The sequence below is a fragment of the Methanofollis liminatans DSM 4140 genome, assembly GCF_000275865.1.
GTDB lineage: Archaea > Halobacteriota > Methanomicrobia > Methanomicrobiales > Methanofollaceae > Methanofollis > Methanofollis liminatans.
Window position 1 is genome coordinate 1,453,099 of sequence record NZ_CM001555.1, and the last position, 57,671, is coordinate 1,510,769.

Genomic DNA, 57,671 nt, shown 5'->3' on the forward strand with positions numbered 1-57,671 from the left:
CGCATGTCCAGGGGCAATCGTATGCGGGGGTCCGGGGTGCAACCCCCGGGCAGAGGCGAACTTCGCTATTCGTTCTATCGTCTCTTCGCATTGAGTACGTGAGAGTTCTTGATAACCGAGCAGCCCTTGCCGGGGGGCCTGCAGCCCCATAGGCCTGCGATAGGGGCAGGGACGGGAAAGCCACTACGAAATGCATATCCATCATTTTCATCGACAGATGCTCCGCCCTCCTGCTCCCTCATGTCCCGGGCAATTGCCCTCAGCGCGAAGATGAATGAATCACGCTCGCATCCAGAAAAGAGGTGATTCTAAAAGATCCAAAAAAAGATATCGGTATATCCCGGAACAACTCACTCGCTTCTGCCCTGGGCCGGGGTCATGTCCACCGGGAAGCCCCGGATCGTCTTGCCCTTCATGCCTTCGAGCACCTGCACCGCCATATTCTCCGGGATATCGACAAAGGAGCAGGTCTCTCTGATGTTGATCGCCCCGATCGCACGTCCCGGTATCCCGGTCTCGCCGGCGACCGCTCCGACAATGTCTTTGGGCCTTATCTGCTGTTTCCTGCCGATGTCGATATAGAACCTGACCATGCCGGGCTCAGCGCCGGTGTCCCCCATCTGGATCGCCGGGACGCGTTCTGGTTCGGCGCCGGTATCGAGTTGGAGCTTCAGGAGTGCGGCGGCGATATCGAGGGAGGTGTACTCCTCCACCATCAGGCGCTCGGCAGCCTCGATATAGCGTTCAAGCCCGCCCTCTTCGATGGTCTGCTTCACCTTCTTGGCAAGGTTCTTCGTCTTTGTCTCGGCCACGTCGTCCGCCGTCGGGAGAGGAATGCGACCGATGGTGATCTTTGCGTATTTCTGGATCGTCCGGAGTTTGTAGATCTCTTTCGGCCCGACAAAGGTGACGGCCCTGCCTGACCTGCCGGCCCGCGCCGTCCTGCCGATGCGGTGGACATAATATTCCACGTCCTGCGGGACATCGTAGTTGATCACCGTGTCCACGTCATCCACATCGATCCCCCGTGCCGCCACGTCGGTGGCGATGAGGACGTCGATGTTCCCGCTCCTGAACTTCGCCATCACGCGGTCCCGCTGGACCTGTTTCATGTCGCCGTGCAGCCCCTCGGCAAAGTAGCCGCGCGCCTGGAGCTGCGAGGTCACCTCATCGACCGCCATCTTCGTGTTGCAGAAGACCAGCGCGAGGGCAGGATCGTAGATATCGAGAATCCTGGAGAGGATCTCGAGTTTGTCGCCCCTGCGCACCTCGAGGTACGACTGTTCGATCTGCGGGACGGTCAGCTGCTTGTGCGGTACCTTGATAAAGACCGGATTCTTCTGGAACCGTCCGGAAATTTCGAGGATCGGTTTTGGAAGAGTTGCAGAGAAGAGGACGGTCTGGCGGCCGGCCGGCGTATCGCTGAGGATCTTCTCGATGTCCTCGAGAAAACCCATGTCCAGCATCTGATCGGCCTCGTCCAGGATCACCATCCGCACATCTGAGAGCGAGAGCGTGCCCCGGTCGAGGTGATCGAGCACCCGCCCAGGCGTGCCGACGACGATCTGGACGCCCTGCCTGAGAGCCCTGAACTGGCGCTCAATGGGCTGACCGCCATAGACCGGCAGGACAGAGATTCTTCCCCGATATTTTCCCAGGCGGCCGAACTCCTCTGCCGTCTGGATGGCAAGTTCCCGGGTCGGCGAGAGCACGATCACCTGGGTACTGTGAGAATTGGGGTCCACCACTTCGATTGCCGGAATGCCGAATGCAGCCGTCTTTCCGGTGCCGGTCTGGGCCTGTCCGGTGATGTCCTGACCCTTGAGGATCGGTGGGATGGCAAGTACCTGGATGGGCGTAGGCTCCTCAAAACCCATGTCCTCGATGGCCCGGAGTATTTCCGGGGATATAGGAAAATCTGAAAATAGTGCTGGAGATTCCATTCTTATAGTATTGGTCCTCCACCTTCTTTAGCCATTGGATCGATCCAGTCTTGAAGGATAGGGTCCGGGTGTCGGAGAGGGGAGGAAAAACCGGGTACGCGCTTATCCTTCACCGAGGTCGGCCCTTATCTTTTCGATCTCACCGGGAAGGGCATCCATCTCCATAACTGCCGTCCCGAAACAGGGTCTTGTGAAGGGAAAGAGGATCTTCTGTTTCCGGTTCATCACACCCACCACCATCGGCGGTTTGCCGAGAACGACGACGTCGCGGATCGCATAGTCCGGCGGCATCTCGTAGTTCTCCTTTGCACGGGCGCGGATGTACTCGTTCGCCTCTGCCGGCGGGATGTCCTTGACAAGTGTTCGGGCAGGGATCCTCTTGATACAGTGTGGTTTACCCATATCAGCCATGCGCGTATCTCCGTACTGTGATCATCTGTGGGAAGGCCGGAATATAAACGCTCTCCCTGCTGAGAGCATCAGCCAGAACAGAGGGAGACGGGAAAAAAGTTTACCTGGGCTGGATAAAGCCGCCGGTCAGGGTGGCGTCGAGCACCCGGTGATCGGTCTTGTGCGTGGCGAGGCTGACCACCACCATCGCAACCGCCGAGAGAATGACCGCATACAGGCTGAAGTGGACCGGGAACTTCTCGACCAGGTAATACCAGTAGCCAAGACTCCCACCCGCCACAAGGCCGATGACCATCGATGCGATGGCACCCTGACGCGTCGCCCCACGCCAGTAGAGGCCGGCGATCAGGGGGACGGCGAAGGTGGAGAGCATGATCCCGATCGCCGACCACATCAGCCATGCGAGCATCTGGGGCGGGTTGAGGGCCAGAAGGAGCGTGCCGCCCGCCGCCAGCACCACCGAGACCCGGGACACGAGCAGGATCTCCCGGTCGCTCGCCTCCGGCCTGAAGATGTTCTTCCAGATATCCCAGGAGAACATCGTTCCCACGGTGAGCATCAGGCGGTCGGTCGTCGACATCACGGCGGCGAGCACGATCACCGCGAAGAACGACCAGACCCAGAGGTTCGGGATCGCATACTGGATCCCGGAGACGAAGATGTAGTCCTGGGCGTTCGGGACGCTCGGGAGGACGATCTGCCCCTCCTCGACAAGGGCGCGGCCGGCAAACCCGGCGAACTTCACCAGGAGCATGATCACGGCGTAGGCGGCGAAGGCGATGAGCGGCGACCACTTGAAGTAGCGTTCCTCCTTTGCGGCAAGGACGTTGTTGATCACGTGGGGGGCGCAGGCAAGCCCGACGGTGAGCATCAGCCCGAACGAGACGAGGAACCAGGGGGTGTAGGCGTTCCCTGATATGAGGTAGGGCTGGACCAGCGTCGGGTTGACCCCGGCCATCACCTCGTTGACATGCGAGAGGCCGCCGGCTTTCATGATGAGGACCGGGGCGATGGCGATCACGCCGACGATCAGGAGACCGCCCTGGATCACGGTGGTCCATGAAACGGCGTAGAGCCCGCCGACGACGGTGTAGGCGGTGATGATAAACCCTGCCAGGAGGAGCGCCTGCCAGTGGGGCACCTCGAAGAGCCAGACGAGGACGATGGAGATCGCCGTGTACTGCCCGATCAGGTAGATCAGGGAGACGATGATCCCGGCGAGGGCGGCGAGGCCGCGCATCGTCCTGGGGCTCTCGAAGCGGTTTGCAAGGTAGTCCTCGACGGTCATGTAGTCGTTCTTCTTGCTGATCCGGTGGAGCTTCACGCCGAAGACGATGATACAGAAGGAGGCCGCAAGGGGCACGAAGAGCTGCTCCCAGATCGTCGGCCACCCGCTCGTGAACCCAAGGCCGCTGACCCCGAGAAGCGTCATGCCCGAGCAGATCGAGGAGATCATCAGGATGGTGAAGACCCAGAAGCCAAGGGAGCGGCCGGCAACGATGTAGTCCTCGGTGTTATGGATCTTGCGGGACGCCCAGGCGCCCACAACGACCAGCACAAGAAGATAGAGGGCGACAATGCCGGCGGTTACCGGCTCGATCATGCACGGTCCTCTTTAAACGTCATGGCCCACGCAAAGAGGACAGCAGTAGCTCCAAGGAAAGCGGTTCCGACGATGGCGAACGTCTCAAAGGGAAGTCCGATCAGCATAGTGTGTCAATATGTGTCACGCTAACATATAACATGATCGGTCGCCGCAGCGGACGGTGAAAAGCCGCACCGTGAAGCGTGAGATAACGCCCGGATATCTGGAGAAAAAAAGGTGTGAGATTATTTCTGGGCCTTCGCACCTTTCGAGCCGCGCAGGAGGGCGATCTTGCCCGTCCGCACAAACTCCTTGATGCCGTACTGGCGCAGCAGCGTCTCGAGGGCATCGATCTTCTCGGTGTCGCCGGTCACCTCGAGGATGACGCTTCGCGTCCCGACGTCGATGATCTGGGCGCGGAAGATGCTCGCGATCTGCATCACCTCGGCGCGGGAGTCGCCGGCATCGGCCGCGACCTTGATGAGGGCGAGTTCCCGGTCCACCGTGCTCCGCTCGGTGATGTCGGAGACCTTGATCACGTCGATGAGCTTGTTCAGCTGTTTTTTGACCTGCTCCACCTCGGCATCGTCCCCGAGGACGACGATGGTCATCCGGCTCATGCCGGGCTCCTCGCAGGTGCCGACGGTCAGGCTCTCGATGTTGAAGCCGCGCCTGGAGAAGAGGCCGGCCACGCGCGAGAGGACGCCGGCCTTGTTCTCGACGAGCACCTGCAGGGTGTGCGCCTTCATCTCTGCCGCCTCCCGATCATCTCGTTGATCGCAGCCCCCGCCGGCACCATCGGGAAGACATTTGCCTCACGCTCGATCCTGAAGTCGAGCACGAAGGGGCCGTCGCTCTCGAACGCCGCCGTCAGGGCGGCGCGGACGTCCGCCTTCTCCTCGACCCGCATGCCGTCGACGCCGTAGGCGCGGGCGATGCCCACGAAGTCAACCGGCGGAAGTTCGGTGTAGGAATACCGGCGGTCGTAGAAGAGCTCCTGCCACTGCCGCACCATCCCGAGGTACATGTTGTTGAGGATGACGACCTTCACCGGGATGTGGTACTGGGCGACGGTGCCGAGTTCCTGGATGTTCATCTGGAAACTCCCGTCGCCGGCGACATCGACGACCGTCTCGTCCGGTCGTGCGAAGTGGGCGCCGATCGCCGCGGGGAAGCCGTAGCCCATCGTCCCGAGGCCGCCCGAGGAGATCCAGGTGCGGGGCCGCCTGAAGCAGTAGTGCTGGGCCGCCCACATCTGGTTCTGGCCGACCTCGGTGACGATGATCCCGTTCTCGCCCAGGAGATCGCTCATCTCCGCAAGGATGTAGGCCGGGCCGAGGGCATCGGACTCTGCTCCCCCGGCCGCGGCCTCCTTCCAGCGGTGGATGCGGTCGAGCCAGCCGTCCCGGCCCTCCTTTTTCGCAAGGCGGTGGAGGATCCGCTGCAAAACGGACTTCGCGTCCCCGACGATCGGGACGTCGACCGGCTTGTTCTTACCGATCTCGGCCGGGTCGATGTCGATGTGGATCACCCGGGCGTTCGGGGCGAAGGCCTCGATCTTCCCGGTCACCCGGTCGTCGAACCGGACGCCGACGGCGATGAGCAGGTCGCACTCGGTGACGGCGTAGTTCGCCGCCTCGGTGCCGTGCATCCCGATCATCCCGAGGCTTAAGGGGTGGTCGCATGGGATAGCGCCAAGCCCCATCAGGGTGGTGGTGATCGGGATGAGCATCAGCTCTGCAAGCCTCGCCACCTCCTCGGACGCCCCGGCGGCGATCACCCCGCCGCCGACGTAGAGGACGGGGCGGGCGGCCTCGGCGATCAGGCCGACCGCTTTTTCGATCTGGAGGGTGTGGCCCTCGTAGGTGGGCTGGTAGCCCCGGAGCCGGGCAGTGCCGACCGGGGGGACCTCCTCGAGCTGGGTGGTCATCACGTCCTTCGGGATGTCGATGAGCACCGGACCCTGCCTGCCGGTGCCGGCGATGTAGAAGGCGTCCCTCACCACCTGCGGGAGGTCTGCCGCATGCTTGACCAGGTAGTTGTGCTTGGTGATCGGCATCGTGATCCCGGTGATGTCGGACTCCTGGAAGGCGTCGTTGCCGAGCATGGAGGTCGGCACCTGCCCGGTGATCGCCACCATCGGGACCGAGTCCATATAGGCGGTGGCGATGCCGGTGACCAGGTTGCAGGCGCCAGGGCCTGAGGTGGCGAGGCATACCCCTACGCGCCCGGATGCCCGTGCATACCCGTCGGCGGCATGGGCAGCGGCCTGCTCATGCCGTACAAGAATATGCCGGATCTCTGAGTCGTAGAGTTCGTCGTAGATCGGCAGGACCGAGCCGCCGGGGTAGCCGAAGATCGTCTCCGCTCCCTCGCGCTGCAGGCCCTCTAAGAGTATTCTGGCTCCTGTTTTCATCCTCGTTCCTCAAGCAATCTGTTCATTCCCGAGACCATCGCCTCGACGCTCCCCATGATGATGTCGGTCCGTGCCCCGCGGGAGGTGAGCATCCGCCCATCCTTGCTCAGGCAGACCGTGACATCGACAAGGGCGTCGGTGCCGCCGGTGATGGCGTCGACCTGGTAGTCTTCGAGGCGTATGTCCCCGGCGCCGGCGACCGCACGGCGCAGGGCCTCGATCGCGGCGTCCACCGGCCCGTTGCCGGTGGCTGCGCAGGTGACCTCGCCGCCGTTGACGGTGAGCGTGACCGAAGCCGTCGGAATGACATTGCTTCCTGATACGACGGTCACCTGCTTTAATGTGATCACCGGCTCGCGCACCAGGTCGAGCACGCTGTCGGCGACGGCCATGAGGTCGGCGTCGGTGACCCGTCGCCCCTCGTCGCCGATCGCCTTGACCCGGGCGACGATCTCGGCGATCTGGCCCTCGTCGCAGACGTAGCCGAGCTCATGCAGGGCGGCCTGCACCGAAGCGGTACCCGAGTGCTTGCCGAGCAGGATCCGGCGCGTCCTGCCCACCTGTTCGGGCCGGATCGGTTCGTAAGTGCTGGCGTTGCGCAGCACGCCGTGGGCGTGGATCCCGCTCTCGTGGGTGAAGGCCATCTCCCCGACGATCGCCTTGTTTAAGGGGAGGGGGACGCCGGTCATCTTCGAGACGGCAGTGGCGACGTGGTAGAGGCCGTCGGTCCTGATCCCGGTCTGCACCCCGTAGAGCACCTCGAGCGCCATCACGAGTTCCTCGATGGGCGTGTTGCCGGCCCGCTCGCCGAGGCCGTTCACGGTCACGTGGGCCGCGCTCGCCCCGGCCTTCAGGGCGGCGAGGGTGTTGGTCATCGCCATGCCGAGGTCGTCGTGGCAGTGGATGCTCAGGGGCGCAAAGAGGAGGCCGGGGATAACCGACGCCACCTGTTCGGGCGTGAGGATCCCGACGGTGTCGCAGAAGCAGAGCCGATCGGCCCCGCGCTCCACGCCCCCGCGGAAGAGCCCGGCAAGGTAGTCGGGGTCGGCGCGGGAGGCGTCCTCCCCGGAGAGTTCGACGACAAGCCCGCGTTCCTTCGCGTACTCGACGGCGTTCCACGCCATCTCGCAGACCTGCTCGCGGCTCTTCCTGAGCTTCGCTCCGATATGGAGGTCGCTCACCGGTACGACGAGGTGGACGCAGTCGGCGCCGCAGTCGGCGGCGTAGTCGATGTCCAGGGGCAGGGCCCGCACGAAGGTTGCGATCTCTGCGGAGAGTCCGGCACCGGCGATCAGCCTGAGGGCTTCGCGTTCGCCTTCTGAAGCGGCGGCAGAGCCTGCCTCGATCGTAGAAACGCCGAGTTCGGCGAGCATGGTTGCAATCTCAACTTTCTGGGAGGGTTTCAGCGAGACGCCCGGCGTCTGTTCTCCGTCCCGTAAGGTCGTGTCAAAAAAGCGGATTTTATCGACAAATAAAGCAATCACTCATAGTGGAATCACCGGCTATTATGTCGCCGGGCGCGGTATAAAAAGGTTCGTGAAGAGGAGCGGGCGGTTCCCCCGGATTTCCATACATGCTCAACCTGATTTCCCGTACGCTCACACAACGCCGCCCCCGGCCCCCCGCATACAATTGCCCCAGGACATGCGAGGAGGGGCCGGGCGGCGCATCTGGCGATGAAAACTGATGGGTGGGCGTGCCGGCGTGTCTTGTCCATCCCTGCCCCAATCGCAATCGGCGGGGGACCGGGGGCGGGCGAGGCCCCCCGGTACCGGCGTACCCTGATATCCCGTACACGCACACAACGCCCACCCCGTGCCGGGGGTTGCACCCCCGGACCCGCATATACGATTGCCCTGGACTTGAGGGAGCGGGAGGGCGGAGCATATCTCGATAAAAAATGATGGATGGACGTGCCGGCGTGGTTTGCCTGTCCCCGCCCCAATCGCAGTTTTATGGGGCGGCATGCCCCCCGGCAGGGTTTTGCTTGATTTCCCGTACGCTCACACGACGCCCGCCTCTGCCCGGGGGTTGCACCCCCGGACCCCTGCATGCGATTGCCCTGGATATGCGGGGACGGGAGGGCGGAGCATCTCTCGATGAAAAATAATGGACGATCATGCCGGCGTGGTTGTCCATCCCTGCCCCAATCGCAACCGGCAGGGGGTCCGGGGGGCGGCAGGCCCCCCGGTAGAGAGGCAGAACCTGATTCCCGTACACTCACGTGAAGAGCCAAAAAAGAAGGAAGCAGGGTTTACGCCTCGGCGCTGTCGTAGATGAGGGTCAGGTAGCGCGCCTCAAAGACGCCGATGAACGGGCCGATGAGGATCGCAACGGCGGCGATCAGGATGAAGGCAAGGAGCCAGCCGACGAGCGGGATCAGCGCAAGGATGAACGAGACGATGCCCATGACAATGATGAAGATCATGACCGCAACGACGAGGACGATCCACACGATGATCAGGGCAAGGATGTAGTTGAGCCACCCGATCCTGCCGATGTGGGCCAGGACCGCCGAGACGTTGAACGCCTCGCCGAAGCTGTCGGTGCGTGCAAACCTGATCAGGGCCATAATGGCGATGAGCGAGAAGAGGAAGTACACGATCATGCTGATGATCGCGCCAACAGTCATCGCCGCCTCGCCGCCGCCGCCCAGGACGAGGGAGATGATGAAGGGTATGATGAAGTACACGATGCCGACGATGATCAGCTTGATCCCGTTGACGAACATCTCCCCCCAGCCCTCGAGGGCGGGCAGTTGAGATTCGCCCTTGTAGATCTTCCACTGAAAACCTCCCCAGAGGGGGAAGATGATCATGCTGATGAAGAGCAGGAGCCATGTTCCCCAGTTGCCGACGAGGCCGTTTCTGGTGTACTCGTATGAGTCACCGAGCATTTTGCCGAATTCCATTACAATCACCTTTTGTCTGGATGGGTGATGGTATTGTGCCGGCGTATAAATGGATATCGGAGTATCTGCGGATACTTCATCCTCTAACCGAAATGGAAGGGCCAGAAAAGAAAAAAAAGATCAGGCGGGCGCCGAAGCGCTCTCATAGATCTGGGTCATATACCGGGCAGCGAAGATCGAGAGGACCGGCATGATCACGAGTGAGATAAGCCAGCCGATGAGCGGGATCATTCCCAGCACGATATTGATGACGCCGACGACGACATAGATGATGATCAGGGCGATGATGTAGTCCAGCCAGCCGATCGATCCGATGTGCGCCATAATTGCGCGGATGTTGAACGCCTCGCCGAAGCTGTCGGTCCGTGCAAACCTGATTCCGCCGAAGATGGCGATCAGCCCGATGGCAATGGCAAGGATGATGAAGATGATCAACCCGATGAGCATCATGCCGATACCGGCACCCATCAGTGCGTCAGAACCCTGTCCACCTGCCATCAGGGCAATCGAGCCACCAAAGAAGATCATGGCCACAAGGATCAGGGGGATCGCATAGATCAGCTCGACGATGAAGAGCTTGATCCCGTCGATGAAGAGTTTGCCCCAGTTTTCCAGTTCGGGCGCGGGGTCCTTGCCCCGGTAGATCTCCATCATATAGCCCATGATCAGGGGGAAGATGATCGAGCTGATGATCAGGAGGATCCATTTCACCCATTTACCCATGACCGCTTCCTTTGCATATTCAAAGGCATTTCCAAGCATTGAACCGTAATCCATCAAGAGCACCTCCGCGGTGCATATCTCGATGCAACCATTCGAGATATAAATCTACCGAAAAAAGAGAGAGTTATGAGATTGGATTAACCCGAAAGAGAAAGCAAGGCCGGGGTTAGTGCCTGAAATAGCGCACGCCGGTAAAGACCATCGCCACGTTCAACCTGTTCGCCGCCTCGATGACCTCTGCGTCCCTGATCGATCCGCCGGGCTGGACGAGGGCCGTCGCTCCGGCCGCTGCGGCGACCTCCAGGGTGTCGGGGAAGGGCAGGAAGGCGTCGGAGGCGACGACCGTGCCGGTGACCGGGGAGCGGGCCTTTTCGACGGCGATCCGGGCCGAGTCGACCCGGTTCATCTGCCCGGCGCCGATCCCGACCACCGCACGGTCGGTCGCATAGATGATCGCGTTGCTCTTCGTGTGCTTGCAGACCTTCATCGCAAAGCGCATCGCCCTGATCTCATCTTCGGTCGGCTCGCGCTCGGAGACGACCTGCCACTCCTCCTGTGGTTCGGGGGTCCGCTGGACCAGGATGCCGCCGTCGATGCTCCGCACCTCGTCGGCCTCGATCTTCGCGGGCAGCAGGAGGACGCGCATGTTCGGTTTGGTCTTCATCGTCTCGATCGCCTCGGGGCTGTACGACGGGGCGACGATCACCTCGACGAAGGTGCCGCAGATCTCCTCGGCAAACGCCTTCCCGACCTCGCGGTTGACGACGACGATCGAGCCGTAGGCCGAGACGGGATCCACCTCGCGGGCGGCGATGTAGGCCTCGAGGACGTCGGCGCCGAGAGCGACGCCGCAGGGGTTGTTGTGCTTGACGATCACCGATGCGGGCGCGTCAAACTCCCTGAGAAGGGAGACAGCGGCGTGCACGTCGAGATAGTTGTTGTACGACATCTCCTTGCCCTGCATCGGGGTCTGGCCGGCAATCCCGGTCTCGCCGTAGACGGCCGCCTGCTGGTGCGGGTTCTCGCCGTAGCGGAGTGAGCGGCCGTTCCTGAACTGGAAGGAGTAGGTCTCCGGGAACCCGCCGTCGAGGCTGGAGAGATAGTTCGAGATGGCGGCGTCGTACGCAGCGGTCCGTGCAAAGACCTTCTTTGCAAGGGCGAGCCGCTCGTCGTAGGTAAACCCGCCCTTTGCGACGGCCTCCTTCACCTTCGGATAATCGGCCGGGTCGACGACGACCGAGACGTACTTGAAGTTCTTCGCCGAGGCCCGGATCATCGCCGGCCCGCCGATGTCGATGAACTCGATGAGACGGTCGAGGTCGAGGTGCTCGCCCGACATCTTCTCGAAGGGATAGAGGTTGACGACGACAAGGTCGATCGGGTTGATGGCGAGGTCCTTCATCACCCCGGCGTCGATCTCGGGCCGGCCCAGGAGGCCGCCGTGGATGCGCGGGTGGAGGGTCTTCACCCTGCCGTCCATGATCTCAGGCGAACCCGTATAATCGGAGACCTCGACAAAATCGATCCCTGCTTCCTTCAGGGCCCGTCCTGTCCCTCCCGAGCTGATGATGCGGTAGCCGTTCTCACTGAGGGTCGCTGCAAGGTCCACAATGCCGGCCTTGTCCCAGACCGAGAGAAGTGCCCATTTCATGATGAATGTATGGAGCCGGAATATCTTATATCTTTCAAGGGGAGGGGATGCAACCTATTATCCGCCCCTCGATCGTACCTGATCCTATGCGGGAACCCTCGGTCAAAAAGACCCTGTACTGGTGCAGGCAGTGCAATCTCCCACTTATCGGCAGGACCTGCAGATGCGGGGCCGAAGGCGCGGAGATCCCTCTCCAGAAACCCTACGACCTCAGGCCCGCCCTGGGCCACGATATGGATCTGCTCAGGTCCCTCCTCCAGGAGCGCTACGGGACCGACCATATCCCGCAGATCATTCTTTTTAACAAGATCGGCGGCGTCGACCGGACGGAGGCGATCATCGCAAACGGCGTCGTTTTCGGCCGTCTAACCTACGATCCGGTCAGCGGATCCTATACCCTCGATCTCTCGCAGGACGCCCTGCGCTCCCTCCTCCCCTTCATCACGAAGGGCATCGTGGACGTCACCGGGGCGGCGGCCGAGCAGAGACAGGAAAACCGGCGCATCGGCGGCAAAAAAGTCGCCGTCAGGACCGAGATCACAAACGGCCCGGTCGTCGTCAGGAGCGGGGAGCGGTGGGGCACCGGGATCCTCAGGGACGGCGAGGTGAGAGTGAAGCAGATCGGGAAGGTCGAGACCGAGGACCTTCCCGACCCCTCCTGGGGGGAGGCCGTGCGGGTGAATGTCCGCGCCCTCAAGGACCTCGAACGGACGGCGGTCCGCTTCATCAGGCAGCACATGGACGACCGGCCGCGCGCCAACGTCTCGTTCTCCGGCGGCAAGGACAGCACCGTGGTCCTCGAACTGGCCAGACGGGCCGGGATCACCGACGCCTACTATGTGGACACCGGCATGGAGTTCCCGGAAACGGTGGCGTTCGTGAAGGAGACCGGGATCGAGAAGGTCATTCGCGGCGGGGATTTCTGGAGAGACATAAAAAAATACGACCTGCCAAGAAAGGACGACCGCTGGTGCTGCGAGCGGCTCAAGCTCCAGCCGGTAAAGGACTGGCTCAGCCGGCAGGGCCCATGCGTCACCGTGCAGGGGAACCGGTGGTACGAATCGTTCATGCGCTCGACCCTTCCCCCGGTTGTCGAAAACCCGTTCAACCCACTGCAGTTGAACATCTCCCCGATCAGGAACTGGCGGGCGCTTGAGGTGTTCCTCTACCTCTGGTGGAGAAAGGTGCCGTACAACCCCCTCTATGAGATGGGCTTTGAGCGGGTCGGCTGCTGGCACTGCCCGGCCATGCTCCAGAGCGAGGCGGCGCGCACAAAGGAGATCCATCCGGCCCTTGCCGCCCGGTGGGAGGAGTACCTCCGCACGTGGGCACAGAAGGAGAAGATCCCGCAGCGCTGTGTGGATCTCGGCCTCTGGCGCTGGAAAGAGTTGCCGCCGAAGATGCGCGAACTCGCCGCTCAGGAGGGGATCGCTCTCCCAAAACCGAGGCTTAAAACCTGAATGGCGACAAATAGTCCTCTAAATCCCAATCAGGAGCATAATTAAGTAGATATCTATCACGGCAGTAGAAAATAATATATAGAACTACATTGCAATTGTTATTGCAACACAATTACGAGGACACTCATGGATGCGGATAGAGAGATAAAAAAACCGGATGAGCAACCGGTGTCGGATCAGGCCGGCCCTCCGCAGCCTGAGATAAATGTGGAGGCACTCACACAAGAGAACGAAGCCCTGAAAAAGGCTTACGAAGAGTTGAACGAACGGCATCTCCGCCTCGCCGCAGACTTCGACAACTTCAGGAGGCGTACGAACCGGCAGATCGACGAGATCAGGGAATTCGCCCTGGAAAAGTTCGCTGCCGACCTGCTCGACGTCGCCGACAATTTCGAGCGCGCCCTGAAGGCGGACGATGCATCCCTGCGCGAGGGGCTTGAGAGCATCCAGAAACAGTTCACCGGGATCATGGAGCGCTACGGGATCAGACACTTCGAGTGTAAGAACGGCGAATTCGACCCTGAAAAACACGAAGCAGTCGTCTGCATCCCCTCGGACCACCCGGAAGGCACGATCGTCGAAGAATTCATGCGCGGCTACTGCATGCACGATCGGGTGATCAGGCACGCAAAAGTCGCGGTCTCGCAGAGAAAAGAATAACGGAGGATAACAATGGCATCAGAAAAAGTTCTTGGCATTGACCTTGGTACGACAAACTCGTGCATGGCGATCATGGAGGGCGGACAGCCAGTTGTCATCGCCAATGCCGAAGGTGGAAGAACAACGCCGTCGGTCGTCGCCTTTAGCAAGGACGGCGAGCGGCTGGTCGGCAACGTCGCAAAGAGGCAGGCGGTAACCAACCCGAAACGCACGATCATCTCGATCAAGCGGAAGATGGGTACGAACGAGACCGTCGATATCGACGAGAAGAAGTACACCCCGCAGGAGATCTCGGCGATGATCCTGCAGAAGATGAAGGTCGACGCGGAGGCCTATCTCGGCGAGAAGATCGAGAAGGCAGTCATCACCGTCCCGGCCTACTTCAACGACGCCCAGCGGCAGGCGACAAAGGACGCCGGCAAGATCGCCGGGCTTGAAGTGCTGCGGATCATCAACGAACCGACGGCGAGCGCCCTTGCCTACGGCATCGACAAAGAAGAGGAGGCGACCGTCCTCGTCTACGATCTCGGCGGCGGCACCTTCGATGTCTCCATCCTCCAGCTCGGCGACGGCGTCTTTGAGGTGAAGGCGACGGCCGGGAACAACCGCCTCGGCGGCGACGACTTCGACCAGCGCGTCATGGACTGGATCGTCGCCGAGTTCAGGGCAAAAGAGGGGATCGACCTCTCGAAGGACCCGATGGCCCTGCAGCGGATCCGTGACGCCGCAGAGAACGCCAAGAAAGAACTCTCCAGCGTCCAGAAGACGAACATCAACCTCCCGTACATCACCACCGATGCGAGCGGCCCCAAGTTCCTGGACATGGACCTCACCCGTGCAAAGTTCGAGCAGCTCGTCGGCGACCTCGTCGAGAAGACTGTCGAGCCGGTGAAGCAGGCCCTCTCCGACGCCAAAATGACCGCCAAGGACATCGACCACATCCTTATGGTCGGTGGATCGACCCGCGTCCCCATGGTCGTCGAGACGGTCAGGAAACTTCTGGGCAAGGAACCCGACAAGGGCATCAACCCCGACGAGTGCGTGGCGGTCGGCGCGGCGATCCAGGGCGGCGTCCTCACCGGCGAAGCAAAGGACGTGCTCCTCCTCGACGTCACCCCGCTCTCCCTCGGGATCGAGACACTGGGCGGCATCGCCACGAAGCTGATCGACCGGAACACCACCATCCCGACGAGAAAGAGCCAGATCTTCTCGACTGCCGCAGACGGCCAGACGAGCGTCGAGATCCACGTCATGCAGGGCGAGCGCGCCCTGGCAAAGGACAACTTCACCCTGGGCAAATTCCAGCTCACCGGCATCCCGCCGGCGCCCCGCGGCATCCCGCAGATCGAGGTCACCTTCAACATCGACGCAAACGGCATCGTCCATGTCTCGGCCAAGGACCTCGGGACCGGCAACGAGCAGACGATCACGATCAAGGGCGGCAAGGGCCTCTCCGAGGACGAGGTCAGCCGGATGGTCGACGACTCGAAGAAATTCGAGGAAGAGGACCGGAAGAAGCGGGAGGAGATCGAGGTCAGGAACACCGCCGACACCGCGGTCTACACCGCCGAAAAGACCCTCAAGGAGTCGAAGGACAAGATTGCAGCCGACGACCAGAAGAAGATCGAGGACGCGGTCGCCGCCCTGAAGACGTCCCTTGAAGGCGACGACGTCGAGGAGATCAAGAAGAAGATGGAAGAGCTCACCGAAGCCGTCTATGCCGTGACCGCAAAGCTCTACCAGGAAGCGCAGAAGGCCCAGGCCGAAGCCGGGGCCGCCGGTGCAGAGAAGACAGACGACAACGTTGTCGACGCCGACTTCGATGTCAAGGACGAGAAGAAAGAGTGAGTTTCGATGAGTGCGGGAAGCTACTATGATGTCCTCGGCGTCGCCCGGGACGCCGGCGACCAGGAGATCAAGAAGGCATACCGCAACCTTGCACGCAAATACCATCCCGATGTCTGCAAGGAGCCTGACGCGGAGGAGAAGTTCAAAGAGATCAACGAGGCCTATTCGGTCCTCTCAGACGCGACCAAACGGGCGCAGTACGACAACATCGGCCATGACGCCTTCAAGAACGCCTCGAAGGGCTCGTACACCGGTGGCGGCGGCTACGGCGGCGGGTTCCAGTCCGACTTCAGCGGCTTCGGAGACATATTCGACACCTTCTTTGGTGGCGGCGGAGGGGCGAGAGGTCCGCGGCCGGGTGCCGATCTCCTCCTTCGCCTCTCGATCAACCTGAAAGACGCCGTCTTCGGAATCGATCGAGAAGTCGAGGTCTTCCACACGGAATCGTGCCCTGAGTGCGACGGCACCGGGAGCAAGACCAAAAAAGTCCACACCTGCCCGACCTGCGGCGGGAGCGGTCAGATCAGGCAGGTGAGCCAGTCCCTCTTCGGCCAGTTCGTCAGGATGTCCACCTGTCCGGCATGCGGCGGCCGGGGCAAAAAGCCAGAAGAACCCTGCAAAACCTGCGGCGGCAGCGGCCACACCCGCGTGAAGCGGAAGGTGAACGTCCATATCCCGCCGGGTGCCGATACCGGGATGCGCCTCAGGATGGAGGGGTATGGCGAGGCCGGAGACTACGGCGCCCCGGTAGGCGACCTCTATATCGAGCTGATTGTAGAGGGTCACCCAAGGTTCGCCCGAACGGGAGACAACATCGAGACCGAGGCCCAGATCTCGCCGGCACAGGCAGCGGTCGGGTCCAGCGTCGAGGTGAAGACGATCGACGACCGGACGGTGGACTTAAAGATTCCGGCCGGGATCCAGCACGGCACCGCCCTGCGCATACCCGGCGAGGGCGTGCGGCGGCGCGGGCGCCCGGGCGATCTCCTGGTCCGCGTGCGGATCGTCGTGCCAAAGAGCCTCTCCGACGAGGAGCGGGAACTCTACCAGAAACTCCTTGAGATCGAGAATAAGAAGGGCCCGGGGAAAAAGGGCTTTTTCAAGGATTTCGTCGATAAGGTGATGGGGCAGGAAGATTAGACCCCACTTTTTTGTTATCTGCACTTGATTGGATCTCTTTCATGGAATGCCGGGGGAGCTGGAGATTGGCGGGCCCCCGTAAAGATCGTGCATTTTTGCTTTCGCCGGGCCAGGTCCCGAGGGCGAACCAACAACAGGAGAGCACGAGGAATGAGATCAGGAGGAGACCGGTCAGGCGCGGGAGACGCTCATCCATCTGGTGAAAAGTATCCGCGCACCCGTTGCCGGATCAGAAGCATCATCAAAAATATTTCACGCAACACACCCCGCCAAATACGGGATATATCCAATTTAATCTGATATTAATATCCAGATAATGAATTGGAGCCCAGAAACAAATACGAGATATTTATATGCAATAATATAAACTATTAAATACGCCCGAAATAGCATAGTACATGTGGCATCTCTCATGCCGTTGTCAGGATCCGTGGCGGGGAAAAACGCATAATTTAGCGACAGTTGCCTGAAAAGTTGCCATTCAGGCATTTTACCAACGATGGAGCACTGCACGCCCCCCTCTCGCTAAATCGATCCCATAACTATGGCATAGCATGGAAATACACCTCTCAAAACGTGCTTTCGATTCACCAGAACGATCCGTTGCGCAACGACGCGACCGGTCATGGGGTTGCCGCACTTTCCAGATGTTGTGTGATTCCTCCTTTCAATGAAATCAACACACTCCTATAATTTTTCACGGTGGGGATGATACGGGATTATCGCTACCCCACATCCCCATTGTTTACAAAATAATGATTAGAAATATCGGCTTTATTGAAACTCCCATACCGAGCTTGATGTCTCCCCTGTAATCGCAGGGAGGGAGCGCGGATCCCCCGCCTTCCCCCTCCTGCCTGCCGGGAGTTGCACCCCCGGACCCCACGTGCGATGGGCCCCGGGAAGAGCAACCAGGACATCCAGGGAGAGGGCGTGCCGCATCCACACCTATCCTGAACGGGGGTCCGGGGGCAGCAGTCCCCCGGCGCAAGCACGCCAGAATAAGATTTCATACCAGCCGAAATATCTTTACGGCAGCACAGGCATCGGGTTTTTGCAAATTGTTCCAGAAATGTGCGGTCATCTCCCGGTCAGACACTGGAGACGCCCCATCATCTGGTGAAAAGTATCCGCGCATCTGCGGCGGGAGCAGGAGCAGTATCAAAAATATTTCATGCAACGTATCCGACCGAATATAAAATATATCCCATTTAATCTGATATTAATCCCCCAATCCCGAATTAAGATCCGGCAAGAAATATGAGGGATTTATATGCAAGAATATAAACGATTAAATACGGCCCAGATGGTACAGTACATGTGGCATCTCTCATGCCGTCGTCAGGATTCGTGGCGGAAACAAACGCGAAATTCAGAGACAATTGCCCAGAAAGTTGCCATTCGGGCATTTACCTCAACGATGGAGTACTACATATCGTCCTTTCGCTAAACCGATTCCTTAACAATGGCATAGCTGAGAAACTCACCTCTCAAAACCTGTTTCCAACTCTCCAGAACGATCCGTTGCGCAACGACGCGACCGGTCATGGGGTTGCCGCACTTTCCAGATTTTGTGTGATTCCTCCTTTGAATGACACCTAGATATCCCTATAATTTTTGACAGTGAGGACGGCACGGGATCATTATCCCCCTACGCCTCCATTGTCTGAAAAAGAATTATTAGAAATACCTTCCCTCATGAAGCGCCCTGGCTTTCTCCATCGCTTCAGGAATATGCGGTCATCTCCCAGAGGTGCCGAATGAGGCGGCCACGAGCATCATCTCTTCTTTATCGGCCAGGCCCTCGATCCTGAACGCCGTCGTGTTTTCCGTCCAGATGAGGGCGTTTGTGTCGGTCCCACCATAATAGGCGCCCTCCAATCCATTCACCAGAAGGCGCTGGGCCTGCCCCTCAGGCGGGTTCGAATCAGGGAGATCGGCGGGGCGCACGGTGATGCTGAACGTCGTCCCGTTCTTCTGGTAGACCATTATGGTGGAGAAGGCGGGGAGGCAGGAACCACCGATGAAGGCATATTCCCCGGGCAGATGGGGGAGGGGGACGTCGAAACACCGCTCTGCCGCCTCCAGGGTCGCGGCATGGATCGGGGTGACCGCATAGGTGCGCATCAGGGTGATCGCGGTCCCTTCCGGAGGGGCAAAAGAGAAGGCATCGGCAGGAAGGACGACCTCCGTGAAATCTTCGAAGGTTACCGCCATCACCCCTCTCCCTGCCGGGTCCAGGAGGGTGAGGCCCTCTATCTCCCCTCTCTTGGGGTCGACGGAGAGCGCGATCCGCTCGACCGCATCGTGCATCCGGGTCGGGGCGAAACCGAGAATCCCGTCACCGGCGATCTCGATCCTCCCGTCCGTCCGGGTGCAGGTGACGTTGCCGTCCAGAAGGCTCTCTTGCAAAAGATCGAGGGCGTACAGCATCGCCCTGACCGATCTGCCGGCGCCGTTCCAGACCGCACCGGCGTACATGGACGGGACCACCTCAGCGCGCCCCCCGGCCGGATAGTAGGTCCAATGCCGACGTCCGTCGTCGGAGACGATCGTCCCGTTCGAGAATTCGGCCAGATACCGCCCGTCATCCGCCGCCGTGATCAGAAATGCGGTTTCTTCGCCGTCCATGAAGACCGTGACGCCGGCAGACCAGTTCGAAGGTACGGCCACGGCGCATGACGTCCCGGTGCTGCCGTAGCGTTCCCCGGCATCGGTGCACCCTGCACAGAGGACCGCACAGGCCAGCACGCAGAAGGTGAAAACGGTTCGAACCGACATCTCGAAGGGAGCATCGCAGGAGACTATAAAAAGAGGGGCCCTGTCGCGCCGTCTCTTTCAGATCAGCCGCACGATCCCCCGCCGCGGCTGCATCGCCTCGCCGAAACGCATCATCCGCTCGATCTGCTCCTGCACCTCATCGCGCTCGTAGCCCTCGCCGGCGAGTCGCTCGACGACCTCGGCGATCCGTGCCGTGCCGTCGTCGCCGCCGAGATCCTTGATCGTCTCCTTGATGGTGCGGATGATATCGCGCTTCTTCTTCGTGATCCCGCTGGTCCATTTATCGATGTCCAGGGTCCCGGTCTCGGCGTCGTAGGCCACCTGCCGAAGACAGGTGTCCACGATCTTGATCACCCGCTCGGCGTCCCGCGCCTCCACAAACGGCGAGAGGCGGATACGGGCCGAGGCCTCGCCCAGGCGGATCAATGCCTCCAGCTGGCGGGCCGTCACCGGCACCGGTTTGTTGTCGTCGGCAAGGCCCCGGAGACGGAGATAGTAGGCGATGAGCATCTCCTTTGCCCCGTCGGTGATCAGGGGGTTGATGTTCCGCTTCGCATAGGCGACGTACTTTCTCAGCACCTCAGGGGCGATCGGCGGTTCCACGGCCACGCTCTCCGCGGCAAGGAGTTCGGCGTGCCCCTCTGAGAGGGGACCGGCCGACGCCTGCAGGATCAGTTCCCCGACCCGGTGGGCCTTGACGATATGCTCGGCGATCGCCGTGTCCCGCGCCTTATCGGGCGTGTCGGTCATGATAAAGATCAGGTCGAAACGGGAGAGCAGGGATGGAGGCATGTTGATCTGCTCGGCGATCGGGACGAAGGCGTCGAACCGGCCGAGTTTCGGGTTCGCCGCCCCGAGAAGGGCGCAGCGCGACCGCAGGGTCGCCGTCATCCCGGCCTTTGCGATCGAGATTGTCTGCTGCTCCATCGCCTCGTGCAGGGCCGATCGGTCCTCCTTCGCCATTTTGTCCATCTCATCGACGGCAGCGACCCCCATATCGGCGAGCACCAGGGCACCGGCCTCGAGCGTCCAGCTCCCGTCGCCGAAATCATCCTTGACGGCCGTTGCTGTCAGGCCGGCCGAGGTCGAGGACTTGCCCGAGGTGTAGACGCCCCGCGGCGAGAGCTGCACCACGTAGCGGAGCATCTGGGACTTCGCGATGCCGGGGTCGCCGACGAGCAGCATGTGGATGTCGCCGCGCAGGCGCGAACCGTCCGGGAGATCCTTTGCTACGCCGCCGAAGAGCTGGAGGGCGATCGCCTCCTTCACCTCGAGGTTGCCGTAGATGGACGGGGCGATCGACCCGGTGATCATCGGGTAGAGAGCCGCCTCCCGGGACAGCGCCCGGATCGCCGCCTCGTCCTCCTCTGAAATGTTCACCTCCTCATACTCGCGCTCAGGCGCCTCGGCCGAGGAGCAGTCGAGATAAATATCGAAGAGCGTGGACTTTGTTCCGTAGTTGACGCGCTGCTTCGAGCGGAGAACGCCATTGAGCACCACCCGGTCGCCGGGTGCGATCATGCCGGTGAGGTCGTCGGTCATCTCCACGTCCAGGGTCTGCGGCCGTTCGCCGCCCCGCAGCCCTTCAGGCGATTCCTGTATCCTGACCTTCTGCGAATCGACGAACCGGGATTTTCCCGGAATGAGTTTGAGTTTGCGGCGGTTGCACTCAGGGTTCGGGCAGTTCTCCGGCTCCTCAAAGGTGCCGTAGCCCTGCGCCAGCGTCACGGTGGCGCCGCACCCCGGGCACTGGAAGACCGCCTCGATGATCCTCGGCCTCACCTCGGTCGTCTTCCTGATGATCCCTTTCACCGAGACGAAGCGGGTGATGTGGTAGGCCCTGATGTCCCGGATCCCGGTGATCCGATCGATGTGGTGGAAGCGGATGTTGATCCGGCCGATCTTATCTTCGCCGATGATCGAGACCTGGCGAAGGGCGTCCCTGATGTCCCCTGTCGCCTTTCCCGGCCGGTCGATCATCTCGTCGGCAAGGCGCAGCCCTGACCGGCCCGATGCCTGCAGGGTCTGGTAGTCGATATAGAGTGAGCGTTTGAATGGGAATTCGCGCTCGATCTCCGCGAGTTCCCGCCGGCAGTAGCGGGAGAGGAAGGCCACCCACTCCCCGACCACATCGGTGACCTCGCCCATCGTTAGAACTCCCGCTCAAAGAGCCTGATGATGCCGGGCCGCGGCTCGATGACCTCGCCCTGGTTTTTGAGCATCTTCAGGGTGCCTTCGACCTTGTCTTTCGTAAAGCCCTGTCTGATCATCTCCTCGATCACCTGTTCGAGGTTTGCGGACCCGTCGTCGCCGCCGACGTCCCTGATGATCTCCTTCACCGTCCTGATGATGTCCCGCTGCCGTTTCGAGACCCCGGTGGTCCATTTATCGATATCGAAACTTCCCGACTCGGCGTCGTAGGCCACCTGACGGAGGCAGGTGTCGACGATCTTGATCACGCGGTCGGCGTCCTCCAGTTCGATCGTCGGCGAGAGACGGACGCGGGCCGAGGCCTCGCCCAGGCGGACCAGCGCCTCCAGCTGACGGGCCGTCACCGGCACCGGCTTGTTGGTGTCTGCAAGGTTTCTGAGGCTGAGATAGTAGTCGCGGAGTTTCTCCCGCGCCTCGGGCTGGATCGTCGGGAAGCAGTTCCGCTTCGCATAGGCGATGTACTTCCGGAACAGGAGAGGCTCGATGTCAGGGGTGACGGGCTTGAGCTCGCGCTGGATGTACTCGTCGGTCACCCCTTCCATCGGCATCCGCTTGCGCTTTTCGATCAGTTCCCCGACCGAGTGGGCCTTGAGGATGTGGTCGGCGATCGCCATGTCGCGGGCCGAGTCGGGCTTGTCGGTCATGATGAAGATCAGGTCGAAACGGGAGAGCAGGGACGGCGGCATGTTGATCTGCTCGGCGATGGGAGCATACTCATCGAACCTCCCCATCTTCGGGTTCGCCGCCCCGAGGAGGGAGCAGCGCGACCGCAGGGTCGCCGTGATCCCGGCCTTTGCGACCGAGATCGACTGCTGCTCCATCGCCTCGTGGAGGGACGACCGGTCCTCCTTGTCCATCTTGTCCAGTTCGTCCACCGCCGCCATGCCCATGTCGGCGAGCACCAGGGCGCCGGCCTCGAGCGTCCAGCGGCCGTCGCCGAAATCGTCCTTGACGGCCGTTGCCGTCAGGCCGGCCGAGGTCGAGGACTTGCCCGAGGTGTAGATCCCCCGCGGCGAGAGCTGCACGATATACCTGAGGAGCTGGGACTTTGCGATACCCGGGTCGCCGACCAGGAGGACATGGATATCGCCGCGCAGGCGCGACCCGTCCGGCATCTCCTTTGGGATCCCGCCGAAGAGCTGGAGGGCGATCGCCTCCTTGACATCGTCGTTGCCGTAGATCGTCGGGGCGATGGAGCGGGGGATCTTCGAGTAGATCTTCGGGTCCCTGGAGAGTTCGAGGATCGCCGCCTCGTCCTCATCAGAGATGTTCACCTCTTCAAACTCCTTCTCGGCCACCTCGATGGCGTTGCATTCGAGGTAAATGTCAAAGAGCGTGGACTTGGTTCCGGCGTTCACCCTCTGGAACGACCTGAGAATGCCGTTGATGATCACCCGGTCGCCGGGGGCGGAATCGCCGGTGAGGTCGTCGGTGACGTCCACGTCGAGGGTCTGCGGTTGTTCGCCGCCGCGAAGCCCCTCGGGCGACTCCTGGATCCGCAGCTTCTGGGCGTCCACGAAATCGGATTTTTCCGGCACCAGTTCGAGCGGGGTCTTCTTCTGGCAGGTGGCGCAGAGGCGGAAGGGCTCCTGGAACTTCCCGTACTTCTGCGGGTACGGGGGCGTGATCTGCCCGCACTCCAGGCACTTGAAGACCGCCGAGGTGACCCTGGGCCGCACCTCGGTCGTCTTCCTGAGGATGCCCTCCACCGAGACGAAGGTGTTGATCTGGTTCGACCTGATGTCCCTTATCGCCGTCTTGCGGGTGAGGTTGGTGAACCTGATGTGGATGCTCGACCGGTCCTTCTCCTCGATCACACCCAGGCGCACCAGGGCGTCCTTCACGTCGCCCATCACCTTCTCGGGCTTTGCGATGAGCTGGTCCGCGAGGGAGAGGCCGCGTTTGCCGAAGGCTTCGAGGTTCCGGTAGTCGATATAAAAGGAACGTTTGTGGGGGAACTCTTTTGCCAGCTCCACCCGCTCCCGTTTGTTGTACTGGCGCTTGAGAAATGTCTCCCAGTCGCTGACGACGTCGGTCACTTCAGTCTGCTGACGGTCTGACATTGTGTACTGTACCTCCGGGTCATGGGTCTATGAAGTCTTCTGGTGCAGGGTGAAAGTGTTCACGCCTGCTTCTGTGCCGAAAGGACGAAGAGGGCGATCAGCGCGTCCATCTGGATCTCGGCGTCCGCACCCTCGGAGATCCTGAAATCGGCCTCGCCGATGTGGTCGATGTACGCCACCTTGAGGGCGGTGTCCATCTGGTAGGAGGTGAGGGCCCTGAAGCACTGGTTGATCAGTTCGCCAGGGGCGATGCCGCGGTTCCTGAGCAGGTGGCGAAGCGCCCCCTGGGCACCGGTGAAGTCGCCCTTCGTGCAGAGGCCGAGCAGGTCTGCGATCTCCTCGGGCTTTGCCGTCGAGGTGGTCTCGTAGATCATCCGGGCGTCGATCCGGTCGGAGAGGATCGCCGCACCCTGCAGGGCGTTGAGGGCCTTTCGCATATCGCCCTCGGCGATGTAGGCGATCGCATGGACGGCGTCATCGGTGAGGGAGATCTCTTCGGCGGCGGCGACGCGGCGCACCTGCTCGGCCACCGCCGCTTCGTCGAGGCCCTTGAACCGGTAGATGGCGCACCTGCTCTGGATCGGATCGATGATCTTCGAGGAGTAGTTGCAGGAGAGGATGAACCGGCAGGTCTGGGCATAGTTTTCCATCGTCCTGCGGAGGGCCGCCTGCGCGTCCGGGGTGAGGGCGTCGGCCTCGTCGAGGAAGAGCACTTTGAAGGTCGCACCGCCAAGGGGCGAGGTCCGGGCGAACTGCTTGATCTGGTTGCGGACGACGTCGATCCCGCGCTCGTCCGAGGCGTTGAGTTCCCGGAAGTTCATCTGCCAGGTCTCGCCGAAGAACTCGCGGGCGAGCGCAACGGCCGCGGTGGTCTTGCCGACGCCTGCCGGTCCGGTGAAGAGGAGGTGCGGGAGGCTCCCGCTCCGCACATAACTCCTGAGTCGCTCGACGATCTCCTCCTGCCCGACCATATCCTCGAGCGTCTGCGGCCGGTACTTCTCGATCCAGATAGTGCTGTTGCCCTCCATTGCACAGAGGTTGTCCTTCCAGACTTAGATATATAGTGCTCAGCACACCGCCCCGGATGAATGGCTGCTGCAGAAGAGGAGGATATCCGCTTTTTTCAGGAATTGATGCGGCTATGGGCCTGTACGTTCGGGAATTCCCATTGCATCGGCAACGGCCGGTTTGCAAAGAACCGGCACCCCCCGGGGAGAGGCCGCACCGTCGCTTCCCCCGGGTCAGCGACGATCGGGGAGGTGGCAGAAGGGGGGGTGCGCGGCATTGCGCCCGCCTCCCCACACGCGATCTTCAGGGAAAAAAGATTCAGGAGATAATAAAAAAATAAAAGCGTTTATCGGCGTATTTTTCCTAAAATAACGCAAAATATCAGGCATATCTTCACCCGACAGGTGATCTGTCGTGCTTCGTCCCGGGTGCGGGTATCAAAAAATTATTTCAATATAAAGATAATTAGTATATGGAGGATACCTGAAATGGAAACCAGCAGATTGTATGTCGGGAACCTGACATACTCCGTTACTGAAAAACAATTGGAAGAACTGTTTTCCCAATACGGCGATGTCAAGAGCGTCAAAATTATTGGAGACAAGGGTTTTGGATTCGTAGAGATGGGCAGCCCCGAAGAGGCTGAGAAGGCAAAAGAGGCCCTGAACGAGACGGTATTTGTCGGTCGCACGCTCAGGATTGACGAGGCGCAGCCCCCCCGTCCGAGAAGGGAATTCCAGAGATACTAATTATTTTCTCTTTATTCTCTTTTTGATTTCGAGTATTTGCTTGCCGCACTGCAGAAGAGTTGCGCGGCCGGACCGGGATGAGATGCAGCTTCTTCTTTCCGCCCCGTCCGATACAAAAAAAAGGAGGGTATCGAACCCTCGGTCAGCATACCCCCGGGCGGATTCGAACCGCCGTCGCCGGATCCAAAGTCCTGCATGATTGACCACTACACTACGGGGGTGCAATTGAAGGACGCACCGCCAGGTCTGCTCTCTGTCCGAGAGATCTGGTGCCTTACACTATTGAACGCTATTCCCAATCAATTTAGCTGTTGCCACCCGAGGGGAAGTATAAAGCATGGGGGGAGAAAAGCGGCACCATTGTGCAGATCACGATCCTCGGCGCCGAGTCTCTCGGCGCCCGCTCCATGGCGACGGTCGTCGAGGCAGGGGGGCGGACGGTGCTCATCGATCCCGGTGTCGCCCTCGCCCCCCGGCGGTTCGGGCTGCCGCCGCACCCCTGCGAGACCAGGGCGGCAGCAGAGATACGCCGGGCGATCCTCGCATGGCTGCCGCGGGCGACCGACGTCGTCTTCACCCATTACCACGGCGACCATGTGCCCCTGAGTGAGCCCGACCCCCACCAGATCCCCCTCGCCGGGTTCACCCTCCCGGAAGGCTGCCGCCTCCTTGCGAAGGGACCGGACATGCTTTCCCGCCGTTCATCAGGGCGGCGCAGCGATATCGAGAAGGCGAACCGGGGCCCCCTCCAGAACGCGGAGGGCACCGACGATAACGTCGTCGCCTGTTCCCTGCCGGTCCCCCACGGCGGCAGGGCGGGTGCGGTGATGATGGTGGCGGTGCGCGAAGGAGAGCAGTGTTTTGTGCATGCCTCGGACACCCAGCTCCGCTCCGACGAGGCGGTGCGCCTCATCGAGGCATGGGGGCCGACGGTCGTTTTTTCGTCGGGCCCGCCGCTCTACCTCCCGTCGATCGACCGGGCGGAAGAAGAAGCGGCTTTTTCGCGGGCGATCCATGGTGCAGAGATTGCAGGGACGCTCATCCTCGACCACCACCTCATGAGGTCGGAAAACGGACCGGCATGGATCCGGTCCCTCGAAGAGGTGAGCGGGCGGCCGGTCGTCTCCGCGGCAGGGTTTATGCGGAGGCCGAACCGTCTGCTTGAGGCCGGACGCCGGGAACTCTGGTCGGGAACGCAGGGGCGATAAACGCGGGAGGCAGAAACGACTGTCCCGGTCATCCGCACTCACACAGGGGAGATCTGGGGGGGCGCACCGATATAGCAACATACGGTTTATCGCCCCTCCCCGCCCCCATTTGAGAGCGGGAAGTACTGCCGGTACACCGCCTGCCGCTCGTCGAGGTCGGTGTGCAGGTAGACCTCGGTCGTCTTGATCGAAGAGTGGCCGAGGTTTTCCTGGACGACCCTGAGGTTCTTCGAGCGCCGGTAGAGTTCTGAGGCATAGGAATGGCGGATCTTATGCGGCGTGATGCCGGGCGGCGCATACCGCTGAAAGATCCGCTGCACGGTCCGCGGAGAGAGATTCTTGCCCTGCTGACCGACAAAGAGCGGCCCTATGATCGTGTTCCCGATATGCCCCTCGATCTCGGCGAGCGTCTCCTCATCGACAAAGACCGTCCGGATTTTGTCGCCCTTGCCCTTCACCCTGATGGTGTGCTCTTCAAAATCGATGTCCCCGATATCGATGCTGCAGAGCTCGGAGACGCGGACGCCGGTCGCATAGATCAGCCTGACGATCAAACGGTCGGTATCGTCATCGATGGACTTCAGGAGGCGGACCACCTGACTGTGCTTGAGATATTTCAGTTCCTGGTTCTTGACCCGCGGCCGCTCCACGGCCGGCATGGGATCGGCAGAGATCGCCCCCTGCGCATAGAGGTACGAATAGAACGACGAGAGGGAGGAGATCATCCGGTGCAGGGTCCGGGGTTTATAGGAGCGCCGTTCGGCAAGCCAGGAGAGATAGTTGTTCACCACCGACGTGGGGACCTCAGCCGGGGAGTCGAGGCCGGCCGCCGCGAATGCGCCCTCGTCAAAAGAACCGGGATCGCCATGCCGGCAGAGCCACACATAGCGGGCAAAGTGCCGGACCGTCTCTTCATAACTTTTGATGGTCCTGGGGGAGTAATTTCGCATTTTGAGGTAGATTTCGAAGTGATCCAGGCACTCTGAAAAATGACCGGTTTTCATCATTTATTTTATCAGCGGGCCACGCATATAACTTTGTCGCAGAATATACATTTGGCGACAGATGGTTCGGGCACCCCACCCACACACGAAGTCGGCAGGACAAAAAATATCGAGGACGCCCGCAGGATGTCACCGCCCGGGGCAGCCGGCCACCAGCAGAACAACAACATACCTGCGCGAAGGATCCCCACAAAAGAACCACATATCAAGCGATTTAACAGCACATCAGCGGGCCAGGGGGAACACCCCCATGGTTTCCCACCATATCGCGGAAAAGAATCCGCCCCGGCACATCTACGAGCGTCATTTATATAGGGAGGGGCGCCGCATGCCCATCAGGCAGAGGGCAGCACACAAAACCAGAGATCCGGAACGCACCCCCCTGTACGAGGAAAAGATCCCGGAGGAGTTCGCGCCAGAAAATTCCCCGAAACGCACAGGAGGAACATGCCACCGACCATCGCGGCCAGAGGAGGAGACCTGAAGAGGCAGCAGGCCACGCCGGCAGAGACGTGCCCTGGTCCCCCACCTCATGCGAAGACAGGAAGGCTACGAAGACAGGGACAAAAGAAGCCCGGATAGGCCCGGTTGAAATCCCATTCTGGCGCACTTATGGCGAGAGACTGCTGCCCCGGACCCCAGCCCAGGATAGAGGAGGATACGGCACGCTCCCGCTCCGGACGTCCTGGTCGCTCTTCCGGGACCCATCGCAATGAGGAGCCCGGGGGTGAAAACCCTGGCAGGCAGCATGGAGAAGGCAGAGGGATCCGCGCTCCCTCCCTGTGATTACAGGGGAGACCTCAAACTCGGTATGGGAGGTTCAAAAAGCCCCCGAAATCACCGTTGCATCTTTTCGCGTCCTTCGCGTGAGATATTCACGAGACGCCCAAAAGGAGGAAACACACCTCACGCGAAGACGCGAAAGCCGCGAAGATAGAGAAAAAAGAAGCCCGGAACACAAGGGCGCGGCCACCTGCCGATTCAGAGGGAACCGGCAGAGACAGGCAGCCCCGGTAAAGGAGGGCACCAGATGTTCTGCTCACCCACATTCAAGAAGGTTCAGGAGACAGGGGATCCAATGGCGGATTGAAGCCCCGTGAAAGAACATCTGAATGAGGACATATAAGGATGGGCCGTGCGGGGAGAAAGTGAACGCTGCCGCACAGAAGGATCACCGCGACCGGCCCCATCTTTCATCGCCCGACCGGACATCCGATGGCCTTTTTTTCATGAACCCTGCACTTCCGAACCCGCCCACCGGAATTCTCGCCACAGATCCATCCCGCGATTGGACCGGGAAGACAGAAGGGTAAGAACCGGCCACCCACCGAAGAAAAATATAATCGAACCAGATCAGAAAAAAACGCCCCTGTTGAAATCCCATTCGGGCGTGCCTGCGCCGGAGGACTACGCCCCTGGACCGCCGCTCATGATAGGCAGGAATACAGTAACTCTCCCCCCGGACGTCCCGTTCGCTCTTTTCGGAGTCCATCGCAATTGGGAGTCCGGAGGTGAAACCCCCAGCGCGGTGCGGGCGTTGTGCGACCGCATGAAATTTCAGGGTACGCCTCTGCCGGGGCCTGCCGCCCCGTAAAACTGCGATTGGGGCAGGGACAGGCAAACCACGCCGGCATGACCGCCCATCATTTCTCATCAAGAGAGGCCCCGCTCCTCCCGCCCTCGCATATCCAGGGCAATCGTGTGCGGGGTCCGGGGGTGCAACCCCCGGCGCGGGGCGGAGGTTGTGTGCGGGTACGGAATCAGATTCTCCCTCTGCCGCGGGGCCTGCCGTCCCTTAAAACTGCGATTGGAGCAGGAACGGGCAAACACGCCAGCCGGACCATCAGGATTTTTTCATCGACAGATGCTCCGCCCGATCCTTCCCCGCATGTCAGGAGCAATCGTGCGCGCGGAGTAATTTTTTGTAGTTTTTTCGGCTTTGCAGAAATCTTCACTTTTCCCGGTGCGAAGCATTATTCATTCGCTTTCTTCCATCTTCGCGCCGGGAGTTCATACTTCCGGACGGACAGGATCAGATCAACCGGGAGGTCGAGAGCACCATAAACCGTATGATGCTATATGTAACTGTGGGGGATCCGACGACCCTCAGAGCCCCCGGACGAGAGATCCCTGCCGCACCTATCATCGCAAGCGCGCGAGACCGGCAGAAGCATACCGGTAATATTGATACCCACAAAAACCAATGCGTCAGCATACAATGGGACAGCCGGAAGACCGCTCCGACGAGATCAACAAATACCGGAAGTTCAGGAAGGTCGAAGGCTCGACCTACCACCGCGTCAACCAGTTTCTCCGCAAACACACCTACATCACCGCGCGCGAGTGGGCGATAGCCCGCCTCTGCGCCGACTTCCAGACCACGAGCGGGGCCGAGATGACCTTCATCGGCGCACACCTGCCAGAACTCGTCCCGTTCATGACCGAACCCTACACGCCGCAGGCGGTGAACCAGGCCCGCAACGCCTTTCGGAACAAGGTGAAGATGGCCGGGGCGACATTCTTCTACGGCGCCCTCTGCGGTTTTTTCACGCCCGAAGAGCTCGACGACATCCTCTTCGAGTCGAGCGAGGTGGCGCGGTTCCTGATGGAAATCGAGGGGACGGCCCTTGAGATCGACGAGGAGATCGACCTCGAAGACCGGGTCGCCGCCGTCATGAAGAACGTCTCGCGTTCTTCGGCCGAAATCCTCAAAGAGCGAATAAAAAATTCAGGAAGTGAGAAGGAATGAAGATCATCCAGATCGTCGGCCGGTCCAACACCGGCAAGACCACATTCATCGTGGATCTGATCAGGGAACTGAAGGCGAAGGGAAGCGTCGCCGCCGTCAAGCACCTCGGTCACGACAGGTATGCGATCGAAGAGGGGAAGGACACCACCAGGTACGCAGAGGCGGGCGCAGGGCGATCGGTCGGGATCGACGACGAAAAGGCGGTGACCATCAGCAGCGCGCCAGAACTGACCGCCGTCCTGACCGAACTCTGCGATGCCGGCACCGAGTACTGCATCATCGAGGGGTTCAAGACGATTCCGTTCCCGCGGGTCGTCATCGGCGACCTCGAAACAGAGGACGTCGTCCTGCGAAACCCGGCCACACCGGCAGAAGTGATCGAGCGCCTCGACCGGTTCGAGGAGTTCCAGACGATGCAGGGCGTCGTCAGGGAACTGCGGCGCTCCTGCCCGGCAGAACGGGCCGGGTGCATCCTCTCGTTCAACGGCCTCGTCAGGGAGATCACCGGCGAGGAGAGGACCGCGTACATGGACTTCTCCCCCTCGATCGATCCCCTGATCAGGGAGATCGAGGCCGAGGCCGCAGAGACGCCCGGCGTCATCGGCGCGCGTTTCCACCACCGCAAAGGGCGGCTGTACGCCGGCGAGGACATCACCTACTTCGCAATCCTTGCAGAGCACCGGCAGGAGGCTTTTCTGGCCATGAGCCGGGCAATCGACCGGCTTAAGAGCGAAGCCCACAATAAACACTGAGGAAGACCATGGGCGACGAACGAGTACAAAAAAGATTGTTCGGGACAAACGGGGTCAGGGGCGTCATCGGTCAGGACATGACGCCGGACCTTGCGATGCGGATCGGCAAAGCGCTCGGGACAATGCGCAAAGGGCGGATCGCCATCGGGAGAGATACACGGACCTCGGGAGAGGCCCTTGCATGCGCCGTCTCGGCAGGGCTGATGGCGACCGGGTGCGACGTCGTGGACTGCGGCATCCTGCCAACACCGGCACTGCAGTATATCGTGATGGGCGGGTTCGAGGCGGGGGCAATGATCACCGCCTCGCACAACCCTCCGGAGTACAACGGCGTCAAGATCATCGAGCCCGACGGCACCGAGATGGGAGACGAAGAGACGCTGCACCTTGAAGAGATCCTCTTCTCGGGATCGTTTAAAACCGTGCCCTGGGACGAGGTCGGCGGGAAGAAGAGCGAGCCGAACCTGAGGGAAGCCTACATCGATGCCATCGTGGGCCATTTCCCTCCCGGCATCGGGCAGGGCATGACCGTCGTTGTCGACCCCGGTTCAGGCCCGGCGGCACAGACCACCCCGCAGATCCTCGCGCGCCTGGGCTGCACCGTCCACACGATCAACGGTCAGATGGACGGCCGGTTCCCGGGCCGCCTCCCTGAACCGAGCCCTGAAGGGCTCGCGCCCCTTGCCGAACTGGTCAGGGAAACCGGCGCCGCCTTCGGCGTTGCCCACGACGGCGACGCCGACAGGGCGGTGTTCATCGACAACCTCGGCAGGTATGTCGAAGAAAACAGGGAGTTCGGCCTTGTGGAAGGCTTCATCTGCAAACAGACAAAAGGGCTCGTCGTCACCCCGGTATCCACCTCGCTGATCGCCGGGGCGGTGGCAGAAGAGAACGGGTGTGAAGTGGAGTTCACGCCGGTCGGGAGCATCTATGTCGCCAGGCAGATGCGCAAACTCATCGCCGCCGGAAAACCCGTCGCCTTTGGAGGAGAAGGAAACGGCGGGCTCATCTACCCGGAGCACCAGTTCTGCCGCGACGGCGGCATGACCGCCGCAATGATGGTCGGCCTGCTCCATGCGGCGGGCGCACCTCTCGCCGCCCTCCTGGACGCCATGCCGGCCTACCACATCATCAAAGAGAAGATCAGGACAGAACATGCCGCAGATGTCATCGCCTCCTTAAAGATGCGGCATGCAGGCGAGGACATCGACTGCCGGGACGGCATCAGGATCAACCGGCAGGGAGCCTGGGCACTCGTCCGCCCCTCGGGAACCGAACCGATGATGCGAGTCATCGTCGAGGCGGAAGATGAAAAAACCGGCACCGCATTCTTTGCCGACATCATGGCAGAGATCAGGGCATCGGCCCCGGATATCGCCCGTTAGAAGTAAAATAACCCCCCACTATTTTTATCTCCACTTTTGGATATTAAAGCCCTCTTCAGGGGCCTCTCCCCTATTGCCCTGACCAAACCCCTTCAATTGATATAAATACCCTCAATTCATTTTATCTTATAGAATATTCTGAGACACCATAGAGAAACTTTTTTAACTATTGCTATATTATATTCTGGTAGGAAAAACCTTGCCAGAAACTGAAGCCGATATTTTAAAGAAAATACAAACAGTGGTGGCGCGGGGGGAGCAAAGCGAAATTGAGCTGCTTCTGAACGACATTTCTCAGATATCGAAGAGAAAGGAAAAGAAAGAACTGCTGGAGGCAATCCACTCCACGGTCATCGAGATGGCGTTTCGGGAAAATCACCCTGAACTGACAAAACTGCCTGCAGTCCTTCCGAAAGATGAGATCTACGATCACATACGCCGCGCCTCGCGGATCTTTATCGATACAAAAGACCGGGCATGGCTCCAGGCGGTCTACGACCTCTCCGGATCGCTCGACCGGAAAAGTTCGCAGTCGATGATCCTCTCCGAAGTTACAAAAGAGATCATCGAGGCCGGTGTGGACCGGGCAGAGGCCGAACTGATCGATGCCGGGATGGAGGTCTTCCACCAGATCAGTTTCCGAAAATACCGCTCAGCCATACTGATGGACATCGTCCCGCTCCATATCGTCTGGAGCATCACCATCAGGGACACATCCCTTCTCACCGAGGCCCTCAAAATGATCGAGGGAATTGGAGACATTTCAAAGCGCTCCCTGCTGCAGAGCGAGGTCACCAGGGCAATCGGGCGGATCGGTGTCGCAAAACGGGATTTTCCCACCATCATTCTGGCGCTGGAGAACGCTGCGGAGATCAAACAGAAGATCCGGCGTATCGCCTCGATCAACGTCATCGTGGCACAGGTATGGAAGTCTCCGCTGAGCACGCAGGTCTCAGACATCCCTGCAGTCTTAAAAACGCTCGAACACCTGCCCGAGACGCAACTCTCAGAGGTTGCAGCCGCCCTCACCGGCGAGATGATCAGCCGGGCCAGCGACAAAGGGGCGGCGATCGCCATGCTCGAAGGCGTGGAGAAGACCTACCCCTTCACCCTGCAGGCGATCATCGGCGAACTCCTCCAGGCTGCAGAGCGAAACGGCGACCCCTACTTCCTTGAGGCGGCCCTGAGGTTCAACTCCCGCCTCAGACCCGAGGACGAGGTCCAGATCAAAGAGATTGTCAGGGCCGGTACGGCAGTGGTCGAGCGGACGGGAGAGGCAAAGTTCCTCCTCGATATCGTCCCTCTGATCGAAGAGGCGGTTTCAGGGCCGCGTGCATTTGCCGTCTACCTCCAGCTTGTCCAGACTATGCTCGGCCGCGGGGCATTTTCGCACGCCGTCGATATCTTCGGGAAGATCACCTCGTTCTCAGAGATCATCCAGACCGGAACGCAGTTCTGGGACACCTCGGTCATGCTCGTCAGCGCAGGGGTGCTGAGGGACCGGGTCGACCAGATCAGGGACCGGGTCTTCGCACTGATGGATACCGAGACGAAAGAAAGCCTGATCCAGCGGAGCATTACAGAGATCGCCAGAAACACCAGTTTCGGTGAGATCATCCACCACATCTCCTCCATCGTCGCCCTCGCCGGCCTCCACCGCCACCGCGATGATCAACTGCTCCTGGCGATCGATCACCTGATCGAACGAAAATTCATCGATTCGCTGGACCCGTCGTACCTGGTGGAGATCGCCCGCCAGATCAGCAACCGCGAGATCAGCGGTGCGGCCGTCTCCCGGATCGTTGCAAACATGTCAGATTTCGGCGTCTCTCACCAGAACCGGGACTACCTCCAGAGGGCCGTCGGTCTCACGTGTGAGATCAGGGTGCAGAAGATCAGGTCGGAGGCGCTCTGCAGCGTCATCGACCGTGCCGCCGATCTCGCCGTCTCCCAGGGCGATCTCACGCTCCTGAAACGAATGCGGGGCTGGACCGATCCTCTCCTCGAAAAAGAATTCGGCCTCTACACCACCGGAAACATCGTCAAAGGGATGGTGAAGTACGGCATCAACAGGATAGCGCCCCACGCCCTGGAAAACGCCTATGAGGTGGCCGGCGATATCGACGACCCCTCCCTCCGGCAGCAGCTCAACGAACTGATCATTGAGGGGCTGATCAGAGTAGGGTGCCTGATGATGCAGGAACCGCTCACGGCAGAGAGTAGAAACCTGCTGGAGAACAGAATTGCGGTGTTCAGACGGGCGAACAAGATCCTCGGCGATACCGTGACCGAACGGCGCTACTCCATCAGGATCGCCCGCGGCATCGACATCATCACAGAATATCTGTCAGACACCAGGAACCCCTACTACGCCATACCCCTCGTGATGTTTGTCCTGGAGATCAGGAGCCAGGTCGAGCGGGACGCCATGGTGGCGCGGATCGCCGCCGAGTTCGAGCCGTACATCGACGACCTCGCCTCCACCGATCCGTACGAAATGATGGCGTTTCTGCTCCAGCGCCTCGAATATGCGAGCGGTTCGCCCGAGGTCATGGACCTGACGAAGTCGCTCCTCCTCCAGATCGCAAACCCCTATACCAGATATTCAGGGATGTGCACGCTCGCCGAGGGCTACCTCAGGATACACGATCTCGAACGGGGCTGGAGCGTCCTCAGGGAGATCCACGAGGGTGTCGGAGAACTGACGGTAGCCCACGAAAAAGCCCTGATCCTCTCCGACATCGCAGGGCTGATGGCGAAGGTTGACCCGGAGGAGGCATATGACTGTTTCCAGGAAGCGATGGCCCTTCTGCCGGCGGTTGACCCGGAGATGGGAGGGATCGTCCGGAAACATCTGGTCTTCTCCCTGGTAAGCCTCCACGCGATCGAGCCGCGAGAGGAGAACATTGCGGCGGTCACCGGACTGATAGAGGCGATCGAAGATCCGACCGATTACGTGAACTCTCTCATCTCCGCCTTCACCCTTGTTGCCCAGGGCGACAGGGCAAAAAATGTAATGGAAAGTATCTACGCCGGTATCGACGCCATTCCTCTCCCCTACGACCGGGCGTCGATGCTCCTCTCGGTTGTCCCGATCGCGGTGAGGTCGGGCGAGAAGGGCGACGCGGAACGGCTTCTCGTCGAGGCCGATGCCCTGACGGCGGATATACATATCCCGGTCGTCTCTGCCCTGGTAAAGAAGGGCATCTGCCAGATGTACCTGATGCTGGCCGCCACAGAAAAGAACGAGGCCTACAAAAAGAAGGGAATCGAGGTCGTCAGGAGTATTGAGGACGAGATCCTCAGAATACGGACCTTCGGGGAGATCGGGATCAGCACCGTTGAAGAGGTCGAGGATCCGGCGTTCAGGCGCCTCATGGAAGCGGCAGAGGAGGTGCTCGCCGCAGGTTCCGCCCACCCCGACATCTCCTCTCTCGAATATCTTATCGAAGGAGTTTCCGACCGGGCGCAGCGCGCGCGCTACTGCTTTGAATTATTCCTGCATTTCAGGGATGCCGGACGCGAGCGGGCGGCAGACAACATCCTCCTCCTCGGCCTCGACGAGGCGAGCATCATCAGGCCCCTCTCCAGAAGAGTCTATGTCCTCTGCGGCCTGGCGCTCTCCCTCCAGAGCATCGGGGAAAAGAAAAAGAGCAGAGACATCATCGGAATGGCGGTGAACGCCGCTACAAATATCAGGCAGGACGATCTGCGCGACGAAGTGTTCAACGAGCTTGACGTTGTCATGCGGGTGATGCAGGAAGGGAGGGTATGAAGACGATCAGGGTGCGGGTCACCGGCAAGGTCCAGCACGTCGGTTTTCGGGCCTGCACCAGAAAGATCGCCACGACCCTCGGGATCGGGGGGGCGGTGCGGAACCTCCAGAACGGCACCGTCGAGATCGATGCCACCGGCGATGATGCGGTCCTGGAAAAGTTCCTGGGGATGATCTATACCTGTCCAAGGGTGGTGATACGGGACCTGGAGATCGAGGACCTTCCGCTTTCCAGGTACGCCGAGTTCAGCATCTGCCGGGAGACCGGTCAGTAGACCGGCGAAAATTCTGTCCCTGAGAGAAGGGCGCAGGCATAGTCGCGCACCACGGTATTGATCCGGCCGTCGTCAAGGGTACGGCGGATGCCGCCGAGCAGGTTTTGTATAAGATTTTCAGAAAGGTAGCAGCGCCGATCGCCGGTATCGTAGTCGCAGGCAGAGATCCCTCCCCGCGCAAGGGAGAAGACCGTTTCATCGATCATTAACGGTTTGAACCCGTCGATGATATCGTAGATCAGGCCCCCGGCCCCTTCGTGCAGGGTGCCGGAGTCCGGGTCCAGCCCTGCGGCCGAGAGCGTTACGTCTGCCGAACCATAGAGGACGGCGTAGCCGAACGAGAGCATGGCATTGACGGGATCGATATGGGGTCTCCTCCCCCGCCGCCTGAACCCGAGTTCTGCCGGGATGGTGCGCGCCATGATCTCGTAATACATGTCACTGACCAGTTTGTGAAGCCGGCGGACCTCCTCCATTCTGATAAGAAAGGGCAACTCCTCGCGCGACCGGTGGAGGAACTCGAGTTCTCCTTCGTACAGGAGATCCCAGCCGTGAGCATTGCCATAACGCTCGATCGCAAGGATACGCGCGTCGATCCCGGCCTGAGCAAAGATCAGGGCGACGGAGTGACACGATACCTTCTGCTGGGCGAACCTGATCGTTTCAGCGTCCTGCGGGTGGGGCGGATTGATCTGGCCGGCCGGGAAGCCGTCGGCGTCAAAAAATGATATGGTTGCCCCGGCCCTGACGAGGGCGACGACAGCGGAGGTGTGGATGGTATGCCCGCCGACGACGATGAGGTGACCGACCCTGCCAATATCATAGCGCTCCTCACCCGCTCCCTTCAGGACCGTGAGGGTATTCCTGGTCGCCCTGATGTGTCCACCAGAACCGGCGACCGTCACCCATTCACGCAGATGTTCGGTCATGATTAAACTACACTGTCAGCGCCGGGTTTCGGCGGTTGATATATCATATCTGGCATTTTCCCATAGATGAAAGGATCGATATTTCTGCCGGATGGCGTCCGGGTTAGTTTGAAGATGCAAGAACACACCCTTCTGGATATGCAGACAGGGGCAAAGGCTGAATGGCACCGGTTGCGGGATGTGCTCGTTCATGAGCCCGGGTTAGAGGTTTTTTTCGCCCTCCTGTCTCCTAAAAACCATCTTTACGAGCGTTTTTTTGATCTCGGGGCAGCGCAGCGGGAGCACAGGCGGCTCTGTGAGGTGCTGCACGAGGATTTCGGGGTCAGGGTCCACCGTCTCTGCAACAGCATCCTCGGCGGGGCAGAGGAGATGCCCGGGATCAGGAGGGCGCTCGAAGCCTCGGCCGAACGCCTGAACCCGGAGGCCGATCCCGGTCCGGCGGCGCGGGACAGTGCCCATCTCCTCTCGATCGCCATACTCGGGGCGCAGGGCAGGAAGGGGGGGACCGCCCTCACAGAAACGATGCACAACCTCTATTTCATGCGCGATCAGCAGGTCTGCACCGACAGGGGGATGGTAACAGGCCGGATGGCGACGCGGGAGCGTCGGATGGAGGTCGAGATGACGCACCTCGCCCTCTCTGCACTCGGCGCCGACCCGGTCGCACAGGTATTGGAGGGAAAGATGGAGGGCGGGGACGTTATCCCTGCAGGGGATTTCGCCCTCGTCGGTTGTGGTGTCCGCACCGATATGAAGGGCATTGCCGCACTGATGAGGGGCATGGAGTTCGACGAAGTCGCCGTCGTCCATGAACCCCTGCACCCCCTGATCAGGGGCCGGGACTATATGGTGAGCATGCACCTCGACACCTACTTTAACATTGCAGGCGACGGCGTCGCCGTGGGCAACCCGGTCCTCCTCGACCGCGCCCGGGTCGAGGTCTTCGTCCGCGAGGGCGAGGGATACCGTCCAGAAGACGGAGCGCAGACCACCCTCGCCGGGTATCTGGGGGAGAAAGGATATTCGATTATACCGGTCACGACCCTCGAACAGCTCTGTTATGCCTCAAATTTCCTCTGCGTCAGGGACCATGAAGCGGTCGCCGTGGACACCGGGCAGATCGCCCCCATGATGCTGGAACGGCTCAAAGAAAAGGAGGCGGCGCGGCCGGGGATGTACGCCGCCCTGCTCGCACAGGCCGAGGCCGATTACCGGCGTCTCAGGGCAGAGGCGGAGTTTTTCCCGTACAAGAGGGAGGTGTATGCCGAGGGGCTTGAGATGACGCCGGTCAGCCTGAAATGCGCCACCGGCGGCTATGGCGGGGCGCACTGCATGACCTGCCCGCTCAGGCGGTGAAAAGCGTCCCGGCCTCTCCGTCAAGGGCGGCCTCGGCGTCGTCGAGGTGGGCGATGATCGCTGTTTTCGCGCCCGATCCGACAAAGCGGATCGCCGCCAGCACCTTCGGCGCCATCGAGCCCTCCCCGAACTCGCCTTCTGCAAGGAGGCGGCGCGCCGTGGCGGCGTCCAGGCTGTTGAGGAGGGTCCGGGCCGGTGTGCCGAAGCCGGAGAAGACGCCCTGGACATCGGTGAGCATCAGGAGGAGATCGGCGCCGATGCCGACGGCGATGCGTTCGGCGGCGAGATCCTTGTCGACGACCGCCTCAACCCCCCGCAGGAGGCCGCCCTGCCTGACCACCGGGACGCCGCCCCCGCCGCCCGCGACCACGACGGTTCCTGCATCGAAGAGCCTTCCGATCGTCTCGATCTCAAGGACCTCCAGGGGGTCGGGAGACGGGACGATCCGCCGCCAGCCGCGGCCCTCCTCCTCGCGCATCGCCCATCCCTCTGCCGCCGCAAGGGCCCGGGCCTCGGCGTCTGAATAATACGGCCCTATCGCCTTGGAAGGGGTGGCAAATGCCGGGTCGCCGGGATCGACGAGCGTACGGCTGAGCACCGTCGCCACCTGCGCCCCCGGCCCGAGACGGTTCTGCATGCACTGCTGGATCATGTAGCCGATCATCCCCTGGCTCTCGGCCCCGCAGACGTCGAGCGGCATCCTGGGGACGGCGTCCCTGGCACACTCGTTCTGGAGGAGGATGTCGCCGACCTGCGGACCGTTGCCGTGCGTGATCATGACCGCATGACCGGCCGCCGCCATTCTGGCGAGGGGAGCAACCGCCGCGTCGATATGGCCGAGCTGCTCCTCGGCCGTCCCTTTCTCCCGGTACCTGACGATCGCGTTCCCGCCGAGCGCCGCAACGATCTTCATCGGTCTTCTCTCAGACAGAGAATCGAATAGACCTTCCGGTCGTCGCCGGCGTCCCTGATCACGCCGTGGATCTCGGTCTCAAAACCCGGGAAAGCAGCGTCGAAGTCCTCGTAGAGCAGGAGGAAATCGATGATGTCCCGGTCATCGACGGAAAGGACCTCGCCGGGCATCCAGATCGGAATACCCGGCGGGTAAGGGACGACCATCACCGCGGCGGTCCGGCCGGCGAGGTCCTGGAGCCTGACTTTTTCCGCCTTTCCGGCGATCATCATCCTGTAGGCCTCCGCAGGCGTCATCGCAGGGCGCGGGATCCGGGCATAGACGTCCTTCTGGATATCTGCAATGCCGTGCCCCTTCAGGTATGCGTGCATGGCGTCGCAGAGGTCGGCAAGCCCCATTCCCCCGTAGATCCGTGGGTAGGTCTTCACGATCTCCGGGAACACCTGTTCAAGCGGGGTATTGGCGTCGTACTGGTCCTTGAACTCGAAGAGCTGGGCGATCAGGGTGCCCGACTTTCCTTTCGAGATCCCCATCGTGAAGAGGATGAAAAAGGAGTAGAACCCGGTCTTCTCCACGACGATCCCCTGTTCCTGAAGGAACCTGGAGACGATGGCGGCCGGGATGCCGCGCTCCTCCATCAGGCCGCCGGGATCGATCCCGGGCGTGAGGACGGTGACCTTCAGGGGATCGAGAAGGCAGTAGTTCTCCTCGATCCCGTCGAAACCGTGCCAGGCGTCACCGGGCTTCAAGGTCCAGTAATCGAGGTGACGGCAGAGTTCGGCGGCGTCCCCCTCCTGTATCCTCGGCCTGAGGGTGAGAAAATGCTCCGCATACTGACCCTGCCCCACGCCGGGCTGCCAGACAGGAAACCACCAGCGCCTGCTCCCGGCCTCCTCGTCCTCGAGCACCTGCGCCATCAGCTGGACCATCTTCTGGCGGAAAATCAGGGCCTCTTCAAGCGTGTCGGCGATGAGAACGGTGCCCGAGTCGCCCTCCATCATCTTCGCCGCCACGTCGAGAGAGGCGATGATGCTGTACTGGGGCGAGGTGGAGGTGTGCATCATAAAGGCCTCGTTGAACCCATCGGGATCGATCCTGGCTTCCTCGGGGCAGTGCGAGTCCCTGAGGTGGATCATCGAGCCCTGCGAGAAGGCGGCGAGGACCTTGTGCGTCGACTGGGTGGCAAAGATCGCCGGCCTATCCGGTGCGGCCGTCACCGGGGTCATCGCATAGCGTCCGCGGTACAGCGGGTGAAACCGGGCGTAACCGTACCATGCCTCGTCAAAGAGAAGGACACCGACGGTCCCGGTGAGTTTCTCGATGATCGCCTCCACATCGTAGCAGAGACCGTCATAGGTGGAGTTCGTGACCACGGCGAGGCGGGGCGTCCGGCCCGCATCGGCAATGAGGGGATGATCCGCACATTTCTTCTGTATTACGGCGGGATCGAACTCGGCCGCATGGATCGGGCCGATGATCCCGTAGGGGTTCCTGGTCGGGATCAGGTAGACCGGGACCGCCCCGGTCATGATGATCGCGTACATCACCGACTTGTGGCAGTTGCGATCGACAAGGACGATATCGCCGGGCTGCACGCACCCGGAGAAGACGACCTTGTTCGAGGTCGAGGTGCCGTTCGTGAGAAAGTAGGTCCGGTCGGCCCCGAAGATCCGGGCGGCGTCGGATTCGGCGGCGCCGACCACGCCGGTGTGTTCGAGGAGCGATCCCAGTTCGGGGACCGAGACCGAGAGGTCTGACCTGAGGGTGTTCTCCCCGTAGAACCGAAAAAAGAGTTTTCCCACCGGCGACTTCAGGAAGGCGATGCCGCCGGTGTGGCCAGGCGTGTGCCAGGCGTATTTGTACTCCTGCGTGTAGCGGACCAGTTCCCCGAAGAATGCCGGGAGGAGTTTGTCAAGGTAGTCGCCGGTGACGTCCTCGATGCGCCCGGCGATGAAGCGCGGCGTGTTGTCCAGTTTCCAGAAATAGCCGTCTATCGACCTGATCACCTCGAGCGGGATCTCGTTGACGGCGAGTTTGCTGGTGAACAGAAATATCGGAAGGTCCCTGTTGCGTTTCCTGATCGTCCTGATCATCTCCACGGGCCCGGCCGAAGCGGCCGATTCGGGCTGGAGGTCCCAGTCCAGGAGCACGCAGGCGATGTCCGGGTAGACCGACCGGTAGATGGAGAGGGCGTCCTCCACCGTCAGCGCCTCGATGACCCTGAAGTCGAGGTCGCCGAGGATCTCGATGACCTGGCGGAGGGCGATCCCGCCCGCGGTCTCGGCATGGATCTCTGAGTCGACGATGAGGATGGAGAGATCGAGGTTGCTGTACCATTCCATTCAGACCACATCCCCGCCTCTTCGGGCCTGCATAAACCGGCCCCGATCGCGTGCGGGTATATGCGTGAGGGGATGCAGGGGCACTTATGCCTTGCGGGAGGCCGGGCTCCTCGCAGAAAAAAAGAGTTATTCTTCTTTCTTCTCGTCGCTCCGGACCGGGGCCCGCATCGACGGGAAGAGGATCACTTCTTTAATGGAATCGTTCCCGGTGATCATCATAATTAAACGGTCCATGCCGATCCCGACACCGCCGGTCGGGGGCATGCCGTAGCCGAGGGCGTTGATGAAGTCGTAGTCGATCATCTGCGCCTCAAGGTCGCCGAGACGGCGCTTTTTGTCCTGCTCCTCGAACCGTTCCTTCTGGTCGATGGGGTCGTTCAGCTCGGAGAAGCCGTTTGCCAGCTCCATGCCGTAGACGAAGAGCTCGAAGCGTTCGGTAAAGCCGGGTTTTGTCCGGTGGCGTTTTGCGAGCGGCGAGTTCTCGACCGGGAAGTCGTAGATGAAGGTGGGCTGGACCAGTTTCTCCTCGCAGTAGTGGTCGAAGAAGAGCGGGAGGTAGTCGCCGTGGGTCTGTGCGGTCTCGCGCTTGTCGATCCGCTCCTGCTCGGCGATCCTGGCAAGGTCGTCGAGCGGGGTGGCATAGACGTCGATGCCGCCGTACTCCTTCACGGCGTCCTCCATCGTAAGCCTGCGCCAGGGGCGGGCGAAGGAGATCTCGGTTTCATCGAAGGTGACGGTCGTTGTGCCGCGGGCGTGGACGACGAGGTCGGCGATGATCTCCTCGGTGAGGTCCATCATGTCCCTGTAGTCGTGATAGGCGGCATAGATCTCCACCATCGAGAACTCGGGGTTGTGCTTTGTGTCGATGTCCTCGTTCCTGAAGTTCTTCGAGAACTCGTAGACCTTCTCGAATCCGCCGACGACAAGACGCTTTAAGTAGAGTTCGGGGGCGATGCGCAGGAAGAGCTGCTGTTCGAGGGCGTTGTGATAGGTGATGAAGGGACGGGCATTCGCCCCGCCGTAGACCGGCTGGAGGGTGGGGGTCTCGAACTCCATGAAGCCGCGGCTGTTCAGGAAGTTCCGCAGTTCGGCGATCGTCCGGCTCCTGAGACGGAAGGTTTCTCTCGTCTCATCGTTCATGATCAGGTCGAGGTAGCGCTGGCGGTAGCGCGCTTCGGTGTTCTTCAGGCCGTGGAACTTCTCGGGCATGGCACAGACCGACTTGGCAAGCAGCGTGTAAGCGCTCGCCCAGACGGTGATCTCGCCCATCTTCGTCCTGAAGACGCGGCCGGTCACCCCGATGATGTCGCCGGCGTCGAGATATTTCTTGAGGAACTCAAAGGCCTCATCGCCAACGTCGTTTTTCCTGATATAGAGCTGGATGCGGGCCGAGGCGTCCCCGATATCGATGAAGACCGTTTTGCCGTGGTGGCGGATGATGTAGATCCGTCCGGCGGTGCAGACCTCCTCCTCTGAGGGGTCGTGACCGATCTCTGTATATCGCTCCCTGATCTCGGCAAGGGTGTGCTTTCGCTCATAGTGGGCCGGGTAGATCGGTCTGCCGTCGCCGGTGAGTTCGCGATATTTGGTGAGTTTTACCTCGTCAAAGGTGATCTGGCTGCTATCACTCATGGTATTTCCATCCAGGATGCGGAGTTATCCACCCGATGTGGTCCAGACGGGTGAAATGGTGCTTTATATATTTTTTCTCAGGGGTATTAAGGGTATCACCCCGAACCGGAGTGCAGGCCGGAAAGAGAGGTCCTGATAGAATGGCAGAGGCGCAATGCCGGAGGCTCTGATGCAAAAGAAACCATTTATAATCCGGGCCGCTGAAAAGACATGACTATTCTCATGAAAATCGGTTATCCCTGCGCAAACCGATCCATCGGATGCTCGCCGAGCCGCACCTTTGACCTCAGGGTATTTTCCAGGGATCACCTGATCCTGACGATTGCCGAGAACCTCTCCTGTCTTGCCAGGATTCTGGAGTTCAACAGGAAAGCAGGGCTGTATTTTTTTGTCATCGGGCCGGAGCTCATCCCCTATGCCGCCCACCCGGCAAACACGCTCAACTGGGCCGAGGAGTTTGCCGCCGATTTCGCTGCCGTCGGGGCCTTTATCAGGGACGCAGGGATGCGGATCGCCGTCCAGCCTTCGTGCGGTTTTGCCGTTCCTGAAGGGAAGGGAGAGAGGGAGGCAACACACGCTGCGGCGATCCTGGACGCCATGGAACTCGGGACCGATGCAAAGGTCATTGCGTGGGCAGGGAGCGGCCCGGACAGGGAAACGGCACAGGATAGAACTTTCGAGTGGCTGAACAGGCTGCCCGGCGGGATCAGGCGGAGGATCGCGATCAGAAACGACGACACCCTGTCGGTTGCCGACTGCTGCGCCGTCGCAGAAGAGTGCGGCGTCCCGGTCGTGTACGACCATCTTCACCGCGACAGCGCCCCTTCGCCCTGCAGCTCCGCCGAAGCGATGCGGCGGTGCGCGGCGACCTGGCACGAGGGGGACGGGGCGCCGATCCTCGTCTTCGCCACGCCCGGAAAGGACGGACGACCGGCCCACACCATCGACGCCGACCGCTTCGCGGAGGTGCTCGCGGCGTCCAGGCCCGACAATCCCGATATTCTCATCGACTTTCAGGACCGGGAGCAGAGCGCACTGATCGCGATGATCGCCGCCTTCGAAGACCCGCGGCTCTTTCCAGGGAAAGAACTGAGAAAAAGAGGGGCCTGAAGGGAAAAGTGAGGTAGAGATGCGGATCGGCTACCCCTGCGTGAACATCGGCATCGGGTGCACCTCGGCCCGGACCTTCAGGCTGCGGTCGTGGAGCCCTGAGCGGTTTCGCTCGACCGTCAGGGAGAACCTCGCCTGCCTCTCCAGCACCCTCCAGTTCAACATCGACCACGAGCTCCTCTTCTTCAGGATCACCTCTGACCTGATCCCCTTCGCCTCCCACCCGGTGAACGAGATCGACTGGGAGGGGGAGTTTTCCGGGAGTTTTACCGAGATCGGCGATCTGATCCGTGAGAGCGGGATGCGCATCTCGATGCACCCTGACCAGTTCACCCTGATCAACTCCCCCGACGGGGGCGTGACGGCGCGGAGCATCGCCGAACTCGCGTACCATGCCGCCGTCCTCGACGCCATGAACCTGGACACCAGGGCAAAGATCCAGGTCCACGCCGGCGGCGTCTACGGGGACAAAGCATCGGCGATGGACCGGTTCCTCGACCGCTACCGCGATCTGCCAGCCGAGATCCGGCGGCGTCTCGTCGTCGAGAACGACGACCGCCTCTATACCGCGGCAGACTGCTGCGCGTTGAGCCGATCCTGCGGCGTCCCGGTGCTCTTCGACACCTTTCACCACGAGTGCAACTCTTCGGGAGAGGAGATGCCTGAGGCGCTGGCGATCTGCGCAGAGACATGGGGGCGATCCGACGGCATACCGATGGTCGACTACTCGTCGCAGGAACCGGGTGCACGAAAAGGGGCTCATATACATGCCATCGACCTGGCGCATTTCAGGGCGTTTCTTGCGGCCTCCAGGCCCCACGACATCGACATCATGCTCGAGATCAAGGACAAGGAGAAGAGCGCCCTCCTGGCCCGGGCAGAGGCCGCCGCCGATCCGCGCCTGGCAAGGTGAGCGGGCGCGCCATGCCAGAGCATGACAAGGTTATTGGCAGGCGGCGACGAAGGAGTATGCACAGGAGCCCGCGGCCGCGCCGGCAGTGCCGCGGGAGAGAAAGGATTGTGCTGATATGTTCTGGAACAGGGAAATAGAAACGATCGCGGGGGACAACCTCGAGGCGCTGCAGCTCTCCCGGCTGAAATGGACGGTGCGCCAGGTTCAGAATGTCGAGTTCTACCGGAGGGCGTTTCAGAAAGCCGGGGTCTCGCCCGGCGACATCCAGACGCTCGACGACCTCGAGAAACTCCCATTCACGACGAAGAAGGACCTGAGAGAGGGCTACCCGTTCGGGTTTTTTGCGGTGCCAAAGCGCGAGGTGGTCAGGATCCACACGACCTCGGGGACGACCGGCAAGCCCACCGTCGTCGGCTACACCCGCCAGGACCTCGATACCTGGACCGAACTGATGGCGCGGAACCTCACGATGGTCGGCCTGACCGAGGACGACGTCTTCCAGAACATCCTCGGCTACGGCCTCTTCACCGGCGGGCTCGGCTTCCACTACGGGGCCGAGCGCGTCGGGATGACCGTGATCCCGAGTTCCACCGGGAACACAAAAAGGCAGATCGAGATGATCCAGGACTTCGGGGTCACGGCGATCAACAGCACGCCGGGATACGGGCTGCACCTCGTCGAGGTGGCCGAGCAGATGGGGGCGTCCCTGGAGACCCTGCGGATCGCCACCTTCGGCGCCGAGCCCTGGTCCGAGAGCATGCGGGCGGAGCTGGAGAGGCGCCTCGGCGTGGATGCCTATGACAGCTACGGGATGAGCGAGATGTACGGTCCCGGCGTCGCCTTCGAGTGCGAGGAGAAGGACGGGCTCCATATCTGGCACGACTGTTACCTGGCCGAGATCATCGACCCGGCGACCGGGGAGCGCCTGCCCGACGGCGAGACCGGCGAACTGGTGATCACCCCCCTGGTCAAGGAGGCGATGCCCCTGATCCGCTACCGGACCGGGGACATCACCCGCTTCCTCACCGACGACTGCCCGTGCGGGCGCGGCAAGCGTATCGCCCGCCTCTCAGGCCGGGCCGACGACATGCTCGTGATCCGGGGCATCAACGTCTTCCCTTCGCAGATCGAGCACACTCTCCTCTCCCTTCCCGAGGTCGGGGATCAGTATATGGTTTATGTGGACAGGATCAATCATCTTGATGAGATGACAATCGAGGTGGAGATCAACAGGAGCTACTTCTCCGGCGAACTGGCCGACCTCCAGCGGCTGCAGAAGAAGGTATCAGGGGCGATCAGGGAGACGCTGAACCTGCGGACGACGGTGAAGTTCGTGGAGCCTGGCACCCTCCCGCGCTTCGAGGGCAAGGCAAAGCGCGTGGTCGACCGGCGGGGGGCGATCTGGTGAGGATGTGGGACCCGCGCGTCGAGGAGATGCCGCCCGAGGAGTTGAAGCGCCTCCAGTACCGCCTGCTCAAGACGCTCGTCTACCGGCTGTACAGTTTCTCGAACTTTTACCATGAGCGGATGCGGGCGGCGGGCGTCCACCCCGACGATGTGAAAACACTCGACGATATCGCAAAACTCCCGTTCATGTACAAGAGCGACCTGCGGGACAACTACCCCGACCGGATCTTCACGGCCTCGCAGGACGAACTGGTGCGCTACCACGTCTCCTCGGGGACGACCGGCAAGCCCACCGTCGTCGGCTACACGGCAAACGACCTGGAGATCTGGACGACCTCCCTCGCCCGCTCCCTCACCGCCTGCGGGCTTGGCCGCGGCGACGTGATGCAGGTGAGCTACGGCTACGGCCTCTTCACCGGCGGGCTCGGCCTCCACTACGGCGCCGAACGGATCGGGGCGACGGTGCTGCCGATCGGGACGGGGAACACCGAGCGGCAGATCGAGCTGATGCAGGACCTGCACGTGACGGCGATCGCCTGCACCCCGTCCTACCTCGTCCACCTGGGCGAGACGGCCGAGCGGATGGGGGTCTCGATCAAGAACGACACGAACCTGCGGGTGGGGATCCTGGGGGCAGAACCCTGGTCTGAGCGGATGCGCACCGGGCTCCAGGATTCGCTCGGGATCCGGGTCTTCGACATCTACGGCACCTCAGAGCTCTCGGGCCCGATGTTCACCGAGTGCACCGAGCAGCAGGGGATCCATATCTGGGGCGACATCGCCTACCCCGAGATCATCGACCCGGAGACCGGGGAGCAGCTGCCGCCGGGCGAGAAGGGCGAACTGGTGATGACCGTCCTGAAAAAGGAGGCGCTCCCGATGATCCGCTACCGGATCGGGGACGTCACCATGCTCGACGATGCGGTCTGCGCCTGCGGGCGGACCTCGCCGCGGATCATGCGGATCCAGGGGCGGGTCGACGATATGCTCATCGTGCGCGGGATCAATGTCTTCCCGTCGCAGGTGGAGCACACCCTGATGGGCATCCCCGAGGTGCTGGGCTCGGCCTTCCAGATCGAGGTGGACCGGCGGGGGGCGCTGGACTCGATGCTCGTGCGGGTGGAGATGAGCCGCGACGCCTTTTCCGACAAGATCACCGATCTCATGCGGGTGAAGGCGAAGGTCACCCATGACCTGAGGAACTCCCTGAACGTGGCGGCGGACGTGGAACTCGTGGCGCCGGGGACCCTCCCGCGCTTTGAGGGCAAAGCAAAGAGAGTGATTGACCGGAGAGTGTACTGAATTATGGCAGAGAAGAAGTATATCATCAAGCAGATCTCGATCTTTTCGGAGAACAAGCCCGGACGCCTTGCGGCGATCGCCCATGCCCTCGAAGAGGCCGGGATCAATATTCTCGCCTTCTCGATCGCGGAGGCGAACGGGTTCGGCGTGGTGCGGGCGCTCGTGAACAAACCCGACGGGGCCTATGAAACGCTCACCAAACTCGGCTTCATGGTCTCGTTCACCGACGTGATCGCCGTCGCCATGCGTGACGAACCCGGCGGCCTCTTCGATATCGCCCGGATCCTGGGCGAGGCCGGGATCAATATCGAGTATTCATACGCCTATTCGGGGAAGGAAGGGGCGGTGCTGATCCTCAGGGTGGATAAGGTCGAGGAAGGGATCAGGAAGGTGCTGGACGCCGGCGGGAAACTGCTCGGTGCAGAACTGTTCGGATAATATACACTCTTTTTTGACCGGTGGTGGGCGCCGGTGTACCGCACGCGAGGGAGAGGTCTGCACGAAAATGTGCGAGCATGTTTTTACCCGGTACAGGTGGTACAGGCGGATCAACTCGGAGGATATTCGATATTATGCAGATCTGACGCTATGTGAACGTTTTTTCTGTTCCACCTTCTGATCGTGCATCCCGGTACACCCGGATCGGGTACTCTCCTGTACGGGACCGCGACCTATAGGGATGCAGAAAAAGAGGGAAGCGATCGTTCCTCGCGTGCGATCGATGGGGGCGGTCTGCAGGGCGGCCGGGGCGATCAGGCGGCAGGGAGATTACCCCCATGAACCGCCAAACAGTTTTATTCCTCCTCCCCCATCCACCCCATCCCGACCCAGCGCTCATACTCCTCAGGCCGCCAGTCCCGGTTCTCCCGCACGATCGCGGCAAAGCAGGCGCGGTTCTCCGCGATCTCCGCCTCCTGCTCAGGGTACGACGGGCGCGTGCGGACCGCCTCAACAAGCCGCCGCCCGAGGTCCCGCGCCGCCTCCTCGGCCCCGTAGATCGCTTCGGGATCGTCGCCGAGGGCGACGCCCATCCCGCCGACGGCGAGCGCCCCCAGGTAGTTGAGCACGTGGTTCAGGTAGGCGACGACGGCGTCGCCGCCCGAGCCCCAGGTGGTGGCGACGGCGCAGCCGTACTTCCCGGCGCAGGTCTGGTAGTGGATCGCATCGGCCAGGCGGTCGATGAAGATCTTCATCTGGCCGGTGACGCCGTCGATGTACACCGGCGAGGCCATGACCAGACTGTCGGCGTCGATCATCCGTGCGTACACGGCGGTGAAATCATCGTTGAAGACGCAGGCGCCGTCCAGGCTGCAACTCCCGCATGCGGTGCAGGGGGTGATCCGCAGGTCGGCGAGGTCGATGAGGTCCACCTCGGCCCCGGCGTCTGCGGCGCCGTCGAGCACCCAGCGCGCCAGTTTTCTCGTCCTGCTCCCCATGCCCCGCGGGCTTCCCTGCACTGCACAGATCTTCATGAACAGAGTATTGCGGGCAGGAAAAATAAAAGAAAGGTTACGGAGAGGTCACTTCTTCTCCCATTTATAGAGTTCCTGCACCTCGGCGAGGGTGCTGCCGCGTGCGATCTCAGCCCGCACCCTTTCTTCGTTCTTCTTCACCTCCAGGGCGCGGCGGGCGACCTCGTAGGCCCGCTCCTTGGGAACAACGACGGCACCGCTCTCGTCTGCGACGATCCAGTCGCCGGGCCTGACCGTCTGGCCACAGCAGGGGATCTCGGCGTTGATCTCCCCGAACCCCTTCGGCTCCCCGGCGTTCGGGACGCAGGCGCGGGCGAAGAGGGGGAACTTCAGGGCCCTGATATCGTCGACGTCCCGAGCAGAACCGTCGATGATCACCCCGGCGACCCCGCGGTTGATCGCGCTCCTGGTCGCGAGTTCGCCCCAGGGTGAGACGTGCGTGGCGGCGGCGTTGTAGATCACCAGGACGTCGCCGGGTCGGCAGACGTCGATCGCCTCCACCGGTTTTGCCCAGTCGCCCGGGAAGGACTGGACCGTCACCGCCGGGCCCACCGCCTTCACCCCGAAGGTGAGGGGGAAGAGCCCGTTCATCGCCCCCTTCCGGTGCATCGCATCGGTGACGTTCGGGGCCGAGACCTGCATGAACAGGCCCCTGATCTCCTCGTCCACGCTCCGCTTCGCAGGGGGGGCGATAGACGGAGCGTCGATCGCCTCCCTGATCCGCCGGGCCGAACCCTCAACGTCGCCTGACTTCACGATCCAGCCCCCGACGATGACGATATCGGCCCCGGCCGCGACGGCCTGCGCCGCCGTCGAGGCATCGAGCCCCCCGGCGACGGCGAGGGGGATCGAGACCTCGCCCGCGATGGAGCGGAGGAGGTCCACCGAGTTTTTCCCGATCATCTGCTGGTCGATCCCCACGTGGGCGTTGACGATATCGACGCCCAGAGACGCCAGGTCCCGCGCCCGCGCTACCGGGTCGGCGACGTTGATCAGGTCGGCCATGACCCGCACGCCATAGAGATGGGCCGCCCTGACGCACTCGGCGATCACCGTATCGTCGGCATCGGCAAGGACGCAGACGACGTTCGCCCCGGCCTTCGCCGCCATCTCCACCTCGACCGTCCCGGTATCGGCGATCTTCATGTCGGCGACGATCACGCGGCCGGGAAAGGCCTCGCGGATCTGACGCACCGCCGCCATCCCCTCGCTCTTGATCAGCGGGGTGCCCACCTCGATCCAGTCGGCGCCGCCGGCGACCGCTTCCTCTGCGATCCTGACGGCGCGGTGCAGTTCTAGAATATCAAGCGCAACCTGGAGCGTCGCATGCGTCATGCGATCGAGATGGGGCTGGAATACTGTTAAGGCTTGCCTCCATGCGTCAGGCATAAGAGCCCTGGGGGCACACGCTCTCCAGATACCATGATCAGACTCGTCCTTTTACGCCACGGGGAGAGCGTATGGAACAAGGAGAACCGGTTCACCGGATGGACCGACGTCGACCTCTCGGAGAAAGGGATCGCCGAGGCGCATGAAGCCGGAAAAACCCTCCTGCGCGAGGGATACACCTTCGACTGCGCCTTCACCTCGGTGCTGAAACGGGCGATCCGCACCCTCTGGATCACCCTCGACGAGATGGACCTGATGTGGATCCCGGTGGAGCGGTCGTGGCGGCTGAACGAGCGCCACTACGGCGCCCTGCAGGGCCTGAACAAGGCCGAGATGGCCGAGAAGTACGGCGACGAGCAGGTCTTCGTCTGGCGGCGGAGTTATACAGTCCCGCCCCCGCCCCTCGACGCCGACGACGCCCGCCACCCGGGAAAGGACCGGCGCTACGCTGCCCTCTCCCCCGCGGAGCTCCCGGCGACCGAGTGCCTGAAGGACACCGTCGCCCGGTTCGTGCCCTACTGGGAGGGCGCGATCGTCCCGGCCTTAAAAGAGGGGAAGCAGGTGCTCATCGCCGCCCACGGCAACAGCATCAGGGCGCTCGTCAAGCACCTGGACAATATCCCTGACGACGCCATCGCCGAGGTGAACATCCCGACCGGCATCCCCCTCGTCTACGAACTCGACGACGACCTCAGCCCGATCCGCCACTATTATCTTGCCGACGAGGCGACGGTGCGGGCGGCGATCGAGGGCGTGAAAAAGCAGGGAAAAGCGGAAAAATAATTTTTTTTACCGGATCAGGCCTTCGTCACCGGCCCCAGGGGGAAGATATAAGGGATATCACCGCGGTGCTCGATCACCGCGTCCACCCCGTAGACCTTCGCGATCACTTCCGGGGTGAGGACGTCGGTCGGCGGGCCCTGCGCAGCGATCGTCCCGCCGGAGAGCACGATGATCCCGGTGCAGTACCGGGCGGCCAGACTGAGGTCGTGGATCGCCATGATCGCAAGCCGACCCTCATCGACGGTCAGGCGGCGGATCAATTCCATCACCTCCATGGCGTTCCTGAGGTCCAGGGCGCTCGTGGGTTCGTCGAGGAGGAGGAGCGGGGACTCCTGCGCCAGCGCCCGGGCGATCATCACGCGCTGGCGCTCCCCGCCCGAGAGGGTGCGCAGTTGCCTGAAGGCCAGGTCCTCGACACCGAGCAACTCCAGCGCTCGGACGACCTCCTCCTCGTCTTTTTTCCCGATGCTCCACGAGAGATGGGGGCGGCGGCCCATCAGCACCGCATCAAAGACGGTCGCGGACGAGTTGTTCCTGATCCCCTGCGGGACATAGGCCACGCGCTTTGCCACCTCCATCCGCGTAAGATGGGAGAGATCGGCGTCATCGAGGAGGATGCTCCCCTCCGGCCTGATGATGCCGTCGATGCACCGGATCAGGGTGGTCTTGCCCGAGCCGTTCGGGCCCACGAGCCCGACCAGCGCCGGCGCCCCGGCGTCAAACGAGATGTCGGAGAGAATCCGGCGGTCCCTGATCCTATAGGAGAGGTTCCTGACCGCAAGCCCGGCCATCACTCACCCCTCCCGCGCAGGAACAGGGCGATGAAGAACGGCACGCCAAGGAACGCCGTCATGATCCCGACCGGCAGGATCGTCGGGGCGAGGACGGTCCTGGCCAGGCTGTCGGCGCCGAGGAGGAGGAGTGCCCCGACAAGCCCGGAGGCCGGCAGGAGAAACCGGTGATCGGTGCCGACGACCATGCGCGTGATATGGGGCGCAACAAGCCCGATGAACCCGATCGTCCCGGTGAAGCAGATGATCGAGGCGGTGACCAGGGAGGAGATGAGCATGAAGATCGTCATCGAGCGCCGCACCGGGATGCCCAGGCTCTCGGCGATATCGTCCCCCTCGGCAAGGGCGTTGAGGTCCCAGGCGCGGTAGACCAGGTAGAGGGTGGACACCACCAGGATGGCGGCGATGATCCCCACCTTCGGCCAGTCTGAACGGCCGAGGGATCCGAACATCCAGAAGACGACTTCCTGGACCTGCTCGGAGGAGCCGACGTACTGGAGGAGGGAGGTCACGGCCGAGAAGAGGTACATGAGGGCGATACCTGCAAGGATCATCGATTCTGCCCCCATGCCCCTGAACCTGGCCATGCCGTAGATGAGAGCGGCGGCGAGGAGGGCGAAGAGAAAGGCGTTGCCGACGACGAGGTAATCCCCGCCGACGACGCCGACGCCGAGCACGATGGCGATCGAGGCGCCGGTCGCCGCAGCAGAGGAGATGCCCAGGGTAAAAGGACTCGCCAGGGGGTTTCTGAGGATCCCCTGCATCACCGCCCCGGCAATCGCCAGCCCGAACCCGGCGGCGATCGCCATCAGCACGCGGTGCAGGCGGTAGTCCCAGACGATGGTCATCGCCGTATCGGTCGCCGTGAAATGGTCGGGGAAGAGACCGGCAAGGACGGCCAGGTAGACCTCGGCCACCGAGAGGTCGGCGCTGCCGAGGGTGACCGCCACCCCGGCCAGAAGGGCGATGACCAGGGTCGTGCCGCCAAGGAAGAGGGCCCTCTTTCTTCGTGCCGCGGCAAACGCCGATCGCAGGTCTGGGTCGGGCATGGCATCACGGATAGGTGAAGATCTTCTCTGCAGGGTCGAAGGGAAGGTGCTGGTAGTCCTCCAGGTAGACCCGGTGGACCGCCGCCGGGTCTATGTCGGCGAAGACCTCGGGGTAGCACCATTTTGCCATATAGGCGATACCGATGAAGTGCTGGGGACCGCCGAAGATGTCGTTGTGGAGGAGATGGAGGTCCCCGTTCTTCACAGACGCGAGCGTCTTCCATCCCGGGCGTTCGGTCAGGCCGGTATAATACCCGGGGATCGCTTCCGCGTCCTCGTTGTCGTAGCCGCCGGCGTCGTAGGATCCGGCGCCGATGAGTTTGACGATCACGTCCGGGTTGGCCTGGATCACTGCTTCAGGGTCGAGTTCAGGGTATTCGGCCGCCAGGGAGGAGAAGGCATTTCTGCCGCCGGCCATCCTGATCTTCTCTTCGTATCCGGAGGATGAGGCGCCGGTCCGGTAATCTTTCCAGTTCTCAAGGTACACCACGGCCCGGTCTTCCTCCGCAACCCCTGAGAGCCGCCCCGGGATCGTCTCCAGGGTGCCGGTGTAGAAGACCGCAAACGCTTCTGCTTCGGCCGTTCTATCAAAGATTGCTCCAAGGGCGCGGATCTCCCTGGCATAGGTCCCAGGCTGGTAGCAGTCGAACCTGAAGATCCGGACGCCGGGGATGGTGCTCTCCAGTTTATTCTGGATCTCATCACAGGCGTCCTTGCTCGTTGTCGCATACAGGAAGACGGCGTCCGGACTGAGGGAGACGATCGCCTCGTAGTCGGGCGACCAGATGCTCCCGACGACCGGCGTATCGGCATACTCCGGGAAGAAAGAGGGCCGGTCAGCCGAATATTTGTCGATCCCGACTATTATCGAGGGATCGACCCCAAGAGAGCGCAAGGTCTCCAGGGTCTCGCCGTTCATGACGACGATGCGGGAGGGCGCCGCATCAATAGTATGCGTCCGGCCCGATGAGTCGGTGACGATCCGTGCGGCAGGACTGAACGCAGCGGCGGCGTCCTGCACGGCGGCAAGGTCAGGGGCGTCAGGGCCGCCCGAGAGGAAGGCGAGGACCATGGCGACGATCTCGTCTTCGCCGACCTGGACGTTCCCGTCGGTTTCGGCGGCCATGGCCGGGGCGATGAGCATGAGGATGAGGCAGGCGAGAAGGGCGATCTGCTTCACCGGCGCCACCTCCGCAGGGCCGGGACGGCAAGGAGAGCGAGAAGGCCCAGAACGATGCCCGGTCCGGGCGCCGCGGGCGCCTCAGCCCCTCCAGCCGGCATCTCGGACGATGGAATGGTGCCGTTTGTCCTGGCCGTAAAATCCCACCATCTCCCGGCGATCTCGCCGATTCCCTGGTCGGGTGCGCGCACTCGATAGGTGACGGTCGATTCGTTTATCATGCAGAAACAGACCTGATCGTCCTGGACCAGCACCTGTGAAGGAGGCAGGGAGGAGTCCACATAGGTGAAGCCTTCGGGAAGCGTTTCGATGAGGCCGCCGACGCCCATACCGTCGAGCGAGAGGGTGACGGTGATCAGCCCTCCGGCATCGGCAGGGCCCACCTCGCGCGTAACGGTCCCGGCAGCCAGAACGGGCATGCAGAGGATGAGGGAAATGCACAGGATCAGCAACGCACTTCGTCGTGTGATCGTCCGGCTGGTTAATACGGTCAGCATCATTTGTCTTATGAGGTTCTAAGGTTTTAGATATTTTTGCATAGACGGTGAGGGACTTCGACGCCAGGGTCCGGGATCAAACGCCGGTTCACCGGTGCAGTCTGGAGAGGAATACAATCATCTGTTTTCCCGGGCATGAAGATCCTGACCCAGATCGCATCAAAAAAGAGATTATTTTCTCCTCATCAGCAGGAAGACCCCCAGAGCGGCAAACGGAAGTATCCCGAGGAGAGGAGACGCCTGTGGGGTGGTGGCCTGGACAGAGGTTGTGCCGGTCGCGGCCGGAGCGGTCGTGGCGGCGAGGGTCGAGGGCGTCGTCGCCGCAGGCGTCTGCTCAGGTGCGACGGTGACGGCCGGGGTCTCACCCAAAGATTCACCCGCAACAGAGGCGCCGTTCTTCTCGGTCACGATGGCAAAGTACGAGAACCCAGGAGAGGTGGCGCGATAACGCGCCTCGTTCCCGCTCTCGCCGATCAGTTCGGTCGGCAGGGCAGTCCAGACACCGTTATGATAGCGCATCAGCACGATGTCGCGGACCGTCAGGCCCTGATCGGCCAGCCATGAGAGGGGCACCGAGAACTCGAAGACCGCCTCATCGATCCCGTCGTCGGTCGTATAGGAGAGGTCTGTCTCCAGGTAGCGGTAGACCGCACCCGAAGGTCCGTCGACCGGGATCTCCCCGTTTTCAGTGACTGCAAGCATGATCCCGGCAGTCGGCCTGGAGACGGTGACCATCACCCTCGAGACCGTTCCTGAATAGGAGAAAGAGGCGGTCGCGCCAGTCGAGAGAGCGCCGGCCGCGGCGATCGTCCCGGCGTCGTCGCCCCCTCCAGTGTTGTCGGGGGTCGGCGTGGGTGTCGGCGGGACGATTGGATCGCCGTACTCAAGGACAAGGACGGCGCACGCCGCATCGAAGTAGTCGTTGTCGCTCCTGAAGGCGGCGACCGGGGTTGCATTGAGATATGCGGTCACGTCGCGTTCGTCAATGCCGATGTTCGAGACGCCGGAATAATTCCAGGCCGGCGTCCAGATCTGGTTCCCGAAGAGGAGCGTGCCTTCGGCACTCGCCGCCGGGGCGACCGTGATCAGACGGGCGGCAGAGAGGTTCACGCCCAGGAGCGGGTGATAGGCGAAGGGTGCATAGGCCGTCGCCTCCTCGGGCGAGGCGGCATACGTGGCCTTGCCCGAGAGGATGTCATAGCCGGCGTTGAAGAGGATCTGCTTCTGGGTCGCCGCGGGATCCTCGTAGACGACGAAGAGTGTCATCCCGTTGAACGAGGAGGCGCCGGTTCCGAGGTTCGTGACGGTAACGGAGTTACCGGATAGATCGAAGGAATCGGTGACGTTGTAGACGACCATGCCCGAGGGGAAGTTGTACGTTCCATAGAGCTTCTGGTCGGTGTAATAGGCGAGGTAAGGCACCCCTACCCCGTTGAAGGAGAGACTGACGTTTTCGGGCATCACCTGATTCTTGTCATAGGTGTAGAAGGCACAGAGGTACGCCGCCTCGACCGTCGCATTGGCCGGGAGGGAGAGGTCGGCGGCGGTCCAGTTCGCCGTGTAGGTCGTCCAGCCCGACGAACCGCCGAGGTACGCCGAGTCGCCGGTGGAGTACACGAGGCCGCCGGTCACCGTGAAGTTCGTCAGTCCGGTGATGTCGTCGCCGCCGGTGTAACGCTTGCCCTTGTAACCGTTGTACACCACGCTCTTCGTGAGCGTGAGGTTGTTCGCAGGGGAGGCGTCCGTGGTGACGACGATCGTCACAGCGTCGCCGAGGGCGCGGATCGCCGGATCGACGACCGAGACCGTCGTCGTGTTCCCGGCGGCGAGATCGGGAACGCTCACGTTCTGCACGGCGCCGTTGATCGAGAACGAGACTGAAAAGGCGCCTGAGGCGG

General features: G+C 61.6%; 43 protein-coding genes and 1 tRNA gene (1 of these 44 running past the window's edge). 18 read left to right on the forward strand and 26 right to left on the reverse strand.

Annotated elements, in window-relative coordinates; translation table 11 throughout:
• Positions 1 to 350: 350 nt before the first annotated feature.
• From METLI_RS07150 to purH, 9 genes are all read right to left on the reverse strand, one after another.
• Entirely contained in the window at positions 351 to 1,943 is a 1,593-nt protein-coding gene (locus METLI_RS07150) for a DEAD/DEAH box helicase (protein ID WP_004039162.1), read from the reverse strand.
• Positions 1,944 to 2,045: 102 nt separating this feature from the next.
• On the reverse strand, positions 2,046 to 2,354 hold the full coding sequence (locus METLI_RS07155) for a DUF1894 domain-containing protein (protein WP_004039163.1): 309 nt from the start codon (positions 2,352 to 2,354) through the stop codon (positions 2,046 to 2,048).
• A gap of 100 nt (positions 2,355 to 2,454) precedes the next feature.
• Positions 2,455 to 3,957 (reverse strand): sodium:solute symporter family protein, encoded by a 1,503-nt coding sequence (locus METLI_RS07160; protein ID WP_004039164.1) that lies wholly within the window; start codon positions 3,955 to 3,957, stop codon positions 2,455 to 2,457.
• A gap of 227 nt (positions 3,958 to 4,184) precedes the next feature.
• Entirely contained in the window at positions 4,185 to 4,688 is a 504-nt protein-coding gene (ilvN, locus tag METLI_RS07165) for an acetolactate synthase small subunit (protein WP_004039165.1), read from the reverse strand.
• Positions 4,685 to 6,355: a biosynthetic-type acetolactate synthase large subunit gene (ilvB, locus tag METLI_RS07170; RefSeq protein WP_004039166.1), complete on the reverse strand. Its 1,671-nt coding sequence runs from the start codon at positions 6,353 to 6,355 to the stop codon at positions 4,685 to 4,687. Before ilvB ends, ilvN begins: the two co-directional genes overlap by 4 nt.
• Positions 6,352 to 7,839, reverse strand: a complete 1,488-nt coding sequence (locus tag METLI_RS07175) for a 2-isopropylmalate synthase (protein ID WP_004039167.1) — start codon at positions 7,837 to 7,839, stop codon at positions 6,352 to 6,354. Before METLI_RS07175 ends, ilvB begins: the two co-directional genes overlap by 4 nt.
• A 770-nt stretch (positions 7,840 to 8,609) precedes the next feature.
• Positions 8,610 to 9,266 (reverse strand): DUF4013 domain-containing protein, encoded by a 657-nt coding sequence (locus METLI_RS07180; RefSeq protein WP_004039168.1) that lies wholly within the window; start codon positions 9,264 to 9,266, stop codon positions 8,610 to 8,612.
• A 120-nt stretch (positions 9,267 to 9,386) separates the two neighbouring features.
• Positions 9,387 to 10,043, reverse strand: coding sequence for a DUF4013 domain-containing protein (locus tag METLI_RS07185; protein WP_004039169.1), 657 nt, complete (start codon positions 10,041 to 10,043; stop codon positions 9,387 to 9,389).
• A 112-nt stretch (positions 10,044 to 10,155) separates the two neighbouring features.
• A complete protein-coding gene (gene purH, locus METLI_RS07190) occupies positions 10,156 to 11,640 on the reverse strand; it encodes a bifunctional phosphoribosylaminoimidazolecarboxamide formyltransferase/IMP cyclohydrolase (RefSeq protein ID WP_004039170.1) in 1,485 nt (494 codons plus the stop codon).
• An 86-nt stretch (positions 11,641 to 11,726) separates the two neighbouring features.
• On the opposite strand from purH, the gene METLI_RS07195 reads away from it, so the two are divergent.
• From METLI_RS07195 to dnaJ, 4 genes are all read left to right on the forward strand, one after another.
• Positions 11,727 to 13,100: a phosphoadenosine phosphosulfate reductase domain-containing protein gene (locus METLI_RS07195; protein WP_004039171.1), complete on the forward strand. Its 1,374-nt coding sequence runs from the start codon at positions 11,727 to 11,729 to the stop codon at positions 13,098 to 13,100.
• Between the two features lie 207 nt (positions 13,101 to 13,307).
• On the forward strand, positions 13,308 to 13,760 hold the full coding sequence (locus tag METLI_RS07200; protein ID WP_245529341.1) for a nucleotide exchange factor GrpE: 453 nt from the start codon (positions 13,308 to 13,310) through the stop codon (positions 13,758 to 13,760).
• Between the two features lie 12 nt (positions 13,761 to 13,772).
• Entirely contained in the window at positions 13,773 to 15,608 is a 1,836-nt protein-coding gene (dnaK, locus tag METLI_RS07205) for a molecular chaperone DnaK (RefSeq protein WP_004039173.1), read from the forward strand.
• 6 nt (positions 15,609 to 15,614) lie between these two features.
• Entirely contained in the window at positions 15,615 to 16,748 is a 1,134-nt protein-coding gene (gene dnaJ / locus METLI_RS07210; protein WP_004039174.1) for a molecular chaperone DnaJ, read from the forward strand.
• Between the two features lie 1,740 nt (positions 16,749 to 18,488).
• Here the strand turns inward: dnaJ and METLI_RS07215 are convergent.
• Genes METLI_RS07215 through METLI_RS07230 form a run of 4 tightly spaced genes read right to left on the reverse strand, consistent with a single transcriptional unit; the run spans position 18,489 to position 24,831 of the window.
• Positions 18,489 to 19,529, reverse strand: coding sequence for a LolA family protein (locus METLI_RS07215; RefSeq protein ID WP_004039175.1), 1,041 nt, complete (start codon positions 19,527 to 19,529; stop codon positions 18,489 to 18,491).
• Between the two features lie 57 nt (positions 19,530 to 19,586).
• A complete protein-coding gene (locus METLI_RS07220) occupies positions 19,587 to 21,677 on the reverse strand; it encodes a minichromosome maintenance protein MCM (protein WP_004039176.1) in 2,091 nt (696 codons plus the stop codon).
• Between the two features lie 2 nt (positions 21,678 to 21,679).
• Positions 21,680 to 23,803 (reverse strand): minichromosome maintenance protein MCM, encoded by a 2,124-nt coding sequence (locus tag METLI_RS07225; RefSeq protein ID WP_004039177.1) that lies wholly within the window; start codon positions 23,801 to 23,803, stop codon positions 21,680 to 21,682.
• A 59-nt stretch (positions 23,804 to 23,862) separates the two neighbouring features.
• Positions 23,863 to 24,831, reverse strand: coding sequence for a replication factor C small subunit (locus tag METLI_RS07230; RefSeq protein ID WP_004039178.1), 969 nt, complete (start codon positions 24,829 to 24,831; stop codon positions 23,863 to 23,865).
• Between the two features lie 468 nt (positions 24,832 to 25,299).
• On the opposite strand from METLI_RS07230, the gene METLI_RS07240 reads away from it, so the two are divergent.
• Positions 25,300 to 25,560 carry an RNA recognition motif domain-containing protein gene (locus tag METLI_RS07240; RefSeq protein ID WP_004039180.1) on the forward strand — a complete coding sequence of 87 codons (261 nt, stop codon included), beginning with the start codon at positions 25,300 to 25,302 and terminating at the stop codon, positions 25,558 to 25,560.
• 148 nt (positions 25,561 to 25,708) lie between these two features.
• On the opposite strand, the gene METLI_RS07245 is transcribed toward METLI_RS07240, so the two are convergent.
• Positions 25,709 to 25,781 (reverse strand) — tRNA-Gln (locus METLI_RS07245).
• A gap of 141 nt (positions 25,782 to 25,922) precedes the next feature.
• On the opposite strand from METLI_RS07245, the gene METLI_RS07250 reads away from it, so the two are divergent.
• On the forward strand, positions 25,923 to 26,768 hold the full coding sequence (locus METLI_RS07250; RefSeq protein ID WP_048103695.1) for an MBL fold metallo-hydrolase: 846 nt from the start codon (positions 25,923 to 25,925) through the stop codon (positions 26,766 to 26,768).
• 86 nt (positions 26,769 to 26,854) lie between these two features.
• Here the strand turns inward: METLI_RS07250 and xerA are convergent, their stop codons facing one another.
• On the reverse strand, positions 26,855 to 27,772 hold the full coding sequence (xerA, locus tag METLI_RS07255) for a site-specific tyrosine recombinase/integron integrase (RefSeq protein WP_048104157.1): 918 nt from the start codon (positions 27,770 to 27,772) through the stop codon (positions 26,855 to 26,857).
• Between the two features lie 2,218 nt (positions 27,773 to 29,990).
• Here xerA and METLI_RS07260 point away from each other — a divergent pair.
• From METLI_RS07260 to METLI_RS07280, 5 genes are all read left to right on the forward strand, one after another.
• A complete protein-coding gene (locus METLI_RS07260) occupies positions 29,991 to 30,521 on the forward strand; it encodes a DUF5806 family protein (protein WP_004039183.1) in 531 nt (176 codons plus the stop codon).
• The gene (gene mobB, locus METLI_RS07265; protein ID WP_004039184.1) at positions 30,518 to 31,273 is read left to right on the forward strand and encodes a molybdopterin-guanine dinucleotide biosynthesis protein B; all 756 of its coding nucleotides are present in this window, start codon (positions 30,518 to 30,520) and stop codon (positions 31,271 to 31,273) included. The genes METLI_RS07260 and mobB overlap by 4 nt, the downstream gene beginning before the upstream one ends.
• Before the next feature lie 8 nt (positions 31,274 to 31,281).
• Positions 31,282 to 32,658 carry a phosphoglucosamine mutase gene (gene glmM, locus METLI_RS07270; protein ID WP_004039185.1) on the forward strand — a complete coding sequence of 459 codons (1,377 nt, stop codon included), beginning with the start codon at positions 31,282 to 31,284 and terminating at the stop codon, positions 32,656 to 32,658.
• Positions 32,659 to 32,857: 199 nt separating this feature from the next.
• On the forward strand, positions 32,858 to 36,433 hold the full coding sequence (locus METLI_RS07275) for a hypothetical protein (protein ID WP_004039186.1): 3,576 nt from the start codon (positions 32,858 to 32,860) through the stop codon (positions 36,431 to 36,433).
• Positions 36,430 to 36,708: an acylphosphatase gene (locus tag METLI_RS07280; protein WP_004039187.1), complete on the forward strand. Its 279-nt coding sequence runs from the start codon at positions 36,430 to 36,432 to the stop codon at positions 36,706 to 36,708. The genes METLI_RS07275 and METLI_RS07280 overlap by 4 nt, the downstream gene beginning before the upstream one ends.
• On the opposite strand, the gene cas1 is transcribed toward METLI_RS07280, so the two are convergent.
• Positions 36,702 to 37,637: a CRISPR-associated endonuclease Cas1 gene (gene cas1, locus METLI_RS07285; RefSeq protein ID WP_004039188.1), complete on the reverse strand. Its 936-nt coding sequence runs from the start codon at positions 37,635 to 37,637 to the stop codon at positions 36,702 to 36,704. The genes METLI_RS07280 and cas1 overlap by 7 nt on opposite strands.
• A gap of 300 nt (positions 37,638 to 37,937) precedes the next feature.
• Here cas1 and METLI_RS07290 point away from each other — a divergent pair, with 300 nt between their 5' ends.
• Positions 37,938 to 38,993, forward strand: coding sequence for an arginine deiminase family protein (locus METLI_RS07290; RefSeq protein ID WP_245529342.1), 1,056 nt, complete (start codon positions 37,938 to 37,940; stop codon positions 38,991 to 38,993).
• On the opposite strand, the gene arcC is transcribed toward METLI_RS07290, so the two are convergent.
• The 3 genes from arcC to lysS form a co-directional block, all read right to left on the reverse strand.
• A complete protein-coding gene (arcC, locus tag METLI_RS07295; protein ID WP_004039190.1) occupies positions 38,983 to 39,906 on the reverse strand; it encodes a carbamate kinase in 924 nt (307 codons plus the stop codon). The two genes, METLI_RS07290 and arcC, sit on opposite strands and share 11 nt — an antisense overlap.
• Positions 39,903 to 42,248, reverse strand: a complete 2,346-nt coding sequence (locus METLI_RS07300) for an Orn/Lys/Arg family decarboxylase (protein ID WP_004039191.1) — start codon at positions 42,246 to 42,248, stop codon at positions 39,903 to 39,905. The genes arcC and METLI_RS07300 overlap by 4 nt, the downstream gene beginning before the upstream one ends.
• Positions 42,249 to 42,374: 126 nt before the next feature.
• Complete coding sequence (lysS, locus tag METLI_RS07305) at positions 42,375 to 43,880, reverse strand: lysine--tRNA ligase (RefSeq protein WP_004039192.1); 1,506 nt, start codon at positions 43,878 to 43,880, stop codon at positions 42,375 to 42,377.
• Positions 43,881 to 44,102: 222 nt separating this feature from the next.
• On the opposite strand from lysS, the gene METLI_RS07310 reads away from it, so the two are divergent.
• The 5 genes from METLI_RS07310 to METLI_RS07330 all read left to right on the forward strand — a co-directional run bounded on the left by METLI_RS07310 (position 44,103) and on the right by METLI_RS07330 (position 49,050).
• Positions 44,103 to 44,990: an apurinic/apyrimidinic endonuclease family protein gene (locus tag METLI_RS07310; protein WP_048103698.1), complete on the forward strand. Its 888-nt coding sequence runs from the start codon at positions 44,103 to 44,105 to the stop codon at positions 44,988 to 44,990.
• Positions 44,991 to 45,009: 19 nt separating this feature from the next.
• On the forward strand, positions 45,010 to 45,903 hold the full coding sequence (gene uvsE, locus METLI_RS07315; RefSeq protein ID WP_004039194.1) for a UV DNA damage repair endonuclease UvsE: 894 nt from the start codon (positions 45,010 to 45,012) through the stop codon (positions 45,901 to 45,903).
• Positions 45,904 to 46,018: 115 nt separating this feature from the next.
• The gene (locus tag METLI_RS07320) at positions 46,019 to 47,311 is read left to right on the forward strand and encodes a phenylacetate--CoA ligase family protein (protein WP_004039195.1); all 1,293 of its coding nucleotides are present in this window, start codon (positions 46,019 to 46,021) and stop codon (positions 47,309 to 47,311) included.
• 2 nt (positions 47,312 to 47,313) lie between these two features.
• Positions 47,314 to 48,612, forward strand: coding sequence for a phenylacetate--CoA ligase family protein (locus METLI_RS07325; RefSeq protein WP_004039196.1), 1,299 nt, complete (start codon positions 47,314 to 47,316; stop codon positions 48,610 to 48,612).
• Between the two features lie 3 nt (positions 48,613 to 48,615).
• Complete coding sequence (locus METLI_RS07330; protein WP_004039197.1) at positions 48,616 to 49,050, forward strand: ACT domain-containing protein; 435 nt, start codon at positions 48,616 to 48,618, stop codon at positions 49,048 to 49,050.
• 356 nt (positions 49,051 to 49,406) lie between these two features.
• Here METLI_RS07330 and METLI_RS07335 read toward each other — a convergent pair whose 3' ends face one another.
• Positions 49,407 to 50,084, reverse strand: a complete 678-nt coding sequence (locus tag METLI_RS07335; RefSeq protein ID WP_004039198.1) for a flavodoxin family protein — start codon at positions 50,082 to 50,084, stop codon at positions 49,407 to 49,409.
• A gap of 48 nt (positions 50,085 to 50,132) precedes the next feature.
• A complete protein-coding gene (gene hxlA / locus METLI_RS07340) occupies positions 50,133 to 51,419 on the reverse strand; it encodes a 3-hexulose-6-phosphate synthase (protein WP_004039199.1) in 1,287 nt (428 codons plus the stop codon).
• Positions 51,420 to 51,506: 87 nt separating this feature from the next.
• Between hxlA and gpmA the strand changes: the two genes are divergently transcribed.
• The gene (gpmA, locus tag METLI_RS07345) at positions 51,507 to 52,256 is read left to right on the forward strand and encodes a 2,3-diphosphoglycerate-dependent phosphoglycerate mutase (protein ID WP_004039200.1); all 750 of its coding nucleotides are present in this window, start codon (positions 51,507 to 51,509) and stop codon (positions 52,254 to 52,256) included.
• Positions 52,257 to 52,270: 14 nt separating this feature from the next.
• Here the strand turns inward: gpmA and METLI_RS07350 are convergent, their stop codons facing one another.
• From METLI_RS07350 to METLI_RS07370, 5 genes are all read right to left on the reverse strand, one after another.
• Positions 52,271 to 53,047: an ABC transporter ATP-binding protein gene (locus METLI_RS07350; protein ID WP_004039201.1), complete on the reverse strand. Its 777-nt coding sequence runs from the start codon at positions 53,045 to 53,047 to the stop codon at positions 52,271 to 52,273.
• Complete coding sequence (locus METLI_RS07355) at positions 53,047 to 54,096, reverse strand: FecCD family ABC transporter permease (protein WP_004039202.1); 1,050 nt, start codon at positions 54,094 to 54,096, stop codon at positions 53,047 to 53,049. Before METLI_RS07355 ends, METLI_RS07350 begins: the two co-directional genes overlap by 1 nt.
• A gap of 4 nt (positions 54,097 to 54,100) precedes the next feature.
• Positions 54,101 to 55,276 carry an ABC transporter substrate-binding protein gene (locus METLI_RS07360; protein WP_004039203.1) on the reverse strand — a complete coding sequence of 392 codons (1,176 nt, stop codon included), beginning with the start codon at positions 55,274 to 55,276 and terminating at the stop codon, positions 54,101 to 54,103.
• Positions 55,273 to 55,695, reverse strand: coding sequence for a hypothetical protein (locus METLI_RS07365; RefSeq protein WP_157203242.1), 423 nt, complete (start codon positions 55,693 to 55,695; stop codon positions 55,273 to 55,275). Before METLI_RS07365 ends, METLI_RS07360 begins: the two co-directional genes overlap by 4 nt.
• A 249-nt stretch (positions 55,696 to 55,944) precedes the next feature.
• Positions 55,945 to 57,671, reverse strand: partial view of a DUF3344 domain-containing protein gene (locus METLI_RS07370; protein ID WP_048103701.1) — the 3' portion only. It continues 919 nt past the right edge of the window; 1,727 of the gene's 2,646 nt are visible here — the last part of the coding sequence; the start codon falls outside the window, past its right edge — the gene reads right to left on this strand; the stop codon is at positions 55,945 to 55,947.

Coding starts and splice junctions, on each gene's coding strand:
- dnaK (WP_004039173.1), top strand. CDS start 13,773: ATGGCATCAGAAAAAGTTCTTGGCATTGACCTTGGTACGACAAACTCG.
- METLI_RS07260 (WP_004039183.1), top strand. CDS start 29,991: ATGGGACAGCCGGAAGACCGCTCCGACGAGATCAACAAATACCGGAAG.
- METLI_RS07320 (WP_004039195.1), top strand. CDS start 46,019: ATGTTCTGGAACAGGGAAATAGAAACGATCGCGGGGGACAACCTCGAG.
- METLI_RS07355 (WP_004039202.1), bottom strand. CDS start 54,096: ATGCCCGACCCAGACCTGCGATCGGCGTTTGCCGCGGCACGAAGAAAG.
- METLI_RS07325 (WP_004039196.1), top strand. CDS start 47,314: ATGTGGGACCCGCGCGTCGAGGAGATGCCGCCCGAGGAGTTGAAGCGC.
- METLI_RS07150 (WP_004039162.1), bottom strand. CDS start 1,943: ATGGAATCTCCAGCACTATTTTCAGATTTTCCTATATCCCCGGAAATA.
- METLI_RS07300 (WP_004039191.1), bottom strand. CDS start 42,248: ATGGAATGGTACAGCAACCTCGATCTCTCCATCCTCATCGTCGACTCA.
- METLI_RS07240 (WP_004039180.1), top strand. CDS start 25,300: ATGGAAACCAGCAGATTGTATGTCGGGAACCTGACATACTCCGTTACT.
- METLI_RS07310 (WP_048103698.1), top strand. CDS start 44,103: ATGAAAATCGGTTATCCCTGCGCAAACCGATCCATCGGATGCTCGCCG.
- glmM (WP_004039185.1), top strand. CDS start 31,282: ATGGGCGACGAACGAGTACAAAAAAGATTGTTCGGGACAAACGGGGTC.
- ilvN (WP_004039165.1), bottom strand. CDS start 4,688: ATGAAGGCGCACACCCTGCAGGTGCTCGTCGAGAACAAGGCCGGCGTC.
- METLI_RS07180 (WP_004039168.1), bottom strand. CDS start 9,266: ATGGAATTCGGCAAAATGCTCGGTGACTCATACGAGTACACCAGAAAC.
- METLI_RS07225 (WP_004039177.1), bottom strand. CDS start 23,803: ATGTCAGACCGTCAGCAGACTGAAGTGACCGACGTCGTCAGCGACTGG.
- arcC (WP_004039190.1), bottom strand. CDS start 39,906: ATGAAGATCGTTGCGGCGCTCGGCGGGAACGCGATCGTCAGGTACCGG.
- mobB (WP_004039184.1), top strand. CDS start 30,518: ATGAAGATCATCCAGATCGTCGGCCGGTCCAACACCGGCAAGACCACA.
- cas1 (WP_004039188.1), bottom strand. CDS start 37,637: ATGACCGAACATCTGCGTGAATGGGTGACGGTCGCCGGTTCTGGTGGA.
- METLI_RS07335 (WP_004039198.1), bottom strand. CDS start 50,084: ATGAAGATCTGTGCAGTGCAGGGAAGCCCGCGGGGCATGGGGAGCAGG.
- METLI_RS07330 (WP_004039197.1), top strand. CDS start 48,616: ATGGCAGAGAAGAAGTATATCATCAAGCAGATCTCGATCTTTTCGGAG.
- METLI_RS07365 (WP_157203242.1), bottom strand. CDS start 55,695: ATGCCCGTTCTGGCTGCCGGGACCGTTACGCGCGAGGTGGGCCCTGCC.
- METLI_RS07155 (WP_004039163.1), bottom strand. CDS start 2,354: ATGGCTGATATGGGTAAACCACACTGTATCAAGAGGATCCCTGCCCGA.
- METLI_RS07185 (WP_004039169.1), bottom strand. CDS start 10,043: ATGGATTACGGTTCAATGCTTGGAAATGCCTTTGAATATGCAAAGGAA.
- METLI_RS07230 (WP_004039178.1), bottom strand. CDS start 24,831: ATGGAGGGCAACAGCACTATCTGGATCGAGAAGTACCGGCCGCAGACG.
- xerA (WP_048104157.1), bottom strand. CDS start 27,772: ATGAAAACCGGTCATTTTTCAGAGTGCCTGGATCACTTCGAAATCTAC.
- hxlA (WP_004039199.1), bottom strand. CDS start 51,419: ATGACGCATGCGACGCTCCAGGTTGCGCTTGATATTCTAGAACTGCAC.
- uvsE (WP_004039194.1), top strand. CDS start 45,010: ATGCGGATCGGCTACCCCTGCGTGAACATCGGCATCGGGTGCACCTCG.
- lysS (WP_004039192.1), bottom strand. CDS start 43,880: ATGAGTGATAGCAGCCAGATCACCTTTGACGAGGTAAAACTCACCAAA.
- METLI_RS07195 (WP_004039171.1), top strand. CDS start 11,727: ATGCGGGAACCCTCGGTCAAAAAGACCCTGTACTGGTGCAGGCAGTGC.
- METLI_RS07215 (WP_004039175.1), bottom strand. CDS start 19,529: ATGTCGGTTCGAACCGTTTTCACCTTCTGCGTGCTGGCCTGTGCGGTC.
- METLI_RS07160 (WP_004039164.1), bottom strand. CDS start 3,957: ATGATCGAGCCGGTAACCGCCGGCATTGTCGCCCTCTATCTTCTTGTG.
- METLI_RS07220 (WP_004039176.1), bottom strand. CDS start 21,677: ATGGGCGAGGTCACCGATGTGGTCGGGGAGTGGGTGGCCTTCCTCTCC.
- METLI_RS07280 (WP_004039187.1), top strand. CDS start 36,430: ATGAAGACGATCAGGGTGCGGGTCACCGGCAAGGTCCAGCACGTCGGT.
- dnaJ (WP_004039174.1), top strand. CDS start 15,615: ATGAGTGCGGGAAGCTACTATGATGTCCTCGGCGTCGCCCGGGACGCC.
- ilvB (WP_004039166.1), bottom strand. CDS start 6,355: ATGAAAACAGGAGCCAGAATACTCTTAGAGGGCCTGCAGCGCGAGGGA.
- METLI_RS07350 (WP_004039201.1), bottom strand. CDS start 53,047: ATGGCCGGGCTTGCGGTCAGGAACCTCTCCTATAGGATCAGGGACCGC.
- purH (WP_004039170.1), bottom strand. CDS start 11,640: ATGAAATGGGCACTTCTCTCGGTCTGGGACAAGGCCGGCATTGTGGAC.
- gpmA (WP_004039200.1), top strand. CDS start 51,507: ATGATCAGACTCGTCCTTTTACGCCACGGGGAGAGCGTATGGAACAAG.